The organism is Ruegeria sp. YKSF070 (assembly GCF_059612725.1).
Window position 1 is genome coordinate 1 of sequence record NZ_JBXWRD010000022.1, and the last position, 56,243, is coordinate 56,243.

The following is a 56,243-nucleotide window of genomic DNA, read 5'->3' on the forward strand; positions in this document are numbered from 1 at the left end:
CATCTGTTCGTCGGTCAGCCAAAACAAGTTGCTCATCACGCCTCCTGAAGTTCAGGAGCTTGAATCAGCCCGGCGCCACGACTGCAACCAAATCAATGGGTCCAGAGCCTAGTGCGGTCCCAAATCTCACGATCAGTTTTGCTAGATAGTCTGAATGAGTTCCACTCAAAAGGATCATTAATGTCGCTTAGTGTTGAAACCTTGAGTCGGCCTTCTTTCAGGTTCCGTAGTGCGGAACACAAAGGATAAAACTTGTAGAGCCGACGTGTCTTCAAACATCCAACTCCTCCACGAACCGTGCGTTCTCCTGGATGTACTGGAACCGCAATTCGGGTTTCTTGCCCATCAGCCGTTCCACCAGATCGCCGGTCTCGCCGGGTTCGTCCTCGTCGATGGTCACCCGGATCAGCTTGCGGGTTTCGGGGTTCATGGTGGTGTCTTTCAGGTCCTTGGCGTCCATTTCGCCCAGGCCCTTGAAGCGGCTCACGTCGATCTTGCCCTTGCCGCCCAGACCCTTGGCCAGCCATTCATCGCGCTCGGCCTCGTCCAGGCAATAGACCCGCTTGGCGCCTTGCGTCAGCCGGTACAGCGGCGGGCAGGCCAGGTAGAGGTGCCCGGTGTCGATCATCGGGCGCATCTGGGTAAAGAAGAAGGTCATCAAGAGCGAGGCGATATGGGCGCCGTCGACATCGGCGTCGGTCATGATGATGATCTTGTCATAGCGCAGGTCATCGACGTTGAACCGCGTGCCGAGACCGACACCCAGCGCCTGGGTCAGGTCGCTGATTTCCTGGTTGGAGCCGAGTTTCGAGCTGGCCGCGCCCAGCACGTTCAGGATCTTGCCGCGGAGCGGCAGGAGCGCCTGGGTCTTGCGGTCGCGCGCCATCTTGGCCGAGCCACCGGCGCTGTCGCCTTCGACGATGAAGAGTTCCGTGCCCTCGCGCGCGGTGGCCGAGCAATCGACCAGCTTGCCGGGCAGGCGCAGTTTCTTGGTCGCCGATTTGCGCTGGGTCTCCTTCTCCTGCCGGCGGCGGATGCGTTCCTCGGCCCGCAGCACGAGAAAGTCGAGGATGGCGCCCGCGGATTTGGTATCGGCGGCCAGCCAGTTGTCGAAATGGTCGCGCACGGCGCCTTCGACCAGGCGCTGCGCCTCGACGGTGGCAAGGCGGTCCTTGGTCTGGCCGACAAACTCGGGCTCGCGGATGAAGCAGGAAACCAGCGCGCAGCCGCCGGTCAGCAGATCCTCGCGAGTGATCTGGGCGGCCTTCTTGTTGTTGATAAGCTCGCCATAGGCGCGGATGCCCTTGAGGATGGCCGACCAGAACCCGGCCTCGTGCGTGCCGCCCTCGGGGGTGGGGACGGTGTTACAGTAGGACTGGATGAAGCCGTCGCGCGAGGGGGTCCAGTTGATCGCCCATTCGACCTTGCCCGGCGTATTGAATTTCTCGGTGAAGTCGACGGTGCCGGCAAAGGGCTGCTCGGCATAGGTGGAGGCGCTGCCCAGCGTTTCCTTGAGGTAATCGGCCAGGCCGCCGGGGAAGTGGAATGTGGCTTCGGTGGGCGTTTCGCCGTCGTCGATGGCGGATTTCCAGCGAATCTCGACGCCCGAGAACAGATAGGCCTTAGAGCGGATCGACTTGAACAGGCGCGCGGGCTTGAACCGGTGGTGGCCGAAGATTTCCTCGTCGGCGTGGAAGGTGACGGTGGTGCCGCGCCGGTTGGGGGCGGCGCCGATCTGCTGGATCGGGCCAAGGGGAAGGCCGCGCGAGAAGCGCTGTTCATAAAGCAGCTTGTCGCGGGCCACCTGAACGACCATGGAATCTGAGAGCGCATTGACGACCGAAGCGCCGACGCCGTGCAGGCCGCCCGAGGTCTGATAGGCTTTGCCAGAGAACTTGCCGCCCGCGTGCAGAGTGCAGAGGATGACCTCGAGCGCTGATTTTCCGGGGAATTTCGGGTGCGGGTCGACCGGGATGCCGCGGCCGTTGTCACGCACGGTCAGGGCGTAGTCGGCGTGCAGTTCCACCTCGATCCGGTTGGCGAACCCGGCCACCGCCTCGTCCATCGAGTTGTCGAGGATTTCGGCCACCATGTGATGCAGCGCCCGCTCGTCGGTGCCGCCGATATACATGCCGGGACGTTTGCGAACGGGTTCCAGCCCTTCGAGCACCTCGATCGAGGAGGCGTCGTAGGCGGCGGTGTTGGCTCCGCTGAGAAGATCTTCGGGCATGGGGCTGCTCATGTTGGTCGGCTTTTGATTGGCGACCATTATGGCAGGTGATGTGGTTGGGGGAAAGGGGAACGCGAGGTCTTGTGGAAAACACCGGCCCACGGGGCCGGTGTCGGCAATCACGAGGCGGGATCAGCTCGCCTTGGTCAACTGAATGCGGAAGTTCTCTTCGATCGAGGTGATTTCCTGTCGCCAGATGTCGACCTTCACATCAAGATCGACACCGCCGGTATCCCGGTACTCCTTGCTCCAGGCCGAAGAGCGCCCCTTGTTGAGCAGATCGAGTGTCTTTGGCTTGCCTTCGTTCTCGTAATTCGTGGTGGTGACCTCGGCCGTGTAATAGGGCATCGCGCCATCCCAATAGATCAGGTTGCCGATGATCAGATAGGCGTCGGTCTCGGCTCCCTGATCCCAGAACTGATAGATAACCGCGCCGAAACAGCCGTCGAGCCCTTTGGACTGCATGCCCCAGACCCGCCCCCACCCCGCCAGCAGGTCGTCGGTGGGTTCCATGAAATTGCCCTGCCAGCGGTAGTTGCAGACATGGCGAAGGTCATAGCGGGTTTCGTTGAACAGTTCGACCACCACCGCTGTCGACGGGGTCTGAAATGCGGCCCAAGCGCGGCTCGCCAATTTGTCGATCTGGTCGATCGCCGTGTTGGCATCAAGCTTGACTTGCCAGTTTCCCATGAGATGCGCCTTTCCTGTTGTGCAGTGGAATGGTGGCTGCAATCACACGCGCTGGCTGTGCGCCAGATCACAACCTGTGGGCTTGTCCCGCCCGCCCCCACAGATGCAAGGTTGTCGGAGACGAAGCAGATATCCTGGAGCACAAGGATGAGCTGGATCAAAACGGTGCCGTTCGAAGAGGCGACGGGCAAGCTGCGCAGGCTGTATGAGCGGGTGACCGGACCGGGGGGGGAATGTGGACAACATCATGATGATCCACTCGCTCAGGCCGCATTCGATGGAAGGGCACATGGCGCTCTACAAGAACGTGCTGCACCATACCGGCAACAAGATCCCCAAATGGTTTCTCGAGGTGCTGGGAGTCTGGGTCAGTGCGCTCAACGGCTGCGCCTATTGCGTTGAACACCACTTTGCGGGGCTTCAGCGGCTGTTGGACGATCCAGCGCGCAGCGATGCGATACGCGCGGCGATTTCGGCGGGCGCGCCTGAACAAGCGCCGCTTGATGCGCGCGAACGGGCCGCGATGGTCTATGTGCGAAAGCTGACCGAGACACCGGCGCTGATGGTCGAGGACGATTTTACGGCGCTGCGCGCTGTCGGATGGGAGGATGGCGAGATCCTCGAGATCAACCAGGTCTGCGCATACTTCGCCTACGCCAACCGCACGGTGCTGGGACTGGGCTGTTCGACCACGGGCGATGTTCTGGGCCTGTCACCGGGCGACTCGGAGGATCCAGACGACTGGGGCCACCGCTGAGCCAGCGGGGAAGGCAGGTCAGGAACAAGGGGCTCTGCCCGAAAATGTTATTCAGGCGGCTCCGCCAACAATTGTGTTAAAGGGGGCTCTGCCCCCCGGTGCAAAATTCGTGGAATTTTGTCACCTCCCCCCGGAGTATTTGCGGCGGAATGAAGAGGCTGGGCCCGCCTTCGCCGGATGATGTTGCCAGACCTGCAAAAAGCTGACCCGAAATTGTTGCATTTCTTGACACGGATCAACGCGCGCCCCGCGCGACACGGGTAGAGTCACGCGCAAATCCGACGGAACGGCAACGAGGAGACAAGGCCCTTGGAGACAGCGAAACTTATCACCCCGCAGAAAGACAGCAAGGCCAATGGGGCGGACGCCTCGGACGCTGTGGTAAAGGTCGTCGAAACGCAGACGCCAGAGGCTGATGCCAAGGCCGAAGCGACCGCCGCAGCCTCGGTCGAGTCGGCGCCAGCGCCAGCGCCGGTTCGCAAGAACCGAATGCCGACACCGGAAACGGTGCGCCACGCGTTTGAAAGCGGCAAATATCCTTACAGGCGCAAGATGTCCCGCCGCCCCTACGAGGCGGAAAAGGCGATGTTGCAGGCCGAGCTCTTGAAGGTTCAGCTTTGGGCGCAAGAGACCGGCGAGCGGTTCGTGCTGCTGTTCGAGGGCCGCGATGCCGCTGGCAAGGGGGGCACCATCAAACGTTTCATGGAGCACCTGAACCCGCGCCAGGCCCGCGTGGTCGCCCTGAACAAGCCCACTTGGGAAGAGAAGGGGCAATGGTATTTCCAGCGCTATGTGCAGGAACTGCCCACCGTGGGGGAAATGGTGTTCTATGACCGCTCCTGGTACAACCGCGCCGGGGTCGAGCGGGTCATGGGTTTCTGTACCCCGAACGAATATCTGGAATTCATGCGCCAGACACCGGATCTGGAAAGGATGCTGGTGCGCTCGGGCATCCGGCTTTACAAATACTGGTTCTCGGTCACGCAAGAGGAACAGCAGCGCCGGTTCAAAAGCCGCGAGACCGATCCGCTAAAACAGTGGAAACTCTCACCGATCGACAAGGCGAGCCTCGACAAGTGGGATGATTATACCGAGGCCAAGGAGGCGATGTTCTTTTACACCGACACCGCCGATGCGCCTTGGACCATCATCAAGTCGAACGACAAGAAACGCGCGCGTCTGAACTGCATGCGGCATTTCCTGTCGACCATCGACTATCCCGGCAAGGACAAGGAAGTGGTGGGCGAGCCCGATCCGCTGATCGTGGGCCGCGCGCATCACGTGATCCACAAGTCCGAGCATATCCTGGGCACTGCCCTGCATCCCGACCAGCGGGCCAAGCAGGACTGATCTCAGTCGCCGCCACCTGCGGGAGCTTTAGTCGCCGCCGCCTGCGGCGAGCGCGCGCTGGAAGGCCGGGCGCGCGGCCATGGTGGCGGCGAATTCGGCGAGCCGGGGAAACTCGGCCGCACGGCCCAGTCGCGCCACCACGCCTGCGGGAAAGCTGAGCAGGATGTCAGCGGCGCTGAGCCCATCCAGCACGAAATGACCCGAGGGGCGCAAGCTGTCCTCCATGAAGCGGAAATGGCTGGTCAGTTCCGACTGGATGCGCGGATGTAGCGGCGCGCCTACTTCGCCCAGCAGCCCGACATAGAGATTGAGCAGGATCGGCGTCATCACCGAGCCTTCGGCGAAATGCATCAGTTCCAGGTGTTCGGCCCAGGCGGGGCTGTCCTGCGGCGGCATCATCTGCGGCGCGTGGCGGGCGCAGAGATAATCGACGATGGCGCCGGATTCAGCCAGCCGGATACCGTCTGCCTCGATCACCGGCGATTTGCCCAGCGGGTGGATGGCGCGCAGTTCGGGCGGGGCGAGGCGGGTCTTGGGATCACGTTCGTATCGCACGACCTTGTAGGGCAGGTCCAGTTCCTCGAGCAGCCAGAGGATGCGCAGCGAGCGGGATTGGGCCAGGTGGTGGACGGTGATCATGGGGCGGTCTCCAGTTGGGGCATCCAGTTCAGTATGGCAGCGGCGACCCGGTCGGGCGCCTGGTGGCACAGCCAGTGGTCGGTGCCGGGGATGGCGATGCGGGTGAGGTCGGGGGCGAATTCTTCAAGCCCCTCGGTCGCTTCGGGCAGGAGCGCGCGGTCGTCCGGCCCCCAGAGCAGCAGATGCGGGCAGCGCACGTGCAGCCGGTCGAGCGGCAGTGCGGGCAGGTCGGTGCGGGGCTGGCCCGGGGCGGCGATCACCAGCGGCGAGGCACGGTACCAGTTGAGCATTGCGTCGAGCCTGCCGGGGCGTGCCCATTCGGCCTTGTAATCCGCCAGCCGCGCGGGATTGAGCCAGTCATGGCCGCCCATGTGGCGGGTGAAGAAATCGGTCAGTGCCTTGTAATCATTGGCGGCGAAGTGTTGCGCTGCCTCGGGCGCGCGCAGGGCGTTCATGTATTGCGAGGCCGCTGATTGCGCGCCGCCCGCCGCCAGCGCGCGCTGGAACGGCACCGGGTGCACGCCGTTGGCAATAATCAGGCGGTCGACCAGCTCGGGGCGGAACATGACCAGCCCATAGGCCACAGCCGCGCCCCAGTCATGCCCCAGCACGGTGAGCGGTGCACCAAGGGTTTCAGCCAGCGCGGCCATGTCCGCGACGAGGTGGGATGTGGCGTAGTGCTTGACGCCCTCGGGCGCCCAGCTCTGGCCATAGCCCCGCTGATCAGGGGCGATGCAATGGAAGCGCTGGGCCAGATATGGGGCGAGGTCGCCCCAGGCGCCGCCATACTCGGGAAAGCCGTGCAGCATCAGGAGCGGCGGCAGCGCGGGATCGCCCCAGCGGCGGAGAAAGAAGCCTTGTCCGTTGAGCGTTACGGTTTCGGTCTGCATGGCGCGCTCCGGGATCTGATCGCCCCAGTCAAGCAGGTTGCGAGCCTGCGGGAAAGGTGTGGCGTTCAGTGACCTTTCGTCAGCGTCTCGAATGTGAGGGCGCGGGCAGAGGTGGGGGTGAACCCGGTAAAGCTGTCGTCAAGGTAGCGATGCATGATCTTGTCGCCCTTCAGATGCAGCGACAGGAAGGCGGTGGCGAAATGCTGTGCGATGTTGTTCATGCGCACCGTGTCCCAGACAGGATCGGCGTAATGTTCGAACGGGACGAAGTCGAGCGCGGGGGATGCGGCCCAGCTCTCGGCCGGGGCGGGGATGGGCGCGGCGGCATTGTGGCTGGCCCCCTGAAACGTGAGCAGGTGGCGGGTGGTGCCGGTGGTCTGCTCGAAGATACCGCGCATGGCGGCATAGTCCGAGACCTCGTCAAGGTTGCCCGCCATGATCATCAGCGGTTTGTCCAGTTGGGCAAGGCCGGGAGTGTCCCAGATGCCCCTCTGATTGCCCCATGGGCCGATTGCTATGGCAGCACGCACACGCGGGTCGATCAGGGCCGCGTGGGTTTCGGAGCCTGAAACGTGGCGAGACAGCAGCCCGGCGGGCGGTGCAAAATCGGCGGTGGGGGCGGTGCGGCTGACACCGGCCCCACCAAAGACCAGCGCGCCGTAGCCGCCCATGGAATAGCCTATGATGCCGGTATGCCCGGTATCGGCCTGCGGCACGGATGCGTCGACATGGTCGATCACGGCGCGCTGGTCGAGCGGGCGGTGATAGAGCGTGGCACCAAAAGCCCCCTGGTCGGCATAGGTGCTGTCAGCGTGATCGGGGGCGGCAGCGATGAACCCGCGCGAGGCAAGCGTTTCTCCCAGATGCGACATCAGAAACCGGTTTCCCGGATAGCCATGCGAGATCACCACCAGCGGGAAGCGGCCCGGCGTCGGGGCGGCATCACGGGCAGCACGGCCAAGGAGGCGGGTGGCGGTCTGCCCGTCGCGGATCAGCGTATCATAATGGCCTCCCGGTGAAGTGTCGGGCGCGGCAGGGTACCAGAGCTCGACCGTCATGGGCCGGTCGTAGATGGGCTGGTTGCCTTCAGTGGCGCGGGCCACGTCGATCCGGCCCGGAATGTCGAATTGCAAGGTCCGCACGCCAACGGGAAAAGGGCCATACCCGGCCTGTTCCGGGGCGTCGGGGCGGACGGTGTCTATGCGGTTGGGGATATGGGACATGGGTCAGTCTGCCAAAAGGGCGGAGAGCGCCGCCTGAAGGGGTTTGAGCCGGTCGAAATCGCTGGCCAAGTGCGCCAGAACGTCTGTCAGACCGGCATCATAATCGAACCAGAGCGTCAGCGACTTGCGGCGAGCCAGATCGGCGAGCGGGTCGCCGGGCGTGATCGGCGCTGCGGGGCGCTTGAACTCGGGCTCGGACAGGCGCGCGCCTTGTCCGCCCAAGGTCTCGATTTGGGTTCGCAGCGCGGGACCGAGGCGGGCCAGGCGCTCGCGATAGCGGGCCAGCGTTTTCGCGTCGAACCCCATCCGCCCACCACCTGCGGTGACATAATCGGGCGAGACGCCAAAGAAGTATTGCGCCCCCTCCGGCGTGGTCCAGAGCAGGTGCAGATGCGTGTTGTAGGGCGTCTTGTCCTTGGAAAACCGTACATCGCGCTGCGGTCGGAACAATTTGGTGGCGGTGCCCGGCCCCAGCCGCGCAGCCAGTTGATCCAACAACATCTCTGCGGGGCGTTTCAATTCGGCCTCATAACGCGGCTTTTGCGCCGCGAACCAGTCGCGGCTGTTATTGGCCGCAAGCTCTGCCAGAAAGGCCCGCGCCTCGGGGACCAGTTGATCGAACGGGTCTGACATCTCTCCCCCCTTTGGCCAGAAACCCGGTCAGGCTATCAGTCCGAGGCAATGGTGCAACGGCGAATATGGTGCTTGCCCTCACCTCTGCCCGCACCTAAGCCTGACCGGATGACCAAGGTGATGACATATCGCGGCCATGCAAAGGCGATTGCGGTGCTGGGCCTGCCGCTGATCGGCGGGCACCTGGCGCAATTCGCGATCGGGTTGACCGATACCGTTATGTTGGGCTGGTACGGGGTCGAGGCGCTGGCGGCGGTGACGCTGGCGGGCAGCTATTTCTTTGTGCTCTTTCTGTTGGGCGCGGGCTTCGGCTGGGCCGTGATGCCAATGGTGGCCACCGCCGCCGCCGAAGAGGACGAAACCTCGATCCGCCGGGCGACGCGGATGGGGCTCTGGGCTTCGCTGATCTTTGCGGTACTGGTGCTGCCACTTCTGATCTGGTCACAGCCGATCCTGCTGGCGCTGGGGCAAGAGCCCGAGGTGGCGGCGCTGGCCGCCGAGTACCTGCGGGTGGCGGGCTGGGGCATGGTGCCGGCACTGCTGGTAATGGTGCTGAAATCCTATCTGGCGGCACTGGAGCGCACGCAGATCGTGTTCTGGAGCCTGGTCGGCGCCGCGCTTATCAACGCGCTTGTCAACTATATGCTGATCTTCGGCAATTGGGGGGCGCCCGAACTGGGGCTGGTGGGCGCGGCGGTGGCCTCGGTCGCCACGCAGCTGGTCTCGTTGCTGGTGGTGGTGGCCTATGTGCTGCGGAGCCTGCCTGAACACACGCTGTTTCAACGCTTCTGGCGCCCGGATACCGAGATGTTCCGCCGCGTGCTGCGGATGGGCCTGCCGATCGGGCTGACCAATCTGGCCGAAGTCAGCCTGTTTGCCGCCTCGGCGGTGATGATGGGGTGGCTGGGAAAGGTGCCGCTGGCCGCGCATGGGATCGCGATCCAACTGGCCTCGGCTACATTCATGGTGCATCTGGGCTTGAGCAACGCGGCGACCATTCGCGCCGGAACCGCCTTTGGCCGCCGTGATCGGGCCCATCTGGCGCGCGGCGGAGTGGTGGCAATCGGCCTGTCGCTGCTCATGTCGATGGTGACCATCGCCCTGTTCCTGGGATGGGGTGCGCCGCTGGTGTCGCTGTTCATGGAACCCGACGATCCCGACCGGCCGCAAATCCTGACCATCGGCGTGGGTTTGCTGGCCATGGCAGCGCTGTTTCAACTGGTCGATGGGGCACAGGTAATGGCGTTGGGCCTCTTGCGTGGCGTGCAGGACACAACGGTGCCCATGGTCATGGCTGCGGTCAGCTATTGGCTGGTGGGAATTCCCGCATCTTATGTTCTGGGCTTCACGCTGCAATGGGAGGGGATCGGCGTCTGGGCTGGCCTGTCCGTGGGTCTGGCCTGCGCCGGAACCTTGTTGATGAGCCGGTTCTGGCGCCAGTCGATCCGCAAGGTGGAGTAACTCTCCTGTCCCGCAAACGGGCCCATTTTCTTGCAAAGAAAATGACCAAAGAAAATTTCAATTTTCTTTGGCAGAATTTCGTTGAAATTCTGCTCCCGCCCCGGAATGGCGCCGCCCTCTCCTGATGTCGTTGCAAGGGTTCCGGTGGCATCGAGGGTTTACATCCGCGTGATAGCCGTTGCGTCGACTGACTGGGTGCTTAGTCTTTCGGCCATGAGTTTCCTTGCCGACAACCAGTTGCCGCTCATTCTGTTCTGTTTCCTTGCCGGCTGTTTTGGCACGGGATGGTTGTTGATGCGCAAGCCTGCGGGGCATCGCGCCTGGAAGACCGCTGACCTGGTCTGGGTCATTCTGGGTGGTGTCGGTGCCCTGGTGGCAGTGCTGGCAGGGCTCTACAAGACGGACCATTCCCGCCTCGACCGACAGATCGACATCGCCTATGCCGCCACCGCCGACTTTGACCGTGACGCGGCGCGGTTCCGGCTGCGGTTCTGCGACCCGTCCTATGACGACGACATCGCCGTCCTGTGCGAGAAGGTCGAGTTTCTGTCTGCCTCAACCGCCAGTAACGCCGATCTGCCGCTTTTCATCGCCGTCACCGGCGAGGTGGCGCCGTTGGCCAGTCTGCACCTGCTGTTTGGCAGTCCAAGCATGCGAGACATGTCCGATCAGGTCGATGCCTTTGCCGTCGACGAATTTCTGGTCTTTGCCACGCTCGATGCCCCGACCGAGGCGGCGCTCGAGGCGATGCGCCGCAAGGTTCCGCTGATTGCGAGCGACTTTCAGATCCTTGCCCGCGCCTATGAGGATCTGATCGCGCAGATCGGCAAGCTTAAATCGGAATGGGAGTATCTACAGGCCAATGCCCATATCCTGCTGATCCAGGTGCTGGCATTGTGCCTTGTCAGCTTTGCCGCGCCTTTCCGGCTGGGCAAATCCATCGTCGAGCTGCGCTAGCCCCGTGCAATGGTTTTCGCGATCTCATTGACCAACAGGCGCAGCGCCTCGGTCTGGGCTGCGGCAAAGGCGGGGATCGTGGCCTCGTTCATCGGCACCGAATAGGAAAACCGCCGGGCGCGCTCCAGATTGCCATGCGCGGGCGAGGTCAGGAAATACTGCCCGGAAAAGGCCAGCGCCTGCCCCGGGACGCCCGACAGGCGGTGCACCTTGACTGCGACCTGGATATCGGCCAGCCCCTCGAACGGCCAGGGATCGGCGGCGACCGAGGCGGTCAGCGCCTGATCCAGCCCCGCCGCGAGCATCTCGGTCAGGGCGCGTTCAGGCTCATCCGCCCAGAACCCGGTCTTGGTGGGCCGCAACACCCCGTCCTCGCCCAACAGCGTGATTTCGCTGTCGCTGACATAGGCGGGCAGGTCCATGCGCGTCACCTGGATGGTACGGGCGCTGCTGCGATAGGTCTCGACCCCGGTGATCTCGGGCAGCAGATAGCGTTCCTCGGGGCCGGCGCAAGCGGCCAGCGCCAGAAGAGCAAGGGCAAACAGTCGTCTCATGGGTCAGCGTCCTACGAGCAGGGAATTGGGTTTGCGCCGGATCGCCTGAACCAGCGCGTTGAGCGAGCGCACGGTGGCGCGCAGATCGCCGATGGCGGCCTGCACCTCGCGGTTGACGGGCGAACCGGGGCCATAGGCGCCGATGGTCGCCTCGGCACTGTCGGCCAGCGCATCGAGCCGCGCCGCCAGGTCCGGCAGGGTCTGCACGGCCAGGGCCACCGAGTCAGCCGCCGTGCTGGCGGTTTGCAGCGTGCGGTTGAGGTTCTCGACCGCCCCGCCCTGCCGCAACTCTTCAAGCGCGCGCTGGGCCTCTTCCAGGGCACCGGCCAGCGCCCCGGGCACCTTGTCCATATCCTCGTTGCGCAGGAAGGCATCGGCCGATTGCAGCACCCGGTCGGCCGAGGCGGTCACATCGGCCAGCGGCAGCGCATTGGCGGTCTCGATCAGCCGGTCGATATCGGCGACCAGCTGCGGCAGCTCGGCGCTGGCGGTTTCGACATTTGCGGCGGCACTGCGCATATCGCCCAGCGCATCGACCAGTGTCTGGGCGACCTGTTTCTCTTCAAATGTCGTGAGCGTGTCGTTGACCGAACCGGCGGCTTCGCGGATCGACACCAGCGTCTGTTCGGCCTGCTCCAGCGCCGCGTTCAGCGCGGCGGGCACCCGTTCCACGTCTTCACTGCGCAACAGCGTATCGGCGGATTGCAGGACCCGGTCGGCCGAGGCCACGACCTCCTCCAGCGGCAAGGCATCGGCCTTGGCCACCAGCGCGTCGATATCGCGGACCAGCCCGGGCAAATCCGCACTCGCCGCCGAGATACCGGTGGCGGCAATCCGCAACTCCTCGAGCGCGGCAACCAGTTTCTGCGCACCCTCCTCCTCTTCGAAATGCGCCAGCACCGCATTGACCGAGGCCAGTGCCTGGCGCAGGTCCTCGGGCAGGTTCCGCAGGCTTTCCGACCCCGCCACCGCATTCACATTGCCCAACATGTCGCGCAGATCGGAGGGGATGCGCCGCGTGTCGCCGTCGGCTAGGATGACGTTGACATTTTCTAGTGTCTCGATGGCACGTTGCATCAGGTCCTCGACCGGCAGCGCCGCCACCCGGTCCAGCACGTTCTGCGAGGCTACCGCCAGCGTATCGGGTGGCGTCGGTAGCGACGGCATCGCCGGAAAAGGCGTCGACTCGCGGTCAAGCGTGGCGGCGGGCGCATCGGGGTTTTCCTGCAACTGCACCACCAGCCCGCCCGAGAAGAACGAGGCCGGCATCAGCTGTGCCCGCACGCCGCCGCGCTCGACCATCGTGGCCAGCAGGGACAGTGTATCGTCAGGGGTCGAGACATCGTGCAGGCCCAGCCGCCCCGGCTCGATCGTATAGATGACCTGCATGCGGATATCGGGCCTGCCCCCCGCACTCTCGTCTATCTCGGCCGAGAGATGACGCACCTGCCCTACCTTGACACCTCGGAACATCACTTCGGACCCGATCTTGAGCCCACGTACCGACCCTTCGAAACTCGACATCACCTCGACGGTGGCTTGCAAGCTGTCACCCAGCAGGCTGTCGCGGGCGGAGTCCTCGGTGGCATAGAGGTCGAAGATCGGGCGCTTGCCCAGCGCCTCGCCGCCCGACATGGCGGTGTCGAAGGCGACGCCCCCCTGCAACAGCGAGGCGAGGCTGTCGACCTTGAGCTGGATGCCGCCCTCGCCCAGTTCCAGTCCGGCGCCCGACACGTTCCAGAACCGGGTCGCCGAGTTAATCAGCTTGTCATGCGGTGCCTCGATGAAGCCGGTCAGCAGGACCGAGCCGCTGAGCGCGTCATAGCGCACGGCGGCGATCTTGCCCATCTGCACCCCCTTGTGCAGTATCGGCGCCCCCACCGAAACCGACCCGCTGTCGGGCGCGATAAGCACCACAGCCAGCCCCTTGGTGCCCGGCGGCACCGCCGGCGCTTCGGCCTCGGCGACGAAATCGCGGGCCGCCTCGCCCTCGACCGCGTCCCAGTCGGCGGCGATATAGGCACCCGAGAGCAGCGTGTTCAGCCCGCTGATACCGCCCGGCCCCACCCGGGCCGTGACCCGCCAGAACCTTGCATCGCTGTCCAGATAGCGTTCCAGTTCGCGGTGAATCTCTGCCTCGACGATGACGCGGCTCAAATCCTCGCTGAACCGCATGCCACTGACCCGCCCCACCGAGACCTCGCGAAAGCGGATTTCGGTCTTGTCGACCTCGATCCCTGTGGCGTCGGCAAACTCGATGCGGATGGGAATGTCGCGGTTCGCATAGTTCTGCCAGACCAGCGCCAGCGCGCCGGCCACGGCAACCACCGGCACCAGCCAGACCAGCGACAGGCCGTGCCAGCCGCGCGCCACGCGCGTTTCGATATCCGGTTGCCGCAGCTGCGGAGCGTCACTCATCCCGATCGTCATCCCAAATCAATTTGGCGTCCATGGCCTGCGCCGACAGCATGGTACATATCACAGAGAGCGCGAAACACACCGCCCCCAATCCCGGCAGGAACGACAGGATCGCCCCCAGATGGACCAGCCCGGTCAGCAGCGCCACCACAAACACGTCGATCATCGACCAGCGGCCGATGAACTCGACGAATTCATAGAGCAACAGCCGCCTGCGCCGGTTCATCTGCCAGTCATATCGCACCGAGCAGGCCAGAAGGGCGATCACCGCCACCTTGACCACCGGGATCACGAAACTGGCCAGAAAGATCACCCCAGCCACCAGCAAATCGCCCGAGCGCGCAAACAGCACGATGCCTTCAAGGATCGTATGCCCCTCTTCATGGCCGAAAATCTCGTTGCTGAGCAGCGGAAAGAGGTTGGCGGGAATCAGGAACAGCACCCCGGTCAGCAGCCAGGCCCAGACCTTTTGCAGGCTGTTGGGCAGGCGTGCATGCAGCACCGCGCCGCAGGTCCGGCAGCGCGACGGCCCCGGCGCGTGCACCGCGCCACAATTGTGGCAGCCGATCCAGCCCATGTCGGCGGCGCGGGTCATCGGCTTTTCTCGCGCATCAGCGCCCAGATGGTCCAGCGGCAGACCGAGGCGTTTTTCAGTGCCAGCACCAGCACCATGACGCAGAAGAGCCAGAAGGCGGTGCCGAAATCGACCCGTGCCAGGCCCGCCACCTTGACCAGCGCCACCCCGGTCCCGATGATGAACACCTCGGTCATCGCCCAGGGCGCGACCGCCTCGGCCAGGCGGAAGATGCGGCGCGAGGCAGGCGCCAGCCGGGGACGGCGCAGTGACCAGACCACATAGACCAGCGCCGCCGCCCGCAGCATCGGCAAGGCGATCACGAACAGTCCCACCACCAGCGCCAGCAACAGGTACCAGCCATGGGCCAGTCCAGTGACCATGCCCAGGATCGAGACCTCGTGGCTCAGCCCCTGCCGCGACAGGGTCAGAAAGGGAAAGCTCAGCATGGCCACCATCAGCACTGCCGAGGTCAGCGCCAGCGCCAGCGTCCGGTTCAGCGTGTCGCGACGCGGCGCGATCAGGGTGAAATGGCAGCGCGTGCAGCGCGCGATCTGGCCCGGCGCCACCGGCGCGGCCACATGCAGCCGGTCGCAGGCGGGACAGGCGATCACCCCGTCCGGGTCGCGCGCGAACAGCGCCGCCCAGGCGGCCTGTTCCTCTGCTTTCCTGTCCGCGTCAGTCATCCCGTTGGGTCCCGGCGTTGCATCGGCATTCTTGCCCATCGGGCGGCAAGGGCAAGCCCTATCTCCGATAGGCCCGGGCCAGCACCTCGGGATCGGTGCCGGCAAAATAGCGCATCAGCGTCCAGAGGTTGCGCGCTCCCCGGCGCAGCCAGCCGCCCCGCAGATAGCGTTCGGCCCCGGTCAGCGCCCGATGCGGCAACAGTGCGGGCGCGCGGGCCAGCGCGCGCACCAGATGCACATCCTCCATCAGCGGCTGGTCGGGATAACCGCCCGCCGCCCGGTAATCGCGTCGCCGTATCAGCAGACCCTGATCGCCATAGGGCAGACCAAACAGCCGCGTGCGCAGATTGGCCCAGCCCGCCACCCAGGTCGCCCCCGGCCCGCTGGCGCGAAAGGCAAGCCGGAAACAGGCCGGAGCATCGCTGGCCGCGATGTGACCCGCCACCACCTCGGCCCAGCCGGGATCGGGCAGCGTGTCGGCATGCAGCACCAACAGCCAGTCGCCCCGCGCCGCGTCACAGCCGCGCCGCAACTGCCCCCCGCGCGAAGGTGGGCCGGTCAGCACCTCCGCCCCCGCCGCCTCGGCAATCGCGCGGGTCGCGTCCTGCGAGCCGCCATCGCTGACGATCACCTCGCGGATCAGGCCGCTTGGCAGCCCCTCGATCAGCGCTTCCAGCAGGCGCGGCAGGCCGCTTTCGGCCTCTAGGGTCGGGATCACGATGCTGAGCGGTGCGGGCACGGGTGGTCTCCTACGGCCTCTGGTCAGGCGGTGCGCTTCTCCTATATCACGGGGTCGAACATGATGACGAGGAGCCCCAGATGCCCAGCCGCCGCATCCTGCGCCTGACCGGTGCCGACACCGACAGTTTCCTTCAGGGGCTGGTCAGCAATGACATCCGCAAGCTGGATCAGGGGCTGGTCTATGCCGCGCTGCTGACGCCGCAGGGCAAGTATCTGGCCGATTTCTTTCTGTGCCGCGATGGCGATGGCGTCCTGCTCGACATCGCCGAGAGCCTGGCCGACGCAACCCTCAAGCGCCTGAGCATGTACAAGCTGCGCGCCGCGGTCGAGATCGGCGACAGCGGGCTGAACCTGCAACGCGGCACCGGTCCCGCCCCGGCGGGTGCCCTGCCCGACCCGCGCCATCCGGCGCTGGGCTGGCGCGCCTATACAGCAGCGCCCGAGAGCGATGACGGCAGTGACTGGGACGCGATCCGGGTCGCCCATTGCATCCCAGAGACCGGAATCGAGCTGACCCCCGACAGCTATCTGCTGGAATCCGGGTTCGAGGCGCTGAACGGTGTCGATTTCCGCAAGGGCTGCTATATCGGACAGGAAGTGACCGCGCGGATGAAACACAAGACCGAGCTGCGCAAGGGTCTCGCCCGTGTCGCGATCGAGGGCGACGCCGAGCCGGGCACCGAAATCACCGCCGATGGTAAGCCGGTCGGCACGCTGCATACCCGCGCTGGTGATCACGCCATCGCCTACTTACGCTTTGACCGGGCAAGCGGCGAAATGCAGGCGGGAGAGGCACGCTTGCGCATGCTCTGATTGATCTTGTCCCGGCGGCAAGGCAGTCTTGCCGCAAAATCATGAGGAACGGGACATGCTGCAACTCTATGCCGCGATCTGGCGGGTCAGCGGGCGTCGGCAGGTGATGCTGATCGTGCTGTCGCTGGCGATTGCCACTCTGGCGGCGGTGCCGCTGGAGTTTCAGCGCAACATCGTCAACCTGCTGACCGACGAGGCGATCGACGCTGGAAACCTGTTCCTGCTGGGCGCCGGTATGGGCGTCGCCATCCTGGCCAGCCTGGTGCTGAAATTTCTGACCGGTTTCCTGTCCGGAACCCTGGGTGAGCATGTCATCCGCCTGATCCGCATGCGTCTGGTCACCCGCGCCGCCGAAGGGGGGCACAAACTGCATCAGGGCACGTTGACCACCGCTGTCAGCGCCGAGGCCGAGGAACTGGGCAAATTCGCAGGCGGCGCCTTTGCCGATCCGGTGGTGCAGATTGGAACTCTGGTCAGCGTGATCGGCTATATCTCGTCAACCCAACCGGGCCTGGGCCTGATCGCCCTGTTGATGATCCTGCCACAGATCGCCATCGTGCTGCTGTCTCAACGCCAGGTGAACCGTTATGTGGCGCGGCGGGTGAAGCTTTTACGCGCCGCCGGCAACCGGCTGAGCGAGGAGGACATCGCTGCGGCGGTCACAGAGGTCGAGCAGACCTTTGACGAGATCTATGCCACTCGCCGCAATATGTTTCTGTGGAAACTCTCGACCAAATTCGTGATCAGCGCCATCAACGGCGCCGGTACGGTGGCGGTGCTGATGCTGGGCGGCTGGCTGGTGCTGCATGGACGCACGGATGTGGGTACCGTGGTCGCGGCGGTCAGCGGGCTGAGCCGCATTCAAGCGCCCACCGCCTTTCTGATCGCCTTTTACCGGCAGGTCAGCGCCAACCGGATCAAGTTCGAACTGCTGCGCGAGTTGTTCGCGGAGCGCGCATGAGCCCCAAAAAGCAGCGGGCCGCCCTCTTGGGACGGCCCGCATCGTGCAAACGACGTGACGTCACGCGCGTTCGGAATATTCCATCGTTTCGGTGTTCACCACGATCATTTCATCCTGCCCGATGAAGGGCGGCACCATCACCTTGACCCCGTTGTCCAGCAGCGCCGGCTTGAACGAGTTGGCAGCGGTCTGACCCTTTACCACCGGCTCGGTCTCGACGATCTTGCAGGTGACCTTTTGCGGCAGCGTGGCGTTCAGCGCCTCGCTCTCGTAGAACTCGACCAGGATGGTCATGCCGTCCTGAAGGAAGGGGCGACGTTCGCCCAGCAGGTCAGCGGGCAGTTCGATCTGCTCGTAAGTCTCTGCATCCATAAAGACCAGCATCCCATCGGATTCATAGAGAAATTGCTGATCCTTCTGCTCCAGCCGCACGCGCTCGACCTTGTCGGCGCTGCGAAAGCGTTCGTTCAGTTTCGAACCGTTGCGCAGGTTGCGCAGCTCGACCTGAGCAAAGGCGCCGCCCTTGCCGGGCTTGACGTGATCGACTTTCACAGCCGCCCAAAGCCCACCATTATGCTCCAGCACATTGCCGGGGCGAATTTCATTTCCGTTGATCTTGGGCATGACATAATTCCTTCACACGACGGTTGATGCACCCATTTGCGCCCCTATATCTGGCGGGACGGCCCCAGGCAAGACAACGAAACCTAGTGCTGCATCCGCAGCGAGCCATGCAAAATTTGCAGCACACCCATGCAAATTAAAGGTACCCGAATCGTGCCCGATCCGTCATAAGGAACGCCACGCCGAAAATTGCAAGAGCAAGAACAACAAGGAAGACGAGATGAAAGATTTCGTTGACGGCACCGCCTTTAACAACGAGCAAGGCAACCGTGCACGTAAACTCTTCGCGGCCGTTGTGTTGGCCGCACTCGACGATGCCATCGCCGACGACAAGAAATATGGCAACGGTCCCGAGCAGATCGCCCGTTGGGCCCGGTCGCGCGATGGGCGCGAAGTGCTGAGCTGCGCCGGCATCGACCCGAACGAGCGGGTTGTGCGCGGCCTGATGGAATTCGTGGGGCGCGGTGTGCGCACCTCGGTCGCGCTGTCGCGCGAGGAAAGCGAGCGTCGCAACGCCGCCCAGGCCGAAGCCGCCTGAGACCGGCCTTGCCACATGCAAAGACGCGCCCCGCTGCCGGGCGCGTTTTTTGTTGCCCGACCCCGGGCACGTCTGTTGATGTTTTCATGCGCGCCGCAGACCGGCCACGACCTGCCGCGCGGGGGCTATCATGCTGGCCCGGAATCGGGCCATCTGAGCCAAACGGAAAGGGCCGCGCATGGTTCGGGCGATCATGATCCAGGGCACCGGCAGCAATGTCGGCAAGTCGATGCTGGTGGCAGGTCTGGCGCGCGCGTTCACGCGGCGCGGGCTGCGGGTGGCACCGTTCAAGCCACAGAACATGTCCAACAACGCCGCCGCCACTGAAAACGGTGGCGAGATCGGGCGCGCGCAGGCGCTTCAGGCCCGCGCCGCACGGCGGGCGCCCCATACCGACATGAACCCGATCCTGCTGAAACCCGAAACCGATACCGGCGCCCAGATCGTGGTCCAGGGCAAGCGCGCGGGCACCATGCGCGCGGGCGATTACCGCAAGAACAAGGCGCATCTGCTGGAAAAGGCACTGGAAAGTTTTGACCGGCTTTGCGGCGATGCCGATCTGGTGCTGGTCGAGGGCGCCGGCAGCCCGGCAGAAACCAACCTGCGCGCGGGCGACATCGCCAATATGGGCTTTGCCTGTGCGGCGGGGGTGCCCGTGGTGCTGGTGGGCGACATCCATCGCGGCGGCGTGATCGCCCAGATCGTCGGCACCCAGGCGGTGCTGGAACCGGGCGACCTGGCCCAGATTCGCGGCTTTGCGGTGAATCGCTTCAAGGGCGATATCACGCTGTTTGACGAGGGCCGCGACGACATCGCCCGGCGCACCGGCTGGCCCTGTCTGGGCGTGGTGCCCTGGTTCAACGATGCTTGGCGCCTGCCCGCCGAGGACATGATGGACATTCGCTCGGCCCCCGGCGGCGCCTGCAAGGTGGTGGTGCCACAGCTGGAGCGGATGGCGAATTTCGACGACCTCGACCCGCTGGCAGCCGAACCGGGAGTCAGTGTCGAGATCATACCGGCGGGCCGCCCCCTGCCTGGTGATGCCGATCTGGTCCTGCTGCCCGGCAGCAAGTCCACCGTGGGCGATCTGGCCTATTTCCGCGCCCAAGGCTGGGATATCGACCTCTACGCCCATGTGAGGCGTGGCGGCCATGTTCTGGGCCTGTGCGGCGGCTATCAAATGCTGGGGCAGAGCATCGACGACCCCGACGGGATCGAGGGCCATTCGGGCCGGACCGAGGGGCTGGGCCTGCTCGACGTGCATACGGTGATGACCGGCGACAAGCAGGTCACGCTGCGCCATGCCACCGCCCTGCCCGGCCGCGAACCGGTCACCGGCTATGAGATCCATATCGGTCGCACCGATGGTGCGGATTGCGCCCGTGCCTGGCTTGAGATCGACGGCAGGCCCGAAGGGGCCGCCTCGCCCGACGGGCGCATTCGCGGCAGCTATCTGCACGGGCTGTTCGCCTCGGATGCGTTCCGCGCCCGCTATCTGGGCGAGTTGGGGCATGAGGCGCTTGTGGGGTATGAGGACGGGGTCGAACAGGTGTTGGACGCTCTGGCCGACCATGTCGAGGCCCATCTGGACCTTGACCTGCTCTTGTCCCTGGCCGAACCGCCGCGGCGGCGCTGATCAGTCCAGTTCCTGCGCGGTCAGCGCCCGGTGGATCTCTCGGCGGACCAGTTTGCGCACGTTGCGGGTGATCCGCTCGCCCAAGGCACCCTGCAACTCCTCGCGCACGATATCGGCGACCAACTCGCGCAGGCTTTCCTCGTCCAAGAAGGCCTCGTCGGACGACAGGACCGAGGGATCGTCGGACAAGACCTCTTCGTCCGGCTCCGGGTTGATGCGGGATGCCGAGGCATCGCCTTGGGCCTGCGGTTCGTGATCCTGCCACGCCATTGCCGCGCCGCTGGTGCCTGAATAGGCGTCCGCGCTAAGCCCATCGGGCTCCCAATCCTCATCGACCTGGCTGATCATGGTTTCCAGCACCTCGATTCGCGCGGTCAGGCTGTCTTCGGTCGGGCCGTCCGCATCCGGGTCAGCCCACGGATCGCTTACTGCCTCCTCGTCCTCGACCGCCTCCTCGTCCTTGAACGCCTCGGGCATCATCTCGTCGGCCTCAGCGTCCCACTCGGTCAAATGATGGTTCTCTCCCCCGTCGAGCTCGTCGACCAGATCTTCGGGCGTAAGCACGATCGGCTCTGGCGCCGGTTCCTGTTCGCTCGCCTCCTCCGTTTCCGCTGCGACAGGACGTCCACCGGCCGCCGCCGCGGCAGAAAACAGGGTGGCGTCAGGATCGGTCCAGGGAGCGCGCCCCTCCGGCTCGGACACCGGGTCAGGCTCGGGTGCCGTTTCGCTTGTGTCCGGTTCAGTCGCTTCGGCGACCCGCAAAGCCGGCGTCAACACCAGCTTTCCCGGTTTCGGAGCGACCGCCGCGACCTTGGATCGCGCACCTGCACGCCCCTCTTCGCTTACCAATCGCCGGATCGAAGACAGAACATCTTCGATCTCTACATGCTTCGCAGGATCAGACATCTGGTTTTACCACTCTTGGCCTCGAGCAAGAGTGTAGCGAAATTCCGCCAGTCCGACAACAGACGGTACGAATTGTCACTTCTTCCCCAGTGCTTGCAGAACACGGTCCAGATCGCGGCTGCGTTTCGAGATCGCGGCCGGCGCATCCTTCACCATGTTGTAATAAAGCGTCGGGTCATAAATCTGCACTGCCAACCCGAGCCGTTCGGCGGTCAGAAGCCCCTGCGAGGCCAGCAGCTGATAGGCCGCCAACGAGCGTTCGGTGCGGGCCGAGATACGGGCCAGCTGCGCATCCAGGAGGTCCTGTTCGGCAGTCAGAACGTCGAGCGTTGTTCGGGCGCCCAGCGTGGCCTCTTCGCGAATACCATCAAACGCCACCTGGGCCGCGCGGACCCGCTCGTCCGAGGCGGTGAGACTGGCGTTGGCGGTCTGGAACCGCACATAAGCGTTGCTCACGTCCTGGATAACGTCGCGCTGCACGTTCAGCAGGTTGGCCCGCGACGCGTCGCGCTGCGCCATGACCCGGCGAAGGACCGAGGTCAGGCGACCACCGGCATAGATTGGCTGCGAATAAATCACGCTCGCGCTGGCAGAATCGTTGAATGCGGTGCCGCCGAAATCATCGGTAAAGCCCAGTTCCGCCTGAAACCGCACATTGGGACCCAGATTGGCACGCTGCTGTTCGACAGTGAGGTCGAGTGCGCGCACCTGATGCTGCGCCGAGATGAGCGAAGGATGATTGCGCAATGCCAGCGCGGCGGCGTCGTCCTCGCTGCGCGGCAGGCCCGGCATTGCAGGCTGGCCGGAGGTGCGACCCGGATGGCGCCCGACGGCATTTATGTACTCGGCATGGGCCGTGGTAAGCGCGCCATTGGCATCGGCCAGATTGGCACGGGCGTTCGCCAAGCGGGATTCAGAAAGGGCCACGTCGGTACGGGTGACCTCACCCACCTCGAACCGGTCCTGCGACGCGCGCAGTTCCTCGCCCAGCAGCCGCACGTTGTTCTGGCGGATGCCGACCGTCTCTTCTTGCAGCAGCACGCTGAGATAGGCGGTGACCGCGCGAAACAGAACCTGCTGCTCGACCTGGATCAACGCCTGCCGCGTGGCCAGCACGGTTTCCTGCGCCGCCTGCTTGCCCAACCGCGCCGCGCCCCCGTCATAGATCAGCTGCGTCAGGTCGAGGCCGGCAAAGAATGTGTCGGGTGTGGACGTGGTCGAAACAAGCGCATTACCGCTGCGCGAGTAGCTGGACTGTAGACGCACGGTCCAGTTCACGATCGGGCGCAGGGCGGAAAGCGCGATGGCCACATCCTCGTCCGCGGCCCTCAGCAGGGCCCGATTCTGCTCCAGCAAACCGCTTGTATTATAGGCCCCGATCAGCGCATCAGCGAGATTGTCCGCAGCCGCCGGTCTGGGTGCGATGGCAAGGACCGCGACCCCAGCCGCCAGCACCGCCACTTTCGACAGTCGTCCCGTAAGCGTCCGCAACATGTTCTCCTGCCTCCAAATGCTCAAATCAGTCTTTGCCCCTTGCAGAAGACGCGCATCCCCGATGAAACGCAAGCGCTCACCTCGGGCTGCCCCTGTTCAGAGGCTGAATGCGCGCTCCCGTGCGAACCCCGGCAGAACAGGCGCGGTGGCGTTGAATACCTGCCGCCATGACAGGCCCGACGCGGATTTGCGGCCGACCCGGACCGTGCCCAAAGCACCATCCATGAACACCGCGACAATTCGCCCGCCCTCTTTCAACTGGTCGGTCAGCGCATCCGGCACCTGCTCGACACCGCCCTGGATCAGGATCACGTCATAGGGACCATGTTCAGCGGCTCCCGCTGCCAGCGCCCCATGGTGAAGGACCGCATTATCCGCACCATGATCCATCAGCAGGGTCTGCGCCTCTTCGGCAAGGTCCGGGTCCTCTTCGACCGCGACGACCAACTCACCCATCCGCGCCGCAACAGCAGCCGAATAGCCCAGGCCCGATCCTATATCGAGTACCATCTCATCCCCGTCAATTGCCGCAGCATCGAGCATTTTGGCAAGCGTCCGAGGCTCAAGCATGGCACGCCCCTCGCCCAGGTCGATCATCGCGTCGGCATAGGCCACATCGCGCTGCACATCCGGAACGAAAAGCTCGCGCGGGACGGTCAGCATGGCCTCGATGATCGGAAACTTGGTGACGTCCGATGGGCGGACCTGGGTGTCCACCATCATACGGCGGCGGGTGGCGAAATCGGTCATAGTCTGGCTCACTTGTAGATCGCTTACCGGCTTTTGCCATAATGGCACGGCCCCGGCAACGTCCCATCGCGGCAAAACCCCGCCCCGACGCCCAATTGCATGACGAGAATTGACGCCGAGCCCGCAGCTGCGACCCGGACGCGCCCCAATCCCCTAAGCCCACCGATGCTGCCGCGCGCCGGAATCTGCGCAGGCAACAGGGAAGCGCAGGAAAGTAAGGCGATCGGCAAAATCAGTGTGGCGACAGTCTTGCGCTTCACGCGCGCCAGTGCTAGATCGCCGCTACACCGCAAGGGCTTATGCCCTGCCGAGGCGAGTTGGCGGAGTGGTGACGCAGCGGATTGCAAATCCGTGTACACCGGTTCGATTCCGGTACTCGCCTCCATTTCTCCGAAAGCCGTTCCCCGAGAAGCGCTGACACTATCCTCAACGAGGTTCTCGGCGAGTGCCCCGCTTGTCAGGAATGCTCCTCGGCGGCGGTGGCGGCGAGCGCGCGATTATAGGCCTTGAGCGCGTCTATGTGATAGAGTGCACCGACCGGGGTTTCGGCACCGTCCTCTTCGCGGACCACAACCGGGATACAGGCATGTTCGTCGCGGTCGAACCAGGGCATTGCCGCTTCGAGCGTGGCGCTTGCGGGCACACATACGCCCTCGGCAATCAGCGCCTCGCAGCCCGCGCGGTCCAGGCAGCGCGGGTCACCCAAGGGCCGCATCACCGCGCCTGCGCGCAGCATCGCCAGCAGATAGGCCTGGGGCCCCGCCGCCAGATGCACGTCGCGCCGCTCCAGCTGGGTCAGAAAGAAGGACCGGTCCACCAGTCGCGACGCCAGCGCCGTCGACATGCTGACCGAGGCCATCACCGCCAGGCCGATCTGCCAGTCGCCGGTCAGTTCGAACACGATCATCGTGGTCGAGATCGGCGCCCCCAGAACCGCCGCCGCCACCGCCCCCATGCCGGCAAAGGCATAGAGCACATGGGTGCCCGACACATCCGGCAGCATCCGCGTGGCGATCAGGCCAAAGGCCAACCCGGTCAACGCCCCGATCATCAGCGAGGGCGAGAACACGCCGCCCCCCATGCGCCCCCCCATGGTGAGCGCCAGTGCAACCGTCTTGATCACCGCGAACAGGATTGCGGTGCCAAGCGCCAGTTCGCCGCTCAACGCCAGCAGCGTCGTCTCGTAGCCCACTCCGATGATATGCGGAAACCAGATCGCCAGCAGCCCCAGCAACGCGCCCGATACCGCCGGGCGCAACCAACGCGGCATGTGCAGGCGGTTCTGCACATGGGTGCCCAGGTCCTCGGCCAGAAAGACGGACCGCATCATCAATAGCGACACCAGCCCACAAACCAGCCCAAGCAACAGAAATGCCGGCAGTTCGACATAGAATTGCAGCGCTCCGGGCGTATTGAGGATGAATTCTGTCACATCGCCCCGGTCCAAGCGGTTAATCACCGTCCCGGCAATCGAGGCGATGACGATCGGGGCAAAGGCATGGACCGCGAAATGCCGCAACACCACCTCAAGCGCAAAAAGCGCACCGGCGATGGGGGCATTGAAACTGGCCGAAACCGCAGCCGCCACGGCACAGCCAAGCAGGTCGCGCCCAGTGATGCCGTCGGCGTTGATGCGCTGGCAGACCCAGGTCGAAATCACCCCGGCAAGATGCACCACCGGCCCCTCTCGTCCGCTTGAGCCGCCGGAGCTGAGCGTGACCAGAGAGGCCAGCATCGAGCCGATCCCGGCCCGCATCTCGACCCGGCCATCGGTCAGCGCTGCCCCCTCGATCACGTCGGCGACCGAGCGGACGCGGCCATCAGGCGTAGTCTTGTGCAGGATCAGACCAACGACAAGCCCGCCGATAATGGGGATCACCAACAACCAGTACCAGGGCAGGTTCGCGGCATGGCTGTGCAGGAAACGCACATCTTCATTTCCATAAAGAACCGATTGCAGGGCGTTGATTCCCTTACGAAAAGCAACCGCCGCAATCCCCGCCGCGATGCCGATCGCAAGGGCGATGAACCAGAACTGCACCTGACTGGGACCGCGATGGCGCAGCACATGCCAGGCATCGACAATCTCGGCCTTGGCCTGAAGAAACTGCTGCACCAGAACAGTGCGGGTGGATTGGGTCATCAGGCACTCGCGAAGGTCTTTTAACCTTACTAGGACACCGGGGACCGTCAGGAAAGGCAAAACCCGTTGAGTCTCACAGGCTTGTGCGCCGGTGTTGCCGTCAGGCGTCGAGCAGGGCGCGGGCGGCGGCGCGGGCGGCCTCGGTCACGGTATCGCCCGACAGCATGCGGGCGATCTCGTCCTCGCGCTCGGGGTCCGAAAGCGCCACCACCGTGGACAGCGTCGCACCGGCCTCAACCCGCTTCTGCACCCTCCAGTGATGAGCGCCGCGCGCGGCCACCTGCGGCGAGTGGGTCACCACCAGCACCTGCCCCGCGCCTGCCAGCGCTTCGAGCCGTCGGCCCACCGCATCGGCGGTGGCGCCGCCGACGCCGCGGTCGATCTCGTCAAAGATCATCGTCTTGCCGCCATCATCGCCGCGCAGACAGACCTTGAGCGCCAGCAGAAAGCGGCTGAGTTCACCGCCCGAGGCGATGCGGTTCAGCGGCCCGGCGGGCGCGCCGGGATTGGTGGCCACCTCGAATGCGACCACGTCACGCCCCTCGGGGCCGGTCTCGCCCTCGGTGATCCGGGTCTGAAACACTGCACGCTCCATCTTGAGCGGGGCCAGTTCGCGCATCACCGCCGCGTCCAGTTCCCCGGCCGAGGCCTGGCGGGCCTGTGACAGAGCCGCCGCCGCCGCCTCATAGGCGGCCTCGGCCTTGGCCAGCGCCGCGCGTTGCGCCGCCAGATCGGCATCGCCCGCATCCAGTGCTGCCAGCTTGCCGCGCAGGGTGTCTGCAAACGGGCCCAACTCGTCCGGGGCAACGCCATGTTTGCGCGCCAGCGCCCGGATCGCGAACAGACGTTCCTCCAGTTCTTCCAGCTCCGCCGGATTGAACTGGAGCGCATCCAGACAGTCTTCGACCCCCGACTGCGCCTCTCCCAGCTCGATCAGCGCCCGGCCCAGCGCCGCAACGGCGGCCTCCAGCCGGCCCTCGGCCCTATCGGCGACCCCGTCGAGCCAGCGGATCGCGTCGCTCATGGCGCCCTCGGCCCCATCGCTGCCGATCAGGGCAAAGGCACGGGCGACATCGTCGCGGATGCGTTCGGCCCCCTGCATCAGGCGTCGGCGGGCGTCCAACTCGGCCTCTTCTCCCGGCTGTGGGTCGAGCGTGTCTAGCTCTCCGACCGCGTGGCGCAGATATTCCTCTTCGGCGCGTACCGCCTCCAGCGCCGCCTCGGTGGCGGCAACCGTCTTGCGGGCTTTGACCTGGGCGGTCCAAGCCGCGCGAACCGCCTCAAGCTCGGCCGTCAGACCGGCATAGGTATCCAGCATCGCCCGGTGGCCGCGCGGGTTCAGCAGGCCTCGGTCGTCATGCTGGCCATGCAGCTCGATCAGCGTCTCGGAAAGCGCCCGCAGCACCTCGCCCGAACAGCGGCGGTCATTGACCCATGCGGTCTTGCGTCCGTCGGCGGTGTTGACCCGGCGCAGCAGCAGCGTTTCGGCACCGGGCAGACCGGCCTCGGCCAGTACCGCATGCGCTGCATGACCGGGAGCCAGATCGAACTCGGCCGTCACCTCGCCCTGTTCTGCGCCCTGACGCACCAGCTCGGCCCGGCCCCGCCAGCCAAGGACAAAACCCAGACTGTCGAGCAGGATTGACTTGCCCGCCCCGGTTTCACCCGTCAGCACGTTGAGACCAGGCCGGAAGTCCAACTCCAGTCGGTCGATGATCAGCATGTCCCGGATTTCAAGCGCCCGCAGCATCGTAAGCCCCGCAGGACGGGCCGATGGCCCGTCGCCCTGTTACAACCACTGCCCCTTGATCGACTGCCGGTACACCTGGCTCAGCCAGTTGTTGCCGACATCGCGCATCTTCAGCCCGCGCGCGGTCAAGAGCTTGTAGCTCGCCTCGTACCATTCCGAGGACTGGTAGTTGTGGCCCAGGATCGCGCCCGCCGTCTGCGCCTCTTCAACCAGGCCCAGTGACAAATAGGCCTCGACCAGACGGTGAAGCGCCTCGGCGGTGTGGGTCGTGGTCTGGAAGTCCTCGACCACAACGCGGAACCTGTTGATCGCGGCCGAATAATGTTGGCGGCGCAGGTAATAGCGGCCGATCTCCATCTCCTTGGCGGCAAGATGATCAAAAGCCAGATCGAATTTCAGGATCGCCGAAGTGGCATATTCGCTGTCGGGATAGACCTCGATCACCGTGCGCAGCGCCTGGAGCGCCTGAAAGGTCAGGCCCTGATCGCGTCCGACCTCGTCGATCTGGTCGTAATAGCTGAGCGCCAGCAGATACTGGGCATAGGCCGCGTCCTCATCCGCCGGGTAAAAGTCGATATAGCGCTGCGCGGCGGCGCGGCTTTCGGGATAATCCTTGCCGGAATGATAGGCAAAGGCCTGCATGATCAGCGCGCGCTTGGCCCAGTTCGAATAGGGATAAAGCCGCTCGACCTCGGAGAAGTAATAGGCCGCGTCATCCGTCCGCTTGACCGACAGTTCATATTCTCCGCGCTCGAATATCTGCTCCGGCGTATAGCCGTCCAGATTCTGGCTGCGATCAGCCGCGGTGCGAAAACCACCGCCGTCGCAGGCTGCCAGGAGCGTCGCCAAAAGAAGTGCGCCAACCAGTCTGGTACCTGCCCTGCTGCCAATCATACCGCTAGTCCTTGTCGTCTTGCGTGCGAGGTGTATCCCCCGATTGCGCCTTGGTCTAGCACATTAAATTCCTCTGCAAAACGCCTTAAAAGCGTCGCCCGGCACAGGGCCGGGCGACGAAAGGCAAAGCAAGGGTTCATCTGACCGTTTCAGGCAACCTGAGGGATTTCCGCCCAGATCAGCCCCTGGCCGGGCAGACGCGCGGCCTGTTCCGGGGTGCACAACACGGGGCGCACTGCACCCGGCGTTTCAAACAGCGCGCGCAGCAGCGCATTGGTCAGGGCATGGCCGGCCTTTTCGCCGACATAGCAGCCGAGAATCGGGCCACCCGCCATGTAGAGATCGCCCAGCGCATCCAGCATCTTGTGGCGCACCGCCTCGTCGGCGTGGCGCAGACCGCCCGGCGTCAGGATCTCGTCGCCATCAACGACCACGGCATTTTCCAGCGTGCCCCCCAGGGCCAGCCCGTTGGCGCGCATCGCCTCGACATCGCCGCGCCGACAAAAGGTGCGGCTGTCGCTCAACTCGCGTGCAAAGCTGCCGTTGCGCATGTCCATGCGACGGGTCTGGCGCCCGATCGCGCTGTCTTCGAAATCAATGGTGAACTCGATCTCCAGCCCGTCCGACGGCATCAGGGTGGCGCGCGCGCCGTCCTTTTCCACCGTGATGGGCTTGAGCACTTCATAGGCCAGCACAGGCGAGGCCTGCTGGCGTACACCGCGCGCCATGATGCCGCGCACAAACTCGACCGAGGAGCCGTCCATGATCGGCACTTCGGGCCCGTCCAGTTCGATCAGCGCGTTATGCACGCCACAACCGGCCAGCGCCGCCATGATGTGTTCGACCGTCGACACCGACACACCGGCGGCGTTCACCAGACGGGTGCACAGCGGGGTGCGGTCGACCAGATCATAGATCGCGGGGATCATTGCATCGCCGATCTCGATATCCGTCCGTTTGAACCAGATGCCGTATCCGGCTGCGGCTGGGCGAAGGGTCATGCGGACGGGTTTACCCCCATGCAGACCAATGCCCTGGAAGGTGACCGAGGATTTCAGCGTATGTTGCAAGATAGGCCTCTGACGGTTGCCTACAGCCTCTGCGAGCTGTGTTGACAATCAGGTAAGTGAGGGGGGCTGCTGGCTCAACTCAATCTTTGCAACGGTTTGAAACATCCGCGAAACAGATCGGCAATTCCCTGCCGCTTTAGACCTATGTCATTGATTTAAAAAGAAAAAAGGTCGCCATCCGGCGACCCTTTGTAACCATTTTGTGACCGCTATCAGTTGGCTTGACGGCGCAGGAAGGCGGGAATTTCGATCCGCTCCTGATCGGGGTCGGCCTCGGCCTGCGCGGGTGCCGTAGCGTCATTCGGGCGCATCACGGGCTGCTTGCGGGCCACGGCAGGACCACGATCCGCCGGGGTGTCCGGAGCATGTCCAGTCATCCGGTCGATCAGACGATTAAAGCCGAAACGCGGCTTGTCTCCGGCTGGCTGCTGGGGCGCGCGATGGCCCTGCTGCGGCGCCGAGGGCACCTTTTGCGCGGCGGCCTGAAGGCGACGCATCGCTTCGGGCGACGGCGTGCCGGGGGCCGGGGCGCGCGGCGCGACAAAGGTTTCGACCGGCGCTTCTTCCTCTTCGACATAGGCGCGCGGTTCAAAGGCGGGAACCTGCGGCTGATAGGCCGGCGGCGGCAGGCCGTCATCGTCCAGCAGTTCGGGCTCGTCGCCCGTATCCAGAATGTCCTCGCCCAGATCATGCGCGGCCACCTGCTCGACATCCATGCCCTCGAACAGGCTGGGTTCCTCGGCAGCTTCGGCGACGGTCTCGCGTGCCGCGGGCTGCTCCAGCGTCAGCGGCGCCGGCTTCTCTTCGGCGGCCACCTTCTGCTTGAGCGGCGCATTCATCGGACGGCGCGGCACGGGCATGTCGTGTTGCACGTCCACCGCATCGATGCCGGTCGCCACGACCGAAACCCGCATTGCGCCGTCCATCGAGGTATCCAGCGTCGAACCGACGATGATATTCGCATCGGGGTCGACTTTCTCGCGAATAATATTGGCCGCCTCGTCCAGTTCGAACAGGGTCAGATCATGGCCACCGGTGATGTTGATCAGCACACCTTTGGCGCCGTTCAGGCTGATCTCGTCCAGCAGCGGGTTGGCAATCGCCTTTTCGGCGGCCTGCACGGCGCGATCCTCGCCTGCGGCCTCGCCGGTACCCATCATCGCCTTGCCCATCTCGTCCATCACCGCGCGCACGTCGGCGAAGTCGAGGTTGATCAGGCCCGGACGCACCATCAGATCGGTGACACCCTTGACGCCCTGATACAGTACGTCGTCGGCCATCGAGAAGGCTTCGGTGAAAGTGGTCTTTTCGTTGGCCAGGCGGAACAGGTTCTGGTTCGGGATGATGATCAGCGTATCGACCACCTTTTGCAGCGCGTCGACGCCATCCTCGGCCTGACGCATGCGCTTGGCGCCCTCGAACTGGAACGGCTTGGTCACCACGCCCACGGTCAGCACACCCAGCTCACGCGCGGCCTGCGCGATGATCGGCGCCGCGCCGGTGCCGGTACCGCCACCCATGCCGGCGGTGATGAAGCACATATGCGCCCCGGCCAGATGGTCGACGATCTGCTCGATGCTTTCTTCGGCGGCGGCGGCCCCAACGGTGGCGCGCGCGCCTGCGCCCAACCCTTCGGTCACCTTGACGCCCAGCTGGATGCGTGAGGGCGCATGGCTCTGCTGCAGCGCCTGTGCATCCGTATTGGCGACGACGAAATCGACGCCTTCCAGCTGTTTTTCAATCATGTTGTTGACGGCATTGCCGCCAGCGCCCCCGACCCCGAAAACGGTGATCCGCGGCTTCAACTCGTCCTGTCCGGGCATCGAAAGGTTCAGTGTCATGCTCTGTCCGCCTGTTTTACCCCCGCCTTGCGCGGGGTTTTTCTTACCTATCTACAGATAATCCTACTGATATTGCGGCGGCTCGTCACGCCCAAATCGCAAAAAAGCCACAAAATATGGAAAGATTCTGCACCCGAACGCGGTATTTCGCCGATCAATGCAGATATAGCGGTTCGACATCCACCGGACACAACGAACCATTGGCCCGCACGCGTGGCGCCACGGGACAAGCATCAGACTCTGGCGGGACCTGCTCGTCCCTCTGCGGTACCGCTTTGCGGGTACCTTGCCTCTTTTCTAACATGGCGAACGGTCGATGTCATCCGCATCCTGAAGGAGAGCGCGGATTTCTTCGGCATGGATCAAGGGCTTGTCCAGCCGGCAAGACCGCTCTTACCAGTTGTCGCGGAACCATTTGACCGCCCGGCGCAGCGACCGGGCCGGATAGCGGTCGACAGGGACCTCGAAATCCCACCATTCGTCCTGCGGATGCGCGGCAAACAGGCTGAGGCCCACCGCCGAGGAGAACCCCGGCCCGGTGGCCGATTGCGGCAGGCCATGCACCCGCAAGGGACGGCCCAGGCGCACGCGCTGTCCCAGAATGCGGCTGGCCAGCCCATCAAGCCCCATGATCTGGCTGCCGCCGCCGGTCAGCACGATCTGCTGGCTTGGCAGATGTTCGAACCCGGCCGCATCCAGCCGCGCCCGCACCTCCTCGAGGATTTCTTCGACCCGCGGCCGCATGATGCCGATCAGCTCGGCCCGGCTGACGGTGCGGCGGTCATGCTCCCAGTCGCCGGTATCGCCACCGATGTCGATCATCTCGCGGTCATCGGCCCCGGTGGCATGCACGCCGCCGGAAAAGGTCTTGATCCGCTCGGCGTTGGCGGTAGGCACGCCTAGCCCCATCGAGATATCGCCGGTCACGTGATCGCCGCCCATGCGCACGCAATCGGCATAGATCATGTGTTTCTTGAGAAAGATCGAAATGCTCGTGGTGCCGCCGCCCATGTCGATACAGGCGGCCCCCAGTTCCTGCTCGTCCTCGACCAGCGCCGAAACACCTGAAACATAGGCCGAGTTGGCCACACCAGCCAGTTCCAGGTCACATCGCTTGATGCAATGGGCCAGGTTGCGGATCGCTGTGGCGTCTACCGTCAGCATATGCATGTCCACCGCCAGGCTCTGACCCAGTTGCCCGCGCGGGTCGATCAGGCCCGAGCGGTTGTCGAGCGCGAAATTCACCGGCTGGGCATGCAGTACCTCGCGCCCGGCGCCGTATTCGGGCACCTCGCAGGCATTCAGCACCCGACCGATCTCAGCCTCGGTCACCACTTGGGTTTCCAGTTCCACCTTGGCATCCAGCCCATAGGAGCGCGGGTTCGCCCCCGAGAAACAGGCGATCACGTGATCGACCCGGATATCGGCCATCTTCTGCGCCGCCTGCAATGCGGTGCGGATCGCGCGCTCGGTCTCCTGCATGGCGGTGATCTCGCCGAACTGCACCCCGCGCGAACGGGTGGTGGCTGCACCAATAACCCGAAAGCCGGTTTGGCCCGCCATCGAGCCGATGGCACTGTCATCAGACAGGCGGCTGCTGCCGTCAAAGCGCAGGATCAGGCAGGAAATCTTGGAACTGCCCACATCCAGAATGGCCACCACGCCCCGCTGTATCGCCTGTTGGCGCATCTGACGCATTGCCCGCTGCGACTGATAGAGATCCGTCATCATCTGTCTTACTGCCCGTTTCCGCCCGTATTCCTGACCCGCAGCCACTCGGCCGAGGCCGCCTCTGTCATGCGGATCGTGGGGCGCGTGCCCAGCCGCATGTCCACGACCGCGATATCGCGATCCAGCAATTCCTGCACTTCGTTCACCGCCAGCACCCGTTCCAGCGCCTGCACCGGGCGCTTGGCGGGCAACTGAATCGCCTGCCCGCGGTCCAGCACCAGATCCCAGCGCCGTTCGCCCACCCAGACCAGGCCGCGCAACCGGTCGCCCAGCGGTTGGGCGGTCTGGATCAGGCGCAGCGCTTCGGCGACATTGGCATCGGCCCCCTCGCCCGCGATCAGCGGCAGGTCGGGGCGAGCCCTCCGTTCGGGCAGGTCATCCACATGGGCGCCGGTCTCGTCAAGCATCTCGACACCGGCACGGGTGCGCCAGACAACCGCTGGCTGCCGCTCGACCACGTCGACCTGCAACACGCCGCCGGGACGGATGCGCACCGTGGCGCTCTTGACCGGGTCCAGCCCCGCGATCACCTCACGGATTTGCTCGACATCCAGTTCGAACGAACTGATCGGAAAATCGATCGGCACCACCTCGCGAATATCTGCCGCCAGATGGGTTCCGGCACCGTCGATGGCCATCAGGTTGACCATGAATTCGGGACGCTCCTGGATCGAGGCGCGAATATCGGCGACAAAGGCATTGAGCGCGTCGCGCCGCTGTTCGCTGGCCAGAAACGCACTGCCCAGCGCAAAGATGAGGCAGAAAGGCACCCCGATCCGCAGGCCAAGGCGGATGCCCGGCGTCAGCATCCAGCGCTGTACCCGATAGCTCAGCCGTGACGGGGCCGGGTCCGAGCGTTTCGGCGTCGGCTTGAGCCGCGCCAAGCCGTCCAGCCGCATCGCCCCTGCCAGCGGTGCCGCATCGCCCGCGCCGCTGTCAAAGTCGGCGTCCTGCCCGGCGGGCAGTTGCGGGCGAAACCGGACCGGCAGCAGGGTGCGGCTCAGCGATCGCACGAAGCATCCTCCACCATCCAGGCGCAGAGCTGGCCAAAACTCATGCCGGCGGCAATCGCCTGCTCGGGCGCCAGCGAGGTGGGCGTCATACCCGGTTGGGTGTTGGTCTCCAGCAGGAACAGCCCATTGGCGCCGCGGCTTTCGTCCCAGCGAAAATCGGTGCGGCTGAGGCCACGGCAGCCCAGCGCCTTGTGCGCGCGCAGGGCATAATCCAGGCACAGGTCGAAGATTTCACGCGGCAGGTCAGCGGGGATCACATGACGCGATCCGCCGGGGCTGTATTTGGCGTGGTAGTCATACCAGCCATCGGTCAGGATATCGGTGACGCTCAGCGCCCGGTCGCCCAGAACCGTTGTCGACAGCTCGCGGCCCGGTACATATTCCTCGACCATCAGCGTCGCGGGCAGGTCAGGCGCCAGCACGGGCGGGCCATTGGCTGCCTCGGTCACGATATAGACCCCGACCGAGCTGCCTTCGTTATAGGGTTTGACCACATAGGGCGGTTGCATCAGATGGGCCGCCTCGATGGCGCCGCGCTCGGCCAGAAGGCTGGCGGCGACCGGCAGTCCGGCGGCGCGATAGGCTTCCTTGCTGCGCTCCTTGTCCATCGCCAGGGCCGAGGCCAGAACGCCCGAGCTGGTATAGGGGATGCGCAGCCATTCCAGCAGGCCCTGAACGCAGCCATCTTCGCCCCAGCGACCATGCAATGCGTTAAATACGACATCGGGCGCGATCGCGCGCAACCGGTCGCAGAGGTCGGGGCCGGCATCCAGCTCCACCACCTCGAAACCTTCTCCCCGCAGGGCGGCGGCGCATTCACGCCCCGATACAAGCGACACCTCGCGCTCGGCCGAGGGTCCGCCCATCAATACCGCCACCTTGGGGTTTGTCCTGCTCGACATACCCAATTCAGTGCCTCTATGTCATCCGGGCCTTATTTGGCGACCCGCTTTTGCCCCGGACTCCGCCCCCTGTTTTGGCCTGAAAGGGTTCGCGGTTTCGGGATGTTAGCCGTCTTACGGATCTCCGACCCGCATGATTTCCCACTCTAGCGTTATGCCGCTGGTGTCGTAAACCTTTTTTCGCACCTCTTCGCCCAGACCTTCGAGATCCGCCGCCGTGGCGCCACCGGTGTTGATCAGGAAATTCGAGTGCATCTCGCTCATCTGCGCGCCGCCGCGCCGGGCGCCGCGCATACCGGCCTCGTCGATCACCTTCCACGCCTTCAGCTCATGGGTATCATCCGCCCTCCCGGTCGAGGAAAACCCGGCCGGGTTGCGAAAGGTCGAGCCGGCGCTGCGTTCCTTGGTGGGCTGGGTCTGGTCGCGCTTGTCCAGCTGCGCCTGCATCCGGGCATGCAGCGCCTCGGGGTCGCCCGGAGTGCCCTGCAGACTGGCCGAGACCAGCACCGCGCCCTCGGGCAGGTCGCTCTGCCGGTAGCGAAAGTTCAGATCAGAAGCGCCCAGCGTCACCAGTTCACCCGAGCGCAGCACCACCTGGGCCGAGCGGAACACGTCCGCCGTATAGCTGCCATAACAGCCCGCGTTCATCCGCACCGCCCCGCCAATGGAACCGGGAATGGTGCGCAAAAAGGTCAGATCAACACCCGCATCCGCCGCTCGCCGGGCCACATGCGCATCCAGCGCGGCGGCACCAGCGGTGACCGTGCCGCCCGTCACATCGATAGCGTTAAAGCCACGCCCGAGCCGGATCACCACCGCGCGCAGACCGCCATCGCGCACGATCAGGTTCGACCCGACCCCCATGGGGAACACTGCCACTTCGGCAGGAAGCATGCGCAGGAAAGCTTGCAGATCGGCGATATCGGCGGGCTGGAACAGCCAGTCCGCCGGCCCACCCACCCTGAGCCAGGTCAGCTCGGACAGGTCCCGGTTCGGCGTCAGCTTGCCGCGAATTGCGCTTGTGTCGATCATGTCAGCTCGTCTTTTTGTCACGTCGGCGGGATGTAACCCGGAAGCACCGGTCGGGACAACGCCAAAGCTCAGCTGCCGCGGCGCCAGCCGACCCAGCCGACAAATCCCCCCAGCACAAGGCCCAGGATCACCGGCCCCACCCCCAGCGCCGACAACGCCGCAATGCCGATTGCGGCCCAAGGGTCATCGAGGCTCTGAGCATAGAGCATCAGCCCCGCCAATGCGCCGCTGGCGATCATCGCAAGGCTGAGCACCCGGCGCCAGCCACCGGCGCGGGCGAGCCGACGCCCCAGATAGGCGCCCCCCAGCCCCAGCAGCGTGGGCACGACATAGAGCAGCAGATTATCCATCGCTACGGCGCCTCAGGCATCCGATCCCGGCGCCCAGCAACAGGCCCAGCCCGATCGGCGCGCAGAAAAGCATGGCGACGATGCCGGGGCCCATCCCCTCCCATCCGAAGTGTTGCGACTGAAAGATCAGCAGCCAGACTGCAATCGCTGCGAGCAACGCCCCCAACAAGGCCCAGACGGCGGCGCCAATCCGGGCGAGGAGCGCCCCCACCACCAGTCCAAGGGCCAATAGCGCAAGCGGTATGGCGAACTCGGCCTCCATCCCCGGTCAGGCGCGCGGTCGCCGCAGCCAGCGCCCCAGATAGATAACCGGCCAGCGCAGCACCGACATGCCCGCCGCCAGCACCACCAGCCCGATCCAGGGACCATTCTCATAGGTCACATAGCCCAACAGCGGAATGCCCAGCGCGATCAGCGCATAGGCCCGGCGCCAGTGGTGATCACGGCTGGGAAGCATCGCCAACACATTGGCGGCCACCGCCCAGAGACAAGCCAGGATCAGCGACAGGGTCATTCCGCGCGCTCCGCCGGACCAAAGGCCTTGCGCCAGAAATAGCGCAGCGGATTTCGGAACATCGACACAAAACCCGCCAGCGCCAGCAGGCCGGCCAGCAAACCATGCTCATACCCGATGGCAACGATCAGCACGGGCGCCAGGATCAACAGCATCAGCCCCGGCGCATATTGGCGGCGCATGGGCAAAAGCGCGACCACGGTCGCGGCGATCACCCACAAGGCCCCCAACAGGATTGTCCAACTCATAGAATTCCCCTTACCGCAACCGACAGCGCCCCCAGCGACAACACCAGCCCCAGAACGGGTACCACCATCGGAACGCGGAACCGCGCCTCGGGCGCGCGTCTTTTTTGAACGATCAAGGCGCCGTTGACCAGCGCAAACACCGCCAGCAGGATCGAGGATGTGGTCTCGGCCAGCGTCTCGACCGGCACATAGAGCGCGCAAAAGATCACCGCCGCCCCCACCATAAGCGTTGCCAGCACCGGCGTGCCGAACCGCGGATGGGCATTGTGAAAGAGCGCCAGCGCCGGGTTGCGCCCGCCCAGGCCGTAAAGCACGCGGGTGGCCATGACGATCTGCGCCAGGATGCCGTTCAGCGCCGCAAACACCGCGATGGCCGACAGAAAGCCCGCGCCGCTGCCGCGCCCATGTTGCCAGACCAGCGCCAGCGGGCTTTCGGATTGACCCAACTCCGCCAGCGGCACCGCGCGCACCGCCGCCCAGGCCACCAGCGCATAGAGCACCGAGGTCACCACCAGCGAGATCAGGATGGCGCGCGGCAGGGTACGCTCGGGCGCCTCGACCTCTTCGGCCATGTTGACGATATCCTCGAAACCGATGAAGGCGAAGAAAGCCAGAACGCCGCCCAGCCCGATGCCGGTCCAGACAGGCGGCGCCGGGGCGACCCAGTCGGGCGAGGGGTCGGCCCCCAGCCCGGCCCAGACCACCAGCGCCAGCCCGGCCAGTTCGACCACGGTGAACACCGCCGCCAGCGCCAGGCTTTCCAGCACTCCGACGATGGCCACCAGCGTCAGCGCGCCGCCAATGCCGATCATCGCCCAGACCGGGTCGATCTCGGTCACGGCGGTCAGATAGCCGACCCCGCCGCGCAGCACCGCCCCGGCCGAAACCGTGCCCGCCACCACAACGGCAAGACCCACCAACAGCGCCAGAGATTGGCTGTTCAGTCCGGTTCCCACATAGGCGGCCTCGCCCGCCGCCTCGGGCAGGCGGGTGGAGAATTCCGCATAACTGAGCGCAGTGGGCGCCGCGATGAGACCGGCCAGCAAAAAGGCGACCGGCGCCCAGACACCGGCATCGCCCGCCACGGCACCCACCAGAACATATATTCCCGCGCCCACCATGACACCGATGCCATAGGCGGTGAGCAGGCCCAACCCGATCCGTCGTTTCAGTGGCGCGGCCATGATCCTCTCTCCTGCGCTCTACCGGCCCGTTCCTGCCGGACCGGTCCCTACCCTACAGTGCATTAGGAGAATGACAGCCCGACCCGTCGCCGCACGGGCGGCGCGGGCGCGGGCCTATCCCTTCAGCCGATCGGGCAGGCCGTTGGCCCAGGCGCTGATCGTGCCGGCACCCAGACAGACCACCATGTCGCCCGGACGTGCCTGCTCGCGCACCAGCCGTTCCAGGTCATCCTCGCTGAGGATGGCGCGGGCATGGCGATGGCCATGCCGGATCAGCCCGGCGACCAGCGAGTCGCGGTCGGCGCCGGCGATCGGCGTCTCGCCGGCGGCATAGACCTCGGCGATGGCAACCACATCGGCCTCGTTGAAACAGGCGCAGAAATCGTCGAACAGGTTCGACAGGCGCGAATAGCGGTGCGGCTGATGCACGGCGATGACCCGGCCCTCGCTGGCCTGGCGCGCCGCTTTCAGCACGGCGGCGATCTCGACCGGGTGATGGCCGTAATCGTCGATGATGGTGACGCCGTCCACCTCGCCCACCTTGGTAAAGCGGCGGTTGACGCCACCAAAGGCGGCCAATGCGGCGCGGATCTCGTCGGCCTTCATGCCCAGATGGCGGGCCACGGCCACCGCGCTCAGCGCGTTCGATACGTTGTGATCGCCCGGCATCGGCAGGGTGCAGCCCTCGATCACCATCTCTTCATGTTGAAGCTGGATGTCGAAATGCGCCACCCCGCCCTTGTAGGTCAGGTTGATCGCACGCACATCAGCCTGGGCGTTGAAGCCGTAGGTGCGCACGCGGCGGTCGGTGATCCGACCTACCAGTGATTGTACCTCGGCATGATCGGTGCAGCAGACGGCGATGCCATAGAACGGAATGTTCGAGACAAAGTCATAGAACCCCTGCCGCAGACCCTCGATCGAGCCCCAGTGCTCCATATGCTCGGGGTCGATATTGGTGACGATGGCCACGGTGGCGGGCAGCCGGTTGAACGAACCGTCGCTTTCATCGGCCTCGACCACCATCCATTCGCCCTGCCCCATCCGCGCGTTCGAGCCATAGGCATGGATGATGCCGCCATTGATCACGGTCGGATCAAATCCGCCTGCCACCATCAGTTCCGCCATCATGGTGGTCGTGGTTGTCTTGCCATGGGTGCCAGCAATGGCGATGTTGGATTTCAGCCGCATCAGCTCGGCCAGCATGTCCGCGCGACGCACCACCGGTAGGCCCTGCGCGCGGGCACCATCCAGCTCGGGATTGCCGGGCTTGATCGCTGAAGAGATCACCACCACGGCAGCGCCGTCCAGGTTCTCGGCACTCTGTCCCACGAAGATTTCGGCGCCCAGCCCAGCCAAACGCTCGGTTATCTTCGAGCCCCTGAGGTCGGAGCCCTGCACCCGGTACCCTAGGTTCAACAAGACCTCAGCGATGCCCGACATGCCGATGCCGCCGATGCCGACAAAATGGATCGGGCCGACATCCTGCGGCAGTTTGGTGGCAGCGGTCATGGTGTCTCCTTCTCGGCCAGCTGTTCGACCAGTCCGACCAGACGTTCGGTTGCATCGGGGGCGCCGGTGGACAGGGCCGCGTTGGCCATCTGCAGCGCCGCGTCCGGATTGGTCAAGACCGCCACGATCTGCTCTGCCAGCGCGGCGCTGTCAAGGGCGCGTTCCGGGATCAGGATCGCCGCATTGGCGCCGGTCAGCGCGCGGGCATTGGCAGTCTGGTGATCGCCAGTGGCCGCCGCGTAGGGGATCAGGATCGAGGGGCGCCCGATCACACTGATATCGGCAACGCTCGAGGCGCCCGCGCGGCTGATCACCAGTTGCGCCTCGGACATCCGCCGGGGCACATCGTGAAAGAAGGGTTCGACCTCGGCGTCGATACCATGGGCGGCATAAAACTCACTCACCCGCGCACCGTCCTCGTCGCGGGCCTGATGGGCGACGCGGATATACTGACGCAGCTCTTCGGGCAGGGCGGCGATGGCACCGGGCACCACATCGCTGAGGATGCGGGCGCCCTGGCTGCCGCCCATCACCAGGATCGACATCGGATAGGGTCCGGGCGGGATATAAGCGGCACCGGCCCGTTCCAGCACGGCGGCCCGAACAGGATTGCCCACATGCACGCCTTGGGCGCCCTCGGGCAGGTCGGTGGGCCAGACGCCGCAGGCAACGCAGGCAACCCGGCGGGCAAACACCTGGTTGACCCGGCCCAGCACACCGTTCTGTTCATGGATCATGCGCGGCAGCCTGAGCAGCGTTGCCGCCGCCAGCGCCGGGATCGAAGGATAGCCGCCAAAACCCACCACCACATCAGGGCGGTCGCGGCGCATCTGCATCGCGGCCCCGGCGATGCCCGTCGCGATGCGGGGCGCCACCATCGCCTTGGCCAGAACCCCGCCGCGGGCGAAGGTCGCGCTGGACACTTGCGTGATCTCGGTGGTGTGCGGGAACCCCCCGGTATAGCGTGCACCACGGGCGTCGGTGGACAGGCGCACCCGCCAGCCCTTGCGCAGCATCGCCTCGGCCAGGGCCTGGGCGGGGAACATGTGCCCCCCGGTCCCACCCGCCGCGATCATCAGGTATTTCCGCGTCATCCCAACCGCCTGTCTATCCGCGCCCGCGCAACAGGTCGCCAAGCTCTCCTTGCGGGCGGGTGCGGGTGAAACACAGAAGCATGCCCACCGCAATACCGCCCGCGATGAGCGAAGAGCCACCATAGCTCACAAAGGGCAGGGTCATTCCCTTGGCCGGCAGCAGGCGCACGGCCACCCCCATGTTGATCATCGCCTGCACGCCAAAGGTACAGGCAAGGCCGGTGCCTGCAAGGCGCAGGAACATGTCCCGTTCACGCATCAGTCGCAGCAGCGAGCGTACCACGATCGAGGCATAGAGCGCGATAATGATCAGAACCAGAACCAGCCCGTATTCCTCGGCCGCCACCGCGATGATGAAATCGGTATGGGCATCGGGCAGCGACCATTTCACCTGCCCCTCGCCAACACCGACGCCGAACAACCCGCCCTCGCGAATGGCGTTGGTGGCATAGCCCAGCTGTGTGGTGGGATCGACATCGGGGTTCAGAAACCCGTCGATGCGGCGGGCAAAATGTTCGGAACTGGAATAGGCGACCATGCCGCCCAGCACCACGACGCCGGCCATCGCCATCAGCAGCAGCATCGGCGCACCGGCCACGAAATACATAACGCCCCAGCCAAACAGGACCAGACAGGCCTGCCCGAAATCAGGCTGCATCACCAGCATCAGCACGATCGCCACGCAGAGCGCAAAGGACCACAGCCGCCCCGGCGGGCCGTTGATTTCCTGCGAGGCGGCAAACAGCCAGGCGGCGACCACCATGAAACCGGGCTTGAGAAACTCCGAGGGCTGCACCGAGGCGAAACCGAGCGAGTACCAGCGCACCGCCCCCTTGCCGAAATCGGTGCCGAACACCGGTAGCAGCGCCAGCGCCACGAAGGCGCCCAGAAAGCCCAGCACCGCAAGGCGACGCACCAGCACCGGCGACATCATCGAGGTCAGGAGCATCGCCACGATGGCCAGCCCCCCGAAAAACGCCTGCCGCTGCACGTAATGGAACGGATCGAACCCGTTGCGCGCGGCCAGCGGCGGCGAGGCCGCAAGGCCCAGCAGCAGCCCGATCCCGAACAGGATCAGCACGCAGGACATCGACCATTTGTCGAGTGTCCGCCACCATTTGGGAAGAATAGGTTCGCCGCCCCGCTCGGGGACCGCGCCATATACCATCTCGGTCATGACACCACTGCCGCTTGCTGCCTCGTTCGCGCCCCTGTTCGGGGTCTTCGTGCCCGGTTTGCGCCGGATCTGGTGCAAGAGTACTGCAAAGGCGCCCATCGTGCCAGAGGCTTTGTCCGGCACAGGCATTTCTCCGCCCCGGCGCGCGCGGGGGCGGAGAGGCGGGATCAGCCGGCCTTGCGCTGGCGGTACTCCGCCACCGGCAGGCCGGCGATCCCCCAATGTTCCATCTCGACCTCGTCTATGACGACAAACGTGGTCTCGGGGTTCTTGTTCAACACCTGCTTGAGCAGGTCGGTAACACCAGCGATCAGCTCGGCCTTCTGCGCAGGCGTCGCGCCCTCGCGGGTGATCTTGATGTTGACATAGGGCATGTGGGTCTCGGGGTCCTTGTTGGTCTCGGGGTCCTTGTTGGTCTCGGGGTCCGGCGCGCACAAGCGCGCCGGAAAGGGTCAGAGAGGTTCCGAATGGAACACCTTGGCCAGGATCTGCCAGCGCCCGTCCTGCCGCACAAAGGTCAGGAAATCGGTGAAATAGCTGTCACCGATGGCGCAGTTCACTACCGCCCGCGCCGTATCCGGCCCGGCAAAGTCGATCGACTGGATGCGGTCGCGCCGCGCCTCGCCCTTGCTGGCGGGCGAGACCCGCTGATCGACCACCGCGAAATAGGTCTCCATGTCGCGGTAAAGCCAGTCGCCACCGGTGGCACAGGCATAGATCGCCTGCGGGTGGAAGACCTGCCGCAACCGGGCGCTGTCGGCATGGTGCAACCCGTCGAAATAGGTCCCGATCACCGCCTGAACGGCGGCAAAGGGCGCCTCTTCGGTCGTCATGCTCATCCCAACAGCCCCTCGGCCTGCATCGCGGCGCGGGTGGCGGGGCGCTCGGCCACCCGGGCGACCAGCGCCTTGAGGTTGGGCACCGCGTCCAGCGACAGGCCCAGGAAATTGGCCCAGTTGGTAACCACGAACAGATAAGCATCAGCCACGCTGAACTGCGCCCCATTCAGATAGTCGCGGCCATCCGCCAGCATCGCCTCGACGATCTGCATCCGGCCATTGACCCGCTCGACCGCCGCGTCGCGCGCCTCGCCTTCCAGCGGCTTGCCCGAGAAGAACGGCCCAAACGCCTTGTGCAATTCCGAGGCGACGAAATTCAGCTGCTCCTGCACCCGGGTCCGGCCCAGGCCACCGCCCTGCGGCACCAGCCCGGCATCGGGGTTGCGCTCGGCGATCAGCTGCAGGATGGCGGCGCCCTCGGTCACGGTCTCGCCCCCGTCCAGCACCAGCGCGGGCACATATCCCTTGGGGTTGATGGCGCGGAAATCGCCGCCCGATGCGGTGGTGCCGGCGGCAGTGTCCACCTGCTCCAGTTCAAAGCTTTCGCCCGCCTCGATCAACGCGATATGGCTGGCCAGCGAACAGGCACCGGGTTTGTAATAGAGTTTCATCCGTTCCATCTCCTTTTGTCGGATTGCTCTGATGGGCTGGAAGTAATCACCCAGTTACCGAAGTAAACTTGATTTCCTTTTGTTACTGCTTTATCCGGTTACCCCACGGTTACCAGGTGAGAATCCAATGGCGCTCAAGATCACCCGCAACAAGGCCGCCCCCCTGCCCGGCCGCTGCCCGCTGAGCGAATGCATGAAGCTGCTGGGCGGCGCCTGGACCCCGAACGTGATCTGGTATCTCAGCGGCGGAGCACGGCGGTTCAACGAGCTGCGGGTCGATATCCCCGGCATCTCGGCCAAGATGCTGACCACCCGCCTGCGCGAGCTGGAGCACAAGGGCGTGGTCCAGCGCGAGGTGCGCCCGACCTCGCCGCCCTCAGTCGAATACAGCCTAACGGGTCTAGGGCAAGACCTGGTTCCCGCCATCCTGGCGATCGTCGATGTGGGCCATCGACTCAAGAACCGGGATCAGTGCCCCGCAACCCCCTGACGCACCAGCCTTTTGCGGCGCGTCACGTCGCGAACGGAACAGACGCGCCCCCGACCCGCCGCCACCATCGCCCCGTTACCGGGGCAAGGGGCAAAGGGCATGCGCTATTCGACAGGGGTCATTCTGGTGGCAACCGCCGCGCTGCTCTGGTCGCTGATGGGCCTTGCCATCCGCGAAATCGAAGTGGCCGGAACCTGGGCGATCCTGTTCTGGCGTTCGGCGGCGATGGTGCCCGCCCTGCTTGCCTTTTTTGTCTGGCGCAAACGCAAGCCGATCCTGCCCGCCCTGCGCGCCACCGGCCGGGCCGGGCTGATGGCGGGCTTTGGCCTGGTGGTCGCCTTTGCGGGCGCGATCTTTGCCATCCAGTCCACCACCGTGGCCAATGCGGTGTTCCTGTTCGCCGCCTCCCCCTTTCTGGCCGCAGCCCTAAGCTGGGTCGTGCTGCGCGAAACCGTGCGCCCCGCCACCTGGGCCGCCATCGCCATCGCCCTGGTCGGCCTGGTGGTGATGGTGCGCGAGGGGCTGGCGCTGGGGGCGCTGGCGGGCAATCTGGCCGCGCTCGCCTCGGCCATGGGGTTTGCGCTTTTCACCCTGTCGCTGCGCTGGGGACGGCTGGGCGACATGATGCCCGCCGTCGCCATCGGCGGCATGCTGTCGATGATGGTGGCGCTGGGAATGCTCGGGCTCACCGGTCAGCCGCTTTTGGTGCCCGCGCGCGACATCGCCATCGCCATGGCGATGGGCGCGGGGCTGCTGGCGGTGGGCATGGCGCTCTATACGATGGGCAGCCAGGTGGTGCCCGCAGCCGAACTGACGCTGATCACCATGATCGAGTCCATGCTGGCGCCGGTCTGGGTCTGGCTGATCCTGGGGGAAGAGGCCAGCGCAGGCACCCTCTGGGGCGGCGCGATCATTCTCGCCGCTGTGGCATTGAACGCGCTCAGCGGCATGCGGCGTAAGCCGGTGATGCCGCCGATGGCCTGACCCCCGATCACCTGACCCCCTTGCCAAATCGCGCGCGGTACGGCACCCCCGGCAGATGCAGTTGAACACGATCATCCTGGGCGCCGGCGCTGCCGGCATGATGTGCGCGGCCCATGCGGGACCGGGCACGCTGGTACTCGACCACGCCCGCGCGCCGGGGGAAAAGATCCGCATCTCCGGCGGCGGCCGCTGCAACTTTACCAACATGCACGCAGGCCCCGAGAACTTCCTGTCGCAGAACCCGCATTTCTGCAAATCGGCGCTGGCCCGCTATACCCAGTGGGATTTCATCGACCTGGTGAACCGCCACGGTATCGCCTGGCACGAAAAGACCCTGGGCCAACTCTTCTGCGACAGTTCGGCCAAACAGATCGTCGCAATGCTACTCTCGGAGATGGAACGCGCGGGCGCGACCCTCTGGCTCAACACCAGCCTGAGGGAGCTGTCCCATGCCGACGGGCGGTTCGCGCTGACGGTCGAACGCGAGGGCCGGACGGAACGCCTCACCGCCCGCAATCTCGTGCTGGCCACCGGCGGCAAGTCGATCCCCAAGATGGGCGCCACGGGCCTGGCCTATGACATCGCCCGGCAATTCGGCCTGCCGGTGACCGAGACCCGCGCCGGCCTTGTCCCCTTCACCTTTCCCGAGGCGCGGTTTGCCCCGCTCGCAGGTCTCTCGTTGCCAGCCCGCCTGTCGAACGCACGCGCCTCGTTCGACGAGGCGCTGCTCTTCACCCATCGCGGCCTCAGCGGCCCGGCGGTGCTGCAACTCTCCTCTTACTGGCACGAGGGCGAAGAGATCCGCATCGACCTCGCCCCGGACCGCGACCTCTACACCGCACTGCGCGACCAGCGGCAGACCTCGGGGCGCCGCGACCTGACCACCGAACTGGCCCGCCTGCTGCCCGCAAGGCTGGTCGAGGCGCTGGCGCTGCAACTGGGTCTGTCAGGCCGCCTCGCCGATCAGTCCGACAGCGCGCTCCGCGCGCTCTCCGAGGCGTTGCACGACTGGCGCCTGACACCCTCGGGCACCGAAGGTTATCGCACGGCCGAGGTCACGCTGGGCGGCATCGACACAGACGCGCTCGACGCCCGCACGATGGAGGCGAAATCCCTCCCCGGTCTCTACGCCATCGGCGAGGCGGTGGACGTCACCGGCTGGCTCGGCGGCTATAACTTCCAATGGGCCTGGTCCTCGGGACATGCCGCCGGAACCGCGATTGCCAAGGCACAGCGCTGACCGCAAGCGCCGATGCGAGGCGCTGCCTCGCGCTCCGGAGTATTTGAGGCGAAATGAAGGAACAGGCCTTCGCTCGTTCCTTTTGCTTGAAATATACCGGGGGAGTCACCGAAGGTGACGGGGGCAGCGCCCCCTACCCGGCCAGATGTTTCTGTACTTCGGCCATGAAATGTTCGCCGCGGCGTTCGAAATTGTCGTACTGGTCGAAGCTGGCCGCAGCAGGAGCCAACAGCACCATATCGCCCGGCTGGGCCTCAGCGATGGCACGGGCTACCGCCTCTTCCATGGTGGTGCAGACCTCGCTCTCGACCTCCAGTTGCAACGCGAAACCGGCGGCCTCGCGTCCGATCACATAGGCCTTCAGCACCTCGCCCAACCCATCGTTCAGCGAAGCGATGCCGCCCTCCTTCTGCAACCCGCCACAGATCCAGCGGATCCGCTTGAACGCGCCCAGCGCCTTCAGCGCCGCGTCCACATTGGTGGCCTTGCTGTCGTTGACATAGGTGACCCCGCCCGCCTCGGCCACGATCTGGCTACGGTGCGGCAGGCCGGGATAGCTGCGCATCCCCATCTCGATCGCCTTCGGGCTCAGCCCCAGCGCCCGGCAGGCGGCATAGGCCGCGCAGGCGTTCTGGTGGTTATGCGCCCCCGGCAGCCCGCGAATATCGCGCAGGTCGATGGACCCTGCCTGCCGCCCCTTGCGGTACTCGCTCAGATACCCCTTGCGCGCAAACACCTGCCAGCCCGGCCCGGTCAGCTTGCGGCTGACCGAGACCCGGATCACCCGGTCATCGCCCGGTCCTTCGGACATCTGGCCCGCCAGATACATCCCCTCGGACTCGTCCACCCCGATCACCGCCCGATCCGGCCCGCCCTCGGCAAAGAGGCGGCGCTTGGCCGCGAAATACCCGCCCATGCCGCCATGCCGGTCCAGATGATCGGGCGACAGATTGGTGAACACCGCCACATCCGGCGTCAACGCGCGGGCCAGGTCGGTCTGATAGCTGGACAGCTCCAGCACCACGACCGAGCCCTCTTCTCCCGGTTCGATATCCAGCACCCCGCGCCCGATATTGCCCGCCAGTTGCGCGGGCCGCCCGGCCTCGGTCAGGATGTGATGGATCAGCGCCGAGGTGGTCGACTTGCCGTTCGACCCTGTCACCGCCACCACACGGGGCAGTGTGTCCATGCTGTTCCACTCGGGTCCTGCGAAGGAGCGGAAGAAGAGGCCGATATCATTGTCGACCGGCACCCCTGCCTCCAAAGCAGCGGCGATTACCGGGTTGGGTTCGGGGTAAAGGTGAGGGATGCCCGGCGACACGACCAGACAGGCGGTATCGTCCCAGACGCCCTGTTTGCGCAGGTCGCGGATGGTGAACCCCTCGCCCTCGGCCGCCTCGCGCGCGGCCGGGTTGTCATCCCAACACAGCGCCTCTGCGCCCCCCGCGCGCAAGGCCCGCGCCGTGGCCAAACCCGAACGGCCCAGACCCAGAACCGCCACCTTGGCGCCCGCAAACCCTTTGACCGGGATCATGCCTGCTCTCCCTCAAACCCATCCGCCGCCACCCTGTACCGAGGCTCTGGCGGATTGCAAGCGGGGCAAGGGAGGGGAAAGGAACATATCCATTCCTTGGCGCGGTTCGCGAAACTTGCCCCCCTCGCCATCGAAATCCGCGCTGCCAACCGGGCACGTCACCCCTCTACCGGCGACACGGCTCGCAGATAGAGGTGCCAAGTCGTATGGCCGAGTATCGGCAGGGTAAAGATCAGGCCCAGGAATGCCGGAACCATCGACAACAGCATGGTGACCAAAATGATCGCCGCCCAGCCGAGCATCACCACCGGGTTCTCCCGCACCACGCGAACCGAGGTGAGCATAGCGGTTATGAAATCGACCTCGCGGTCCAGCAGCATGGGCATGGCAACGACCGTCACCGAGAACAGCACCGCCGACAGGAACGCGCCGACACAGGCGCCGATCGCAAGGAAGATCCAGCCCTCCGGGGTGAAGAAAACCGTGTTCAAAAACCCGTCCAGATCCGAGAAGGACGAGTTCTGCAGGGTGATCACCAGAACGGTCCGGAACTGGTAGAACCACACCCAGAAGATGAACAGCGTGACAAAGGCCATCCAGCCCATTTCGCGCCTGCTCTGGCTGCTCATGACGTTAAGGATGTCCGACCAGCCAAACTCCTCCCCGCGCGCCAGTCGGCGGGACATCTCATAGAGCCCGGCGGCGGCAAAGGGTGCAACCAGCGGAAAACCGATCGCGGCGGGAATGACCATCCAGACCGCGCCGAGCCAGACCAGGCACCAGACGAACAGGAGCCCGAACACCGCATAGAACAGGCCAAAGAACCCGCTCATCATAGGCCGCGCCAGAAAGTCGGCGAAGCCTGCCTTCAGTGACGCCCGGATATCATCCGCCGTCAGCCCGTTGAGCTCGGGCATTCCCTGCTGCGGCGTCGCATGGTCCGACGGTCCGGGGTCCGAGCCACTGGATGTCATGTCTCCCTCCCTCCAAAGTATGCCACAGCCCGGGTCCGTTCGACCTTGAGACCCCGCAGTGAAACACTGCATCCCTTCTCTGAGCCAAAGTCTGCAACAGCTTGGGACACCGGGCAAGGAGGGAGTGTGGCGACAGGTACCGGGGAAATGCCCCCAAGCCTCCGCATCCTTGGCGTCGCCATTAAGAGTCCACTCTTCCTCGAAAGGCATGTTTGGCGGTCAGCGAACGTCGAAAACGAGGTTTGCCCGACCCCTATGAAACGGTCAATTCGGTGTACGAAAGGCCCGCCTCAGCGGACCTTGAGCGTGGCCAGCCCGATCATCGCCAGGATCAGCGAAATGATCCAGAAGCGGATCACGATGGTGGGTTCGGCCCAGCCCTTTTTCTCGTAATGGTGATGGATCGGGGCCATCAGGAACACCCGCTTGCCGGTGCGCTTGAAATAGAGCACCTGGATGATGACACTCAGCGCCTCGACCACAAATAGCCCGCCGACGATGGCCAGCACCAGCTCGTGCTTGGTCGCCACCGCGATCGCGCCCAGCGCGCCGCCCAGTGCCAGCGAACCGGTATCGCCCATGAACACCGCCGCAGGCGGCGCGTTATACCACAGGAACCCCAACCCGGCGCCAAACAGGGCGGCGGTGAAGATCAGGATCTCTCCGGTTCCCGGCACGTAATGCACGTCGAGATATTCGGTAAAGTCGACCCGGCCCACCGCATAGGCGATGACGCCCAGGGTCGAGGCCGCGATCATCGCGGGCATGATCGCCAGACCGTCCAGCCCGTCGGTCAGGTTGACCGCATTGGCCGAGCCGACGATGACGCAGATCGCGAAGGGCACATAGAGCAGGCCCAGATTGATCAGCGTGTCCTTGAACACCGGCAGCGCCAGCTGGTTCTGCAATTCGGCCGGGTGGTTGTAGCTGGCCCAGAGCGCGGCGATCACCGCGATGATGATGCCCAGCGCCAGCCGCATCTTGCCCGATACGCCCTTGGTGTTCTGTTTCGACACCTTGGCATAGTCGTCGGCAAAGCCGATCAGCGCATAGGCCAGCGTCACGAACAGCACCATCCAGACAAACGGGTTGTCCCAACGCGCCCAGAGCAGGGTCGAGGTCAACAGCGCCCCCACGATCAGCAGCCCGCCCATGGTCGGCGTGCCCGCCTTGGAAAAATGCCCCTCGGGGCCGTCGTCGCGGATCGGCTGGCCCTTGCCCTGCTTGCGGCGCAGCACGTTGATCAGCGGGCGCCCGAACAGGAACCCGAAGATCAACGCCGTCATGAAGGCCCCGCCCGCGCGGAAGGTGATGTAGCGGAAGAGGTTCCAGACATCCCCCCCGTCCGACAGGGCGGTCAACCAATAAAGCATGCGACGGCGTCCTTGTTACGTTTCCGACTGTTTCGATCCGGCCCCATGGCCCATTTCGCGCAGCCCGTCAACAAGACGGGCCAATCCCATGCTGAGCGAGCCCTTGACCAGCACTGCATCGCCCGGCGCGACCAATGCGGGCAGTTCGGCCAGCATTTGCGCGCCGGTCTCTGTCCAACGCCCACGTTTGGCCTCGGGCAAAGCATCAAACAGGTCGCGCATCAGCGGCCCGATGCAATGGACCCGGTCGATCATTTCCATCGCCGGCAGCACGGCCAGCCCGGCATGCAGCGGCAGTTCCTCGGGACCAAGCTCCTTCATGTCGCCCAGAAAGGCGACCCGGCGGGTGCTCGGAGCAGCTGCCAGCACCTCAAGCGCAGCACCGACCGACGTGGGATTGGCGTTATAGCTGTCGTCGAACAGGGTCAGCGTCCCGCCCGCGAGAGATATCGTTTCACGCGCGCCGCGCCCTTTGTAGGGCGTCCAGCGCTCCAGCCCTTGCAGCGACAACTCCGCATCGGCGCCCAGTGCATCGCAGCAGGCCAGGGCGCCCAGCGCGTTCATCGCGAAATGCGTTCCCGCCGATTGCAGGGAGAAGCGGACAGGGCCGGCCGGTGTGTCGGCGCGGGCATGGGTCACCCCATCCGCCACCTCGACCCCGGTCAGGCGATAGTCTTGCGCGGCACGCCCGAACGAGAGTTGCCGGGCACCCTGCGCCGCGGCGCGCAGGATATCCGCCTCGGCGATATCGGCGTTCAGAACCGCCACACCGCCGGGCTCCAGCCCCTCCATGATCGCGGCCTTCTCGCGCGCGATACCTGCCACGTCGTCAAACGCCTCCAGATGAACCGCCGCGACGGTGGTGACCATTGCCACATGCGGGCGGGCCTGGCGGGCCAGCGGCGCGATCTCGCCGGGATGGTTCATGCCGATCTCGATCACCGCAAATTCGGTGTCGCGCGGCATCCGCGCCAGTGTCAGCGGCACGCCCCAGTGGTTGTTATAGCTGGCGACACTGGCATGGGTGCGGCCCTGAACGCCCAGCATGGCGGCCAGCATTTCCTTGGTCGAGGTCTTGCCGACACTGCCGGTCACCGACACCACCCGCGCCTGTGTACGGGCGCGACCCGCGCGGCCCAGGGCCTCGAGCCCGGTTTGCACGTCATCGACCAGCAACAGCGGCGCGTCCGGGGCCACCCCCTCGGGGATGCGCGAGACCAGCGCGGCGCCCGCGCCCTTCTCAAGCGCCTGCGCCACAAAGTCATGCCCGTCGCGGGCGGCGGTCAGTGCGACGAAGAGGTCGCCCGGCGCAATGGTGCGGGTGTCGATCGAGATACCGGAGACCTGCCAGTCGCCCAGGGCGCGCCCCCCGGTGGCCTCGGCGGCTTCGGCTGCGGTCCAGAGGGTCATGCCAGCCTTCCTTCCAGTGCGGCCACCGCGATGCTGGCCTGTTCCACATCGTCAAAAGGCAGCACCTGATCGCCCACAACCTGCCCGGTCTCATGTCCCTTGCCGCAGATCAGCAAGGCATCGCCCGGTTCCAGCGTGTCGACCCCTCGCAGGATCGCCTCGGCCCGGTCGCCCACTTCGGTGGCGCCGGGGGCGCCCTGCATCACGGCCGCGCGGATCAGGGCGGGGTCCTCGCTGCGCGGGTTGTCGTCGGTGACAATGACGATATCGGCGTTCTCGACCGCCGCCTTGCCCATAAGCGGGCGTTTGTACGGGTCGCGGTCGCCTCCGGCGCCGACGATAGCCACCAGACGCCCCATCACATGCGGGCGCAACGCCTTGAGCGCGGTGGCCACCGCATCGGGGGTATGGGAGTAATCGACAAAGACCGCAGCACCATTGGCGCGGGTCGCGGCCAGTTGCATCCGGCCCCGGACCGTGCCCAGATGCGGAAGGGTTTCGAACACGCGTTCGGGCGCGTCGCCGCTGGCGATGACAAGCCCGCAGGCCAAAAGGATGTTTTCCGCCTGAAAACCGCCGATCAGGTCAAGCCGTGCCTGATAGGCCTTGCCCCGCCAGGAAAACAGCAGGTCCTGCCCGGTGGCGTCGAACCGCTGGTTGGTCAGGCTCAGATCGCAGGGGCCGCGCCCAACGGTCAGCACGTTCTGGCCACGCGCGGCGGCAATGGCGCGCATCTCGGCGCCTTTGGGGTCATCCATGTTGATCACCGCCACCCCATCAGGCGGCAGCACACGGCGGAACAGCCCCGCCTTGGCGGCGAAATAGGCCTCGAAGGTTTCGTGGTAATCCAGATGGTCCTGGGTGAAATTGGTGAAACCGGCAGCCTTGAGCACCACCCCATCGAGCCGCCGCTGTTCCAGCCCGTGGCTGGAGGCCTCCATCGCCGCATGGGTGACGCCGTTTGCCGCCGCCTCGGCCAGACAGCGGTGCAGGGTGATCGGCTCGGGCGTTGTATGGGCCAGCGGCGCGGTCCAGGCGCCCTCGACCCCGGTGGTGCCCAGGTTGACGGCATCATGGCCCAGCTCGGTCCAGATCTGACGCACAAAGGTCGAGACCGAGGTCTTGCCGTTGGTGCCGGTGACCGCGACCATGGTGGCGGGCTGCGCCCCAAACCACAGCGCCGCCGTCAGGGCCAGCGTCTGGCGCGGATCCTCGACCACCACCAGCGCGGCCTGCGAGGCGTCCAGTTCGGCAGCCGCGATGCGGGCGCCCTCGGCATCGGTCAGGATGGTGCTGGCGCCCATGCGCAGCGCATACTGGATGAACTCGCCGCCATGCACCCGACTGCCGGGCAGCGCCGCGAACAGGAACCCGTCGCGCACCTGACGACTGTCGACGGCCAGCCCGGTGATTTCAGGGTCACGCCCGCCCCGGGCGGTCAGCGCCAGATGGCTTAGTCTTCGTGCCGAGTCACCCATGGCGCCCTCACCTCATGTTCAGTTCGAGGTGAGCGTATAGCCAGCCCCCTGCCCGGGCTCAAGCTGTGGCCTGAGACCCAGAAGCGGCGCCACCCGACCGATCAGTTCGGCAGCGACCGGCACCGCGGTCCAACCGGCGGTACGGCGCTTTTCGCCATAGGCCAGGATCGACGGCTCATCCAGCGTCACCACCAGCACGTATTTCGGGTCCGAGGCCGGGAACAGGCTGGCGAATGTGGCGATCACCTTGTCCTCGTAATAGCCGCCGCGCGGCTTGGGTTTGTCGGCTGTGCCGGTCTTGCCGCCCACCTGATAGCCCGGCACCTCGCCAAAGCTGGCGGTGCCGCTGGTGACCACCTTGCGCAGCATCGCCCGTGCCTGCCGGGCAGCATTTTCCGACATTACCCGGGGGCCATATTGCGGGCCCTTCTGTTTCAGCACTGTCGGGCTGACATATTGCCCGCCATTGGCGATGGCCGCATAGCCCGCCGCCAGATGCATCGGACTGGTCGACAGACCATGGCCATAGGAAATGGTGACGGTGCTCAGCTCGCCCCAGGTCTTGGGCTTGAGCGGCTGCCCGCCCGAGGCCTCGACGATCTCGAACGGGGTCGGGTCGAACATGCCGAGACTGTTCAGGAAGGCCTGCTGCCGTTCGGCCCCGATCTGCAGCGCCAGCCGCCCGGTGCCCCGGTTCGAACTGTGCACGATCACGTCGGCGATGCTGATCTTGCCGTAATTCTTGTTGTTGAACTCGCCGATCGGGAACTTGCCGATCCGCATCGGCCCCGAGGTGTCGATGATGGTATCGGAATTGACCAGCCCCAGATCGACCGCCTGAGCGGCGGTGAAGATCTTGAAGACCGAACCCAGCTCGTACACCCCTTGTACATAGCGGTTGAACAGCGGGCTGTCCGATGGATCGAACCCGCTGGTGGGTGGGCGTGGCCGGTCATTGGGATCGAAAGAGGGCAAGGACGAAGCGGCCACCACCTCGCCCGTATGCACATCCATCAGGACGGCCGAGGCGCCCTTGGCGCTCATGATCTTCATTCCGCCGTCCAGCACTTGCTCCATCGCCGCCTGCACAGTCAGGTCCAGCGACAGTTGCAGGGGCTTGGCGCCATTGGCCGGATCGCGCAGATAGCCGTCGAATTGCTTTTCCACGCCCGCAACGCCGATCACCTCGGCGGCGTCGACGCCCTCGCGACCAAAGCCCGCACCGCCCAGGACATGCGCGGCCAGCCGGCCATTGGGATAAAGCCGCATCTCGCGCGGGCCAAACAGCAGACCGGGGTCTCCGATATCATGCACCGCCTGCTTCTGTTCGGGGCTGATGCGTTTCTTGATCCAGATGAACTTGCGCTTGCCGGTAAAGTCGCGCACCAGCCGATCCTTGTCCAGATCGGGGAAGATGCTGACCAGCCCCTCGGCGGCGGCGACGGGGTCGACCATCTGCGGCGGCTGGGCATAAAGCGAATGGGTCTCGAAATTGGTGGCCAAGAGCCGCCCTTCGCGATCAACGATATCGGCCCGTTGGGCGGCAATGGAGGCGCCCGGAGCACTGGCCAGCGGCTCCTGAGCCTCGGAAGAGGCCAGCATGCCCATACGGGCGCCAACCACCGAAAATGCACAGAAGAAAAAGACGCCCAGCACGAGCAGCCGCCCCTCGGCCCGGGCGCGCGAACGGTCCTGCATCTCTTCATGGCGCAGGCGGATGTTCTCGCGTTCGATCAGATCCGGATTCTCACCCTTGGCACGGGCATGCAGGACTCGGGCGAGCGGGCGCAGAGGGGTGCGGATCATGGCTGTTGCTCCGGCGGCAGGGTTCCGGCGTCCGAGAAATTCGACACGTCGATCCCGTTGATGATCGGCAGGGCGGGATCCTCGGCATACATGATTTCCGAGACCCGCCCGAACTGGTCGGCACGCATGGGCAACAGGCCCAGACGCTCGAAATTCAGGTCAGCAAGCTCGCGCAGGCGGTCGGGACGGTTGAGATAGGCCCATTCGGCACGCAGCACGCTCAGCCGGACCTGGGCCTCGCCGATCTGGCGTTGCAGGCGCTGGGTGTCTTTCAGCACTTCCTGGGTGCGGTAATTCTCCTGATAGGCCCAAAGCGCCAGTCCCAGAACCGCCAGCGCCGTCAGCACATAGAACACACTTTTCACCGCGATCCCCCCTTGAGTTGCGGCATGCCGATGGACTTGGCATCGACCGCGCCCGCCGGCGCGTCGGTGCGCACCGCCACCCTCAGCTTGGCGGAGCGCGCGCGCGGGTTCTCGGCCAGTTCCTGATCGTCGGGCCCGATGGCCTTGCGCGTCAGCAGCTCGAACTGCGGCGCGTCCTCGACGGTTTCGGGCGCATAGCGATTGGCCCGCCCGCTGCGCCCGGCCCGCGCCTGAAGGAAACGCTTGACCATCCGGTCCTCGATCGAATGAAAGGTGACAACCGCCAGCTTGCCGCCGGGCTTCAGCGCCCGCTCGGCCGCCATCAGCCCTTCGAACAATTCGTCGTATTCGGCATTCACCGCGATGCGCAGCGCCTGAAAGCTGCGGGTGGCGGGATGCGACTGGCCCGGCTTGGGGCGGGGCAGACAACTTTCGACGATGGCGGCCAGTTGCAGAGTCGTCTCGATCGGCGCGTCGGCTCGCGCCTTGACGATGGCCCGCGCGATGCGGCGGCTGGCGCGCTCTTCGCCATAATGAAACAAGATATCGGCCAGTTCGGCCTCGGTCGCGGTATTGACCAGATCGGCGGCACTCGGCCCCTCCTGGCTCATCCGCATGTCGAGCGGGCCATCCTTCATGAAGGAAAACCCGCGCTCGGCGAGGTCAAGCTGCATCGAGGAGACCCCGAGATCGAGCACGACTCCATCCAGATCGCTGGCATATTCATCCATGCGGGAAAACACGCCCTGCTGCATCACCAAGCGGTCGCCATATTCACCGGCCCAATCCGCCGCCAGCTCAAAGGCCAGCGGATCGCGGTCGACCGCGATGACGCGGTCAGCCCCGGCGGCCAGTAGGCCGCGGGTATAGCCACCAGCGCCGAATGTACCGTCCAGCCAGACCCCCGACACCGGCGCAACCGCCGCCAGAAGCGGGCGCAGCAGAACGGGAATGTGGGGATCGTCGGGAGAGGGGGCAGCGGTTCCGGACATGACCTCAGCTGCCCCCGGCCCCGTCGAGATACTGCATCGGATCGAAATCCTCGGGCAGCTCGTCCAGCCATTCCTCGGCGGCGGCCAGCTCTTCCTCTTCATAGGTGGCCGGATTCCAGATCTGGAACGTATCACCCGCCGCGATAAAGAAGGCCTCGTCGCCAAGC

Annotated in this window: 54 protein-coding genes, 1 tRNA gene and 1 pseudogene (1 of these 56 running past the window's edge); 12 read left to right on the forward strand and 44 right to left on the reverse strand. The window is 65.2% G+C overall.

The annotated features are described in order from the left end of the window. Positions 1–271: 271 nt before the first annotated feature. Together parE and AC2FL1_RS12330 are read right to left on the reverse strand one after the other, a co-directional pair. Entirely contained in the window at positions 272–2,230 is a 1,959-nt protein-coding gene (gene parE, locus AC2FL1_RS12325) for a DNA topoisomerase IV subunit B (RefSeq protein WP_496877169.1), read from the reverse strand. 132 nt (positions 2,231–2,362) lie between these two features. After that, the gene (locus AC2FL1_RS12330) at positions 2,363–2,920 is read right to left on the reverse strand and encodes a hypothetical protein (protein WP_496877132.1); all 558 of its coding nucleotides are present in this window, start codon (positions 2,918–2,920) and stop codon (positions 2,363–2,365) included. 147 nt (positions 2,921–3,067) lie between these two features. Here AC2FL1_RS12330 and AC2FL1_RS12335 point away from each other — a divergent pair. Beyond that, a pseudogene (locus AC2FL1_RS12335) lies at positions 3,068–3,677 on the forward strand (carboxymuconolactone decarboxylase family protein). A 309-nt stretch (positions 3,678–3,986) separates the two neighbouring features. Then, positions 3,987–5,027 carry a polyphosphate kinase 2 gene (gene ppk2, locus AC2FL1_RS12340; protein ID WP_496824743.1) on the forward strand — a complete coding sequence of 347 codons (1,041 nt, stop codon included), beginning with the start codon at positions 3,987–3,989 and terminating at the stop codon, positions 5,025–5,027. A 27-nt stretch (positions 5,028–5,054) separates the two neighbouring features. Here the strand turns inward: ppk2 and AC2FL1_RS12345 are convergent, their stop codons facing one another. The 4 genes from AC2FL1_RS12345 to AC2FL1_RS12360 all read right to left on the reverse strand — a co-directional run bounded on the left by AC2FL1_RS12345 (position 5,055) and on the right by AC2FL1_RS12360 (position 8,412). Then, the gene (locus AC2FL1_RS12345; RefSeq protein ID WP_496824745.1) at positions 5,055–5,666 is read right to left on the reverse strand and encodes a glutathione S-transferase family protein; all 612 of its coding nucleotides are present in this window, start codon (positions 5,664–5,666) and stop codon (positions 5,055–5,057) included. Then, positions 5,663–6,556, reverse strand: a complete 894-nt coding sequence (locus AC2FL1_RS12350; protein WP_496877133.1) for an alpha/beta fold hydrolase — start codon at positions 6,554–6,556, stop codon at positions 5,663–5,665. The genes AC2FL1_RS12345 and AC2FL1_RS12350 overlap by 4 nt, the downstream gene beginning before the upstream one ends. A gap of 65 nt (positions 6,557–6,621) precedes the next feature. Continuing rightward, positions 6,622–7,779, reverse strand: coding sequence for an alpha/beta hydrolase family protein (locus AC2FL1_RS12355; protein WP_496877134.1), 1,158 nt, complete (start codon positions 7,777–7,779; stop codon positions 6,622–6,624). A gap of 3 nt (positions 7,780–7,782) precedes the next feature. Then, the gene (locus AC2FL1_RS12360; protein WP_496877135.1) at positions 7,783–8,412 is read right to left on the reverse strand and encodes a TIGR02453 family protein; all 630 of its coding nucleotides are present in this window, start codon (positions 8,410–8,412) and stop codon (positions 7,783–7,785) included. Positions 8,413–8,520: 108 nt separating this feature from the next. On the opposite strand from AC2FL1_RS12360, the gene AC2FL1_RS12365 reads away from it, so the two are divergent. Both AC2FL1_RS12365 and AC2FL1_RS12370 read left to right on the forward strand, forming a co-directional pair. Then, on the forward strand, positions 8,521–9,873 hold the full coding sequence (locus AC2FL1_RS12365; protein ID WP_496824752.1) for an MATE family efflux transporter: 1,353 nt from the start codon (positions 8,521–8,523) through the stop codon (positions 9,871–9,873). A 213-nt stretch (positions 9,874–10,086) separates the two neighbouring features. Further along, complete coding sequence (locus tag AC2FL1_RS12370; RefSeq protein ID WP_496877136.1) at positions 10,087–10,830, forward strand: hypothetical protein; 744 nt, start codon at positions 10,087–10,089, stop codon at positions 10,828–10,830. On the opposite strand, the gene AC2FL1_RS12375 is transcribed toward AC2FL1_RS12370, so the two are convergent. The 5 genes from AC2FL1_RS12375 to AC2FL1_RS12395 are packed head-to-tail and all read right to left on the reverse strand — an operon-like array spanning position 10,827 to position 15,801. Then, positions 10,827–11,384 (reverse strand): PqiC family protein, encoded by a 558-nt coding sequence (locus AC2FL1_RS12375; protein ID WP_234137745.1) that lies wholly within the window; start codon positions 11,382–11,384, stop codon positions 10,827–10,829. The two genes, AC2FL1_RS12370 and AC2FL1_RS12375, sit on opposite strands and share 4 nt — an antisense overlap. A gap of 3 nt (positions 11,385–11,387) precedes the next feature. After that, on the reverse strand, positions 11,388–13,802 hold the full coding sequence (locus AC2FL1_RS12380) for a PqiB family protein (RefSeq protein ID WP_496877137.1): 2,415 nt from the start codon (positions 13,800–13,802) through the stop codon (positions 11,388–11,390). Further along, positions 13,795–14,397: a paraquat-inducible protein A gene (locus AC2FL1_RS12385; protein ID WP_496877138.1), complete on the reverse strand. Its 603-nt coding sequence runs from the start codon at positions 14,395–14,397 to the stop codon at positions 13,795–13,797. Before AC2FL1_RS12385 ends, AC2FL1_RS12380 begins: the two co-directional genes overlap by 8 nt. Next, positions 14,394–15,062, reverse strand: coding sequence for a paraquat-inducible protein A (locus AC2FL1_RS12390; RefSeq protein ID WP_496877139.1), 669 nt, complete (start codon positions 15,060–15,062; stop codon positions 14,394–14,396). The genes AC2FL1_RS12385 and AC2FL1_RS12390 overlap by 4 nt, the downstream gene beginning before the upstream one ends. 58 nt (positions 15,063–15,120) lie before the next feature. Then, on the reverse strand, positions 15,121–15,801 hold the full coding sequence (locus AC2FL1_RS12395; RefSeq protein ID WP_496877140.1) for a TIGR04283 family arsenosugar biosynthesis glycosyltransferase: 681 nt from the start codon (positions 15,799–15,801) through the stop codon (positions 15,121–15,123). A gap of 80 nt (positions 15,802–15,881) precedes the next feature. On the opposite strand from AC2FL1_RS12395, the gene ygfZ reads away from it, so the two are divergent. Both ygfZ and AC2FL1_RS12405 read left to right on the forward strand, forming a co-directional pair. After that, positions 15,882–16,616, forward strand: coding sequence for a CAF17-like 4Fe-4S cluster assembly/insertion protein YgfZ (ygfZ, locus tag AC2FL1_RS12400; protein WP_496877141.1), 735 nt, complete (start codon positions 15,882–15,884; stop codon positions 16,614–16,616). Positions 16,617–16,671: 55 nt separating this feature from the next. Then, positions 16,672–17,577, forward strand: coding sequence for an ABC transporter transmembrane domain-containing protein (locus tag AC2FL1_RS12405; protein ID WP_496877142.1), 906 nt, complete (start codon positions 16,672–16,674; stop codon positions 17,575–17,577). Positions 17,578–17,637: 60 nt separating this feature from the next. On the opposite strand, the gene efp is transcribed toward AC2FL1_RS12405, so the two are convergent. Continuing rightward, on the reverse strand, positions 17,638–18,201 hold the full coding sequence (gene efp / locus AC2FL1_RS12410) for an elongation factor P (RefSeq protein ID WP_234137738.1): 564 nt from the start codon (positions 18,199–18,201) through the stop codon (positions 17,638–17,640). Positions 18,202–18,421: 220 nt separating this feature from the next. On the opposite strand from efp, the gene AC2FL1_RS12415 reads away from it, so the two are divergent. Beyond that, a complete protein-coding gene (locus tag AC2FL1_RS12415; RefSeq protein WP_044028028.1) occupies positions 18,422–18,739 on the forward strand; it encodes a DUF6280 family protein in 318 nt (105 codons plus the stop codon). Positions 18,740–18,917: 178 nt separating this feature from the next. Beyond that, positions 18,918–20,375 (forward strand): cobyric acid synthase, encoded by a 1,458-nt coding sequence (locus tag AC2FL1_RS12420; RefSeq protein ID WP_496877143.1) that lies wholly within the window; start codon positions 18,918–18,920, stop codon positions 20,373–20,375. Here the strand turns inward: AC2FL1_RS12420 and AC2FL1_RS12425 are convergent, their stop codons facing one another. The 3 genes from AC2FL1_RS12425 to AC2FL1_RS12435 form a co-directional block, all read right to left on the reverse strand. Further along, a complete protein-coding gene (locus AC2FL1_RS12425; RefSeq protein WP_496877144.1) occupies positions 20,376–21,281 on the reverse strand; it encodes a hypothetical protein in 906 nt (301 codons plus the stop codon). It lies immediately after the preceding gene. 75 nt (positions 21,282–21,356) lie between these two features. Further along, on the reverse strand, positions 21,357–22,775 hold the full coding sequence (locus tag AC2FL1_RS12430; RefSeq protein WP_496877145.1) for a TolC family outer membrane protein: 1,419 nt from the start codon (positions 22,773–22,775) through the stop codon (positions 21,357–21,359). Positions 22,776–22,871: 96 nt separating this feature from the next. Next, entirely contained in the window at positions 22,872–23,525 is a 654-nt protein-coding gene (locus AC2FL1_RS12435; protein WP_496825042.1) for a protein-L-isoaspartate O-methyltransferase family protein, read from the reverse strand. Between the two features lie 311 nt (positions 23,526–23,836). Here AC2FL1_RS12435 and AC2FL1_RS12440 point away from each other — a divergent pair. Beyond that, positions 23,837–23,910: transfer RNA gene (locus AC2FL1_RS12440), tRNA-Cys, on the forward strand. A 72-nt stretch (positions 23,911–23,982) separates the two neighbouring features. On the opposite strand, the gene AC2FL1_RS12445 is transcribed toward AC2FL1_RS12440, so the two are convergent. The 20 genes from AC2FL1_RS12445 to gstA form a co-directional block, all read right to left on the reverse strand. After that, positions 23,983–25,668, reverse strand: a complete 1,686-nt coding sequence (locus tag AC2FL1_RS12445; RefSeq protein WP_496824769.1) for a chloride channel protein — start codon at positions 25,666–25,668, stop codon at positions 23,983–23,985. A gap of 100 nt (positions 25,669–25,768) precedes the next feature. After that, a complete protein-coding gene (gene recN / locus AC2FL1_RS12450; RefSeq protein WP_496877146.1) occupies positions 25,769–27,418 on the reverse strand; it encodes a DNA repair protein RecN in 1,650 nt (549 codons plus the stop codon). Between the two features lie 39 nt (positions 27,419–27,457). Next, the gene (locus AC2FL1_RS12455; RefSeq protein ID WP_496824772.1) at positions 27,458–28,312 is read right to left on the reverse strand and encodes an outer membrane protein assembly factor BamD; all 855 of its coding nucleotides are present in this window, start codon (positions 28,310–28,312) and stop codon (positions 27,458–27,460) included. A 149-nt stretch (positions 28,313–28,461) separates the two neighbouring features. Beyond that, positions 28,462–29,382, reverse strand: coding sequence for a UDP-3-O-acyl-N-acetylglucosamine deacetylase (gene lpxC / locus AC2FL1_RS12460; protein WP_496824774.1), 921 nt, complete (start codon positions 29,380–29,382; stop codon positions 28,462–28,464). A 212-nt stretch (positions 29,383–29,594) separates the two neighbouring features. After that, positions 29,595–31,223: a cell division protein FtsZ gene (ftsZ, locus tag AC2FL1_RS12465; RefSeq protein WP_496824776.1), complete on the reverse strand. Its 1,629-nt coding sequence runs from the start codon at positions 31,221–31,223 to the stop codon at positions 29,595–29,597. A 393-nt stretch (positions 31,224–31,616) separates the two neighbouring features. Beyond that, positions 31,617–32,951 carry a cell division protein FtsA gene (gene ftsA / locus AC2FL1_RS12470; RefSeq protein WP_234143372.1) on the reverse strand — a complete coding sequence of 445 codons (1,335 nt, stop codon included), beginning with the start codon at positions 32,949–32,951 and terminating at the stop codon, positions 31,617–31,619. An 8-nt stretch (positions 32,952–32,959) separates the two neighbouring features. Continuing rightward, the gene (locus AC2FL1_RS12475) at positions 32,960–33,967 is read right to left on the reverse strand and encodes a cell division protein FtsQ/DivIB (protein WP_496877147.1); all 1,008 of its coding nucleotides are present in this window, start codon (positions 33,965–33,967) and stop codon (positions 32,960–32,962) included. After that, positions 33,955–34,875 carry a D-alanine--D-alanine ligase gene (locus tag AC2FL1_RS12480; RefSeq protein WP_496824780.1) on the reverse strand — a complete coding sequence of 307 codons (921 nt, stop codon included), beginning with the start codon at positions 34,873–34,875 and terminating at the stop codon, positions 33,955–33,957. The genes AC2FL1_RS12475 and AC2FL1_RS12480 overlap by 13 nt, the downstream gene beginning before the upstream one ends. 108 nt (positions 34,876–34,983) lie before the next feature. Further along, positions 34,984–35,901, reverse strand: coding sequence for a UDP-N-acetylmuramate dehydrogenase (murB, locus tag AC2FL1_RS12485; RefSeq protein WP_496877148.1), 918 nt, complete (start codon positions 35,899–35,901; stop codon positions 34,984–34,986). A 68-nt stretch (positions 35,902–35,969) separates the two neighbouring features. Beyond that, on the reverse strand, positions 35,970–36,251 hold the full coding sequence (locus AC2FL1_RS12490) for a hypothetical protein (protein WP_496824783.1): 282 nt from the start codon (positions 36,249–36,251) through the stop codon (positions 35,970–35,972). Beyond that, positions 36,244–36,513, reverse strand: coding sequence for a hypothetical protein (locus AC2FL1_RS12495; protein WP_496824784.1), 270 nt, complete (start codon positions 36,511–36,513; stop codon positions 36,244–36,246). The genes AC2FL1_RS12490 and AC2FL1_RS12495 overlap by 8 nt, the downstream gene beginning before the upstream one ends. Before the next feature lie 6 nt (positions 36,514–36,519). After that, the gene (locus AC2FL1_RS12500; RefSeq protein WP_234137723.1) at positions 36,520–36,765 is read right to left on the reverse strand and encodes a DUF2484 family protein; all 246 of its coding nucleotides are present in this window, start codon (positions 36,763–36,765) and stop codon (positions 36,520–36,522) included. Continuing rightward, positions 36,762–37,013, reverse strand: a complete 252-nt coding sequence (locus tag AC2FL1_RS12505; protein ID WP_496824786.1) for a DUF2484 family protein — start codon at positions 37,011–37,013, stop codon at positions 36,762–36,764. Before AC2FL1_RS12505 ends, AC2FL1_RS12500 begins: the two co-directional genes overlap by 4 nt. Next, positions 37,010–38,197 carry an APC family permease gene (locus tag AC2FL1_RS12510; protein WP_496877149.1) on the reverse strand — a complete coding sequence of 396 codons (1,188 nt, stop codon included), beginning with the start codon at positions 38,195–38,197 and terminating at the stop codon, positions 37,010–37,012. Before AC2FL1_RS12510 ends, AC2FL1_RS12505 begins: the two co-directional genes overlap by 4 nt. 114 nt (positions 38,198–38,311) lie before the next feature. Beyond that, entirely contained in the window at positions 38,312–39,709 is a 1,398-nt protein-coding gene (murC, locus tag AC2FL1_RS12515; RefSeq protein WP_496877150.1) for a UDP-N-acetylmuramate--L-alanine ligase, read from the reverse strand. Further along, positions 39,706–40,803 carry a UDP-N-acetylglucosamine--N-acetylmuramyl-(pentapeptide) pyrophosphoryl-undecaprenol N-acetylglucosamine transferase gene (locus AC2FL1_RS12520; protein WP_496877151.1) on the reverse strand — a complete coding sequence of 366 codons (1,098 nt, stop codon included), beginning with the start codon at positions 40,801–40,803 and terminating at the stop codon, positions 39,706–39,708. Before AC2FL1_RS12520 ends, murC begins: the two co-directional genes overlap by 4 nt. Before the next feature lie 13 nt (positions 40,804–40,816). Further along, complete coding sequence (gene ftsW / locus AC2FL1_RS12525) at positions 40,817–41,980, reverse strand: putative lipid II flippase FtsW (protein WP_496877152.1); 1,164 nt, start codon at positions 41,978–41,980, stop codon at positions 40,817–40,819. A gap of 167 nt (positions 41,981–42,147) precedes the next feature. Continuing rightward, entirely contained in the window at positions 42,148–42,417 is a 270-nt protein-coding gene (locus AC2FL1_RS12530) for a tautomerase family protein (protein WP_496877153.1), read from the reverse strand. Positions 42,418–42,432: 15 nt separating this feature from the next. Further along, positions 42,433–42,819, reverse strand: coding sequence for a nuclear transport factor 2 family protein (locus tag AC2FL1_RS12535; protein ID WP_496877154.1), 387 nt, complete (start codon positions 42,817–42,819; stop codon positions 42,433–42,435). Continuing rightward, entirely contained in the window at positions 42,816–43,430 is a 615-nt protein-coding gene (gstA, locus tag AC2FL1_RS12540) for a glutathione transferase GstA (RefSeq protein WP_496877155.1), read from the reverse strand. The genes AC2FL1_RS12535 and gstA overlap by 4 nt, the downstream gene beginning before the upstream one ends. Before the next feature lie 127 nt (positions 43,431–43,557). Between gstA and AC2FL1_RS12545 the strand changes: the two genes are divergently transcribed. The 3 genes from AC2FL1_RS12545 (at position 43,558) to AC2FL1_RS12555 (ending at position 46,144) form a co-directional block, all read left to right on the forward strand. Continuing rightward, positions 43,558–43,920 carry a winged helix-turn-helix transcriptional regulator gene (locus tag AC2FL1_RS12545; protein WP_496877156.1) on the forward strand — a complete coding sequence of 121 codons (363 nt, stop codon included), beginning with the start codon at positions 43,558–43,560 and terminating at the stop codon, positions 43,918–43,920. A 99-nt stretch (positions 43,921–44,019) separates the two neighbouring features. Further along, entirely contained in the window at positions 44,020–44,904 is an 885-nt protein-coding gene (locus AC2FL1_RS12550) for a DMT family transporter (RefSeq protein WP_496877157.1), read from the forward strand. 55 nt (positions 44,905–44,959) lie between these two features. Next, the gene (locus AC2FL1_RS12555) at positions 44,960–46,144 is read left to right on the forward strand and encodes a BaiN/RdsA family NAD(P)/FAD-dependent oxidoreductase (RefSeq protein WP_496877158.1); all 1,185 of its coding nucleotides are present in this window, start codon (positions 44,960–44,962) and stop codon (positions 46,142–46,144) included. Positions 46,145–46,277: 133 nt separating this feature from the next. Here the strand turns inward: AC2FL1_RS12555 and murD are convergent, their stop codons facing one another. The 9 genes from murD to mraZ form a co-directional block, all read right to left on the reverse strand. After that, the gene (murD, locus tag AC2FL1_RS12560) at positions 46,278–47,678 is read right to left on the reverse strand and encodes a UDP-N-acetylmuramoyl-L-alanine--D-glutamate ligase (RefSeq protein ID WP_496877159.1); all 1,401 of its coding nucleotides are present in this window, start codon (positions 47,676–47,678) and stop codon (positions 46,278–46,280) included. 158 nt (positions 47,679–47,836) lie between these two features. Beyond that, the gene (locus AC2FL1_RS12565) at positions 47,837–48,652 is read right to left on the reverse strand and encodes a DUF2189 domain-containing protein (RefSeq protein ID WP_496877160.1); all 816 of its coding nucleotides are present in this window, start codon (positions 48,650–48,652) and stop codon (positions 47,837–47,839) included. A 290-nt stretch (positions 48,653–48,942) separates the two neighbouring features. Further along, entirely contained in the window at positions 48,943–50,025 is a 1,083-nt protein-coding gene (gene mraY / locus AC2FL1_RS12570) for a phospho-N-acetylmuramoyl-pentapeptide-transferase (protein WP_496824809.1), read from the reverse strand. Between the two features lie 15 nt (positions 50,026–50,040). After that, a complete protein-coding gene (locus AC2FL1_RS12575; RefSeq protein ID WP_496824811.1) occupies positions 50,041–51,435 on the reverse strand; it encodes a UDP-N-acetylmuramoyl-tripeptide--D-alanyl-D-alanine ligase in 1,395 nt (464 codons plus the stop codon). Continuing rightward, entirely contained in the window at positions 51,432–52,913 is a 1,482-nt protein-coding gene (locus AC2FL1_RS12580) for a UDP-N-acetylmuramoyl-L-alanyl-D-glutamate--2,6-diaminopimelate ligase (protein ID WP_496877161.1), read from the reverse strand. The genes AC2FL1_RS12575 and AC2FL1_RS12580 overlap by 4 nt, the downstream gene beginning before the upstream one ends. An 18-nt stretch (positions 52,914–52,931) precedes the next feature. Then, positions 52,932–54,719, reverse strand: a complete 1,788-nt coding sequence (locus AC2FL1_RS12585; RefSeq protein ID WP_496824814.1) for a peptidoglycan D,D-transpeptidase FtsI family protein — start codon at positions 54,717–54,719, stop codon at positions 52,932–52,934. Next, positions 54,716–55,084, reverse strand: coding sequence for a cell division protein FtsL (ftsL, locus tag AC2FL1_RS12590; RefSeq protein WP_496824816.1), 369 nt, complete (start codon positions 55,082–55,084; stop codon positions 54,716–54,718). Before ftsL ends, AC2FL1_RS12585 begins: the two co-directional genes overlap by 4 nt. Next, positions 55,081–56,076, reverse strand: coding sequence for a 16S rRNA (cytosine(1402)-N(4))-methyltransferase RsmH (gene rsmH, locus AC2FL1_RS12595; RefSeq protein ID WP_496877162.1), 996 nt, complete (start codon positions 56,074–56,076; stop codon positions 55,081–55,083). Before rsmH ends, ftsL begins: the two co-directional genes overlap by 4 nt. A 4-nt stretch (positions 56,077–56,080) precedes the next feature. Continuing rightward, a protein-coding gene (gene mraZ, locus AC2FL1_RS12600) for a division/cell wall cluster transcriptional repressor MraZ (protein ID WP_234137703.1) crosses the window boundary here: on the reverse strand, positions 56,081–56,243 show its 3' portion. 341 nt of this gene lie beyond the right edge of the window; the window shows 163 of its 504 coding nt (coding positions 342–504); its start codon lies beyond the right edge, outside the window — the gene reads right to left on this strand; it ends in the stop codon at positions 56,081–56,083.

Bases quoted from the DNA above. Each gene is read 5' to 3' on its own strand.
- murC (WP_496877150.1), bottom strand. From the start codon at position 39,709: ATGACCGCTGCCACCAAACTGCCGCAGGATGTCGGCCCGATCCATTTT.
- AC2FL1_RS12565 (WP_496877160.1), bottom strand. From the start codon at position 48,652: ATGACATCCAGTGGCTCGGACCCCGGACCGTCGGACCATGCGACGCCG.
- AC2FL1_RS12375 (WP_234137745.1), bottom strand. From the start codon at position 11,384: ATGAGACGACTGTTTGCCCTTGCTCTTCTGGCGCTGGCCGCTTGCGCC.
- ftsW (WP_496877152.1), bottom strand. From the start codon at position 41,980: ATGACCGAGATGGTATATGGCGCGGTCCCCGAGCGGGGCGGCGAACCT.
- AC2FL1_RS12350 (WP_496877133.1), bottom strand. From the start codon at position 6,556: ATGCAGACCGAAACCGTAACGCTCAACGGACAAGGCTTCTTTCTCCGC.
- AC2FL1_RS12415 (WP_044028028.1), top strand. From the start codon at position 18,422: ATGAAAGATTTCGTTGACGGCACCGCCTTTAACAACGAGCAAGGCAAC.
- rsmH (WP_496877162.1), bottom strand. From the start codon at position 56,076: ATGTCCGGAACCGCTGCCCCCTCTCCCGACGATCCCCACATTCCCGTT.
- AC2FL1_RS12550 (WP_496877157.1), top strand. From the start codon at position 44,020: ATGCGCTATTCGACAGGGGTCATTCTGGTGGCAACCGCCGCGCTGCTC.
- AC2FL1_RS12425 (WP_496877144.1), bottom strand. From the start codon at position 21,281: ATGTCTGATCCTGCGAAGCATGTAGAGATCGAAGATGTTCTGTCTTCG.
- AC2FL1_RS12510 (WP_496877149.1), bottom strand. From the start codon at position 38,197: ATGGCCGCGCCACTGAAACGACGGATCGGGTTGGGCCTGCTCACCGCC.
- recN (WP_496877146.1), bottom strand. From the start codon at position 27,418: ATGCTGCGGGCGCTTGAAATCCGGGACATGCTGATCATCGACCGACTG.
- AC2FL1_RS12330 (WP_496877132.1), bottom strand. From the start codon at position 2,920: ATGGGAAACTGGCAAGTCAAGCTTGATGCCAACACGGCGATCGACCAG.
- AC2FL1_RS12360 (WP_496877135.1), bottom strand. From the start codon at position 8,412: ATGTCAGACCCGTTCGATCAACTGGTCCCCGAGGCGCGGGCCTTTCTG.
- AC2FL1_RS12555 (WP_496877158.1), top strand. From the start codon at position 44,960: ATGCAGTTGAACACGATCATCCTGGGCGCCGGCGCTGCCGGCATGATG.
- ftsA (WP_234143372.1), bottom strand. From the start codon at position 32,951: ATGACGGATCTCTATCAGTCGCAGCGGGCAATGCGTCAGATGCGCCAA.
- AC2FL1_RS12385 (WP_496877138.1), bottom strand. From the start codon at position 14,397: ATGACCCGCGCCGCCGACATGGGCTGGATCGGCTGCCACAATTGTGGC.
- ftsZ (WP_496824776.1), bottom strand. From the start codon at position 31,223: ATGACACTGAACCTTTCGATGCCCGGACAGGACGAGTTGAAGCCGCGG.
- murD (WP_496877159.1), bottom strand. From the start codon at position 47,678: ATGATCCCGGTCAAAGGGTTTGCGGGCGCCAAGGTGGCGGTTCTGGGT.
- AC2FL1_RS12420 (WP_496877143.1), top strand. From the start codon at position 18,918: ATGGTTCGGGCGATCATGATCCAGGGCACCGGCAGCAATGTCGGCAAG.
- AC2FL1_RS12435 (WP_496825042.1), bottom strand. From the start codon at position 23,525: ATGACCGATTTCGCCACCCGCCGCCGTATGATGGTGGACACCCAGGTC.
- AC2FL1_RS12505 (WP_496824786.1), bottom strand. From the start codon at position 37,013: ATGAGTTGGACAATCCTGTTGGGGGCCTTGTGGGTGATCGCCGCGACC.
- ygfZ (WP_496877141.1), top strand. From the start codon at position 15,882: ATGCCCAGCCGCCGCATCCTGCGCCTGACCGGTGCCGACACCGACAGT.
- AC2FL1_RS12445 (WP_496824769.1), bottom strand. From the start codon at position 25,668: ATGACCCAATCCACCCGCACTGTTCTGGTGCAGCAGTTTCTTCAGGCC.
- mraY (WP_496824809.1), bottom strand. From the start codon at position 50,025: ATGCTTTATTGGTTGACCGCCCTGTCGGACGGGGGGGATGTCTGGAAC.
- AC2FL1_RS12585 (WP_496824814.1), bottom strand. From the start codon at position 54,719: ATGATCCGCACCCCTCTGCGCCCGCTCGCCCGAGTCCTGCATGCCCGT.
- gstA (WP_496877155.1), bottom strand. From the start codon at position 43,430: ATGAAACTCTATTACAAACCCGGTGCCTGTTCGCTGGCCAGCCATATC.
- AC2FL1_RS12545 (WP_496877156.1), top strand. From the start codon at position 43,558: ATGGCGCTCAAGATCACCCGCAACAAGGCCGCCCCCCTGCCCGGCCGC.
- AC2FL1_RS12370 (WP_496877136.1), top strand. From the start codon at position 10,087: ATGAGTTTCCTTGCCGACAACCAGTTGCCGCTCATTCTGTTCTGTTTC.
- AC2FL1_RS12495 (WP_496824784.1), bottom strand. From the start codon at position 36,513: ATGGAGGCCGAGTTCGCCATACCGCTTGCGCTATTGGCCCTTGGACTG.
- AC2FL1_RS12430 (WP_496877145.1), bottom strand. From the start codon at position 22,775: ATGTTGCGGACGCTTACGGGACGACTGTCGAAAGTGGCGGTGCTGGCG.
- efp (WP_234137738.1), bottom strand. From the start codon at position 18,201: ATGCCCAAGATCAACGGAAATGAAATTCGCCCCGGCAATGTGCTGGAG.
- AC2FL1_RS12575 (WP_496824811.1), bottom strand. From the start codon at position 51,435: ATGACCCTCTGGACCGCAGCCGAAGCCGCCGAGGCCACCGGGGGGCGC.
- AC2FL1_RS12405 (WP_496877142.1), top strand. From the start codon at position 16,672: ATGCTGCAACTCTATGCCGCGATCTGGCGGGTCAGCGGGCGTCGGCAG.
- AC2FL1_RS12580 (WP_496877161.1), bottom strand. From the start codon at position 52,913: ATGGGTGACTCGGCACGAAGACTAAGCCATCTGGCGCTGACCGCCCGG.
- AC2FL1_RS12520 (WP_496877151.1), bottom strand. From the start codon at position 40,803: ATGACGCGGAAATACCTGATGATCGCGGCGGGTGGGACCGGGGGGCAC.
- AC2FL1_RS12535 (WP_496877154.1), bottom strand. From the start codon at position 42,819: ATGAGCATGACGACCGAAGAGGCGCCCTTTGCCGCCGTTCAGGCGGTG.
- AC2FL1_RS12365 (WP_496824752.1), top strand. From the start codon at position 8,521: ATGACCAAGGTGATGACATATCGCGGCCATGCAAAGGCGATTGCGGTG.
- AC2FL1_RS12490 (WP_496824783.1), bottom strand. From the start codon at position 36,251: ATGGATAATCTGCTGCTCTATGTCGTGCCCACGCTGCTGGGGCTGGGG.
- AC2FL1_RS12390 (WP_496877139.1), bottom strand. From the start codon at position 15,062: ATGACTGACGCGGACAGGAAAGCAGAGGAACAGGCCGCCTGGGCGGCG.
- AC2FL1_RS12455 (WP_496824772.1), bottom strand. From the start codon at position 28,312: ATGATTGGCAGCAGGGCAGGTACCAGACTGGTTGGCGCACTTCTTTTG.
- AC2FL1_RS12380 (WP_496877137.1), bottom strand. From the start codon at position 13,802: ATGAGTGACGCTCCGCAGCTGCGGCAACCGGATATCGAAACGCGCGTG.
- AC2FL1_RS12500 (WP_234137723.1), bottom strand. From the start codon at position 36,765: ATGACCCTGTCGCTGATCCTGGCTTGTCTCTGGGCGGTGGCCGCCAAT.
- murB (WP_496877148.1), bottom strand. From the start codon at position 35,901: ATGATCGACACAAGCGCAATTCGCGGCAAGCTGACGCCGAACCGGGAC.
- AC2FL1_RS12345 (WP_496824745.1), bottom strand. From the start codon at position 5,666: ATGATCACCGTCCACCACCTGGCCCAATCCCGCTCGCTGCGCATCCTC.
- AC2FL1_RS12355 (WP_496877134.1), bottom strand. From the start codon at position 7,779: ATGTCCCATATCCCCAACCGCATAGACACCGTCCGCCCCGACGCCCCG.
- parE (WP_496877169.1), bottom strand. From the start codon at position 2,230: ATGCCCGAAGATCTTCTCAGCGGAGCCAACACCGCCGCCTACGACGCC.